Source organism: Nonomuraea monospora (genome assembly GCF_039531895.1).
Taxonomy (GTDB): domain Bacteria; phylum Actinomycetota; class Actinomycetes; order Streptosporangiales; family Streptosporangiaceae; genus Nonomuraea; species Nonomuraea monospora.
This window is the reverse complement of sequence record NZ_BAAAQX010000063.1, coordinates 1-43,709: the sequence shown is the minus strand read 5'-3', so window position 1 is coordinate 43,709 and position 43,709 is coordinate 1. Positions and strand designations below refer to the sequence as shown.

Annotated in this window: 46 protein-coding genes and 3 pseudogenes; 32 read left to right on the top strand and 17 right to left on the bottom strand. The window is 71.0% G+C overall.

What is annotated here, in order from left to right:
• Positions 1 to 185: 185 nt before the first annotated feature.
• Positions 186 to 1,139 (bottom strand): Acg family FMN-binding oxidoreductase, encoded by a 954-nt coding sequence (locus ABD331_RS57815; protein WP_344495638.1) that lies wholly within the window; start codon positions 1,137 to 1,139, stop codon positions 186 to 188.
• A gap of 208 nt (positions 1,140 to 1,347) precedes the next feature.
• Between ABD331_RS57815 and ABD331_RS57810 the strand changes: the two genes are divergently transcribed.
• The 3 genes from ABD331_RS57810 (at position 1,348) to ABD331_RS57800 (ending at position 2,925) form a co-directional block, all read left to right on the top strand.
• The gene (locus ABD331_RS57810) at positions 1,348 to 1,878 is read left to right on the top strand and encodes a hypothetical protein (RefSeq protein ID WP_344495636.1); all 531 of its coding nucleotides are present in this window, start codon (positions 1,348 to 1,350) and stop codon (positions 1,876 to 1,878) included.
• Between the two features lie 67 nt (positions 1,879 to 1,945).
• The gene (locus ABD331_RS57805; RefSeq protein ID WP_344495634.1) at positions 1,946 to 2,758 is read left to right on the top strand and encodes a universal stress protein; all 813 of its coding nucleotides are present in this window, start codon (positions 1,946 to 1,948) and stop codon (positions 2,756 to 2,758) included.
• Entirely contained in the window at positions 2,755 to 2,925 is a 171-nt protein-coding gene (locus tag ABD331_RS57800) for a sigma-70 factor domain-containing protein (protein ID WP_344495632.1), read from the top strand. Before ABD331_RS57805 ends, ABD331_RS57800 begins: the two co-directional genes overlap by 4 nt.
• Before the next feature lie 104 nt (positions 2,926 to 3,029).
• On the opposite strand, the pseudogene ABD331_RS61245 reads toward ABD331_RS57800, so the two are convergent.
• The 3 genes and pseudogenes from ABD331_RS61245 to pflB form a co-directional block, all read right to left on the bottom strand.
• Positions 3,030 to 3,146, bottom strand: a pseudogene (locus tag ABD331_RS61245) (alcohol dehydrogenase catalytic domain-containing protein); the annotation flags it as partial.
• Between the two features lie 353 nt (positions 3,147 to 3,499).
• Complete coding sequence (pflA, locus tag ABD331_RS57795; RefSeq protein WP_344495630.1) at positions 3,500 to 4,225, bottom strand: pyruvate formate-lyase-activating protein; 726 nt, start codon at positions 4,223 to 4,225, stop codon at positions 3,500 to 3,502.
• 10 nt (positions 4,226 to 4,235) lie between these two features.
• Positions 4,236 to 6,476 carry a formate C-acetyltransferase gene (pflB, locus tag ABD331_RS57790; protein ID WP_344495628.1) on the bottom strand — a complete coding sequence of 747 codons (2,241 nt, stop codon included), beginning with the start codon at positions 6,474 to 6,476 and terminating at the stop codon, positions 4,236 to 4,238.
• A gap of 46 nt (positions 6,477 to 6,522) precedes the next feature.
• On the opposite strand from pflB, the pseudogene ABD331_RS61240 reads away from it, so the two are divergent.
• The 5 genes and pseudogenes from ABD331_RS61240 to ABD331_RS57770 form a co-directional block, all read left to right on the top strand.
• Positions 6,523 to 6,795, top strand: a pseudogene (locus ABD331_RS61240) (hypothetical protein); the annotation flags it as partial.
• A 219-nt stretch (positions 6,796 to 7,014) separates the two neighbouring features.
• Positions 7,015 to 7,854: a universal stress protein gene (locus ABD331_RS57785; RefSeq protein ID WP_344495626.1), complete on the top strand. Its 840-nt coding sequence runs from the start codon at positions 7,015 to 7,017 to the stop codon at positions 7,852 to 7,854.
• Entirely contained in the window at positions 7,851 to 8,354 is a 504-nt protein-coding gene (locus ABD331_RS57780; RefSeq protein WP_344495624.1) for a CBS domain-containing protein, read from the top strand. The genes ABD331_RS57785 and ABD331_RS57780 overlap by 4 nt, the downstream gene beginning before the upstream one ends.
• Positions 8,355 to 8,536: 182 nt before the next feature.
• Positions 8,537 to 9,385, top strand: coding sequence for a universal stress protein (locus ABD331_RS57775; protein ID WP_344495622.1), 849 nt, complete (start codon positions 8,537 to 8,539; stop codon positions 9,383 to 9,385).
• Positions 9,382 to 9,549, top strand: coding sequence for a hypothetical protein (locus ABD331_RS57770; RefSeq protein WP_344495620.1), 168 nt, complete (start codon positions 9,382 to 9,384; stop codon positions 9,547 to 9,549). The genes ABD331_RS57775 and ABD331_RS57770 overlap by 4 nt, the downstream gene beginning before the upstream one ends.
• A gap of 144 nt (positions 9,550 to 9,693) precedes the next feature.
• Here ABD331_RS57770 and ABD331_RS57765 read toward each other — a convergent pair whose 3' ends face one another.
• Together ABD331_RS57765 and ABD331_RS57760 are read right to left on the bottom strand one after the other, a co-directional pair.
• A complete protein-coding gene (locus ABD331_RS57765; RefSeq protein WP_344495618.1) occupies positions 9,694 to 10,335 on the bottom strand; it encodes a response regulator in 642 nt (213 codons plus the stop codon).
• Positions 10,336 to 10,419: 84 nt separating this feature from the next.
• The gene (locus tag ABD331_RS57760) at positions 10,420 to 11,136 is read right to left on the bottom strand and encodes a CBS domain-containing protein (protein WP_344495616.1); all 717 of its coding nucleotides are present in this window, start codon (positions 11,134 to 11,136) and stop codon (positions 10,420 to 10,422) included.
• Positions 11,137 to 11,361: 225 nt separating this feature from the next.
• Here ABD331_RS57760 and ABD331_RS57755 point away from each other — a divergent pair, with 225 nt between their 5' ends.
• Complete coding sequence (locus tag ABD331_RS57755; protein ID WP_344495614.1) at positions 11,362 to 12,876, top strand: sensor histidine kinase; 1,515 nt, start codon at positions 11,362 to 11,364, stop codon at positions 12,874 to 12,876.
• 111 nt (positions 12,877 to 12,987) lie between these two features.
• On the opposite strand, the gene ABD331_RS57750 is transcribed toward ABD331_RS57755, so the two are convergent.
• Positions 12,988 to 13,458 (bottom strand): hypothetical protein, encoded by a 471-nt coding sequence (locus ABD331_RS57750; RefSeq protein ID WP_344495612.1) that lies wholly within the window; start codon positions 13,456 to 13,458, stop codon positions 12,988 to 12,990.
• 103 nt (positions 13,459 to 13,561) lie between these two features.
• Between ABD331_RS57750 and ABD331_RS57745 the strand changes: the two genes are divergently transcribed.
• Positions 13,562 to 14,140 (top strand): TetR/AcrR family transcriptional regulator, encoded by a 579-nt coding sequence (locus ABD331_RS57745; RefSeq protein ID WP_344495610.1) that lies wholly within the window; start codon positions 13,562 to 13,564, stop codon positions 14,138 to 14,140.
• 94 nt (positions 14,141 to 14,234) lie between these two features.
• On the opposite strand, the gene ABD331_RS57740 is transcribed toward ABD331_RS57745, so the two are convergent.
• Positions 14,235 to 14,471, bottom strand: a complete 237-nt coding sequence (locus ABD331_RS57740) for a hypothetical protein (protein ID WP_344495608.1) — start codon at positions 14,469 to 14,471, stop codon at positions 14,235 to 14,237.
• A 353-nt stretch (positions 14,472 to 14,824) separates the two neighbouring features.
• On the opposite strand from ABD331_RS57740, the gene ABD331_RS57735 reads away from it, so the two are divergent.
• Both ABD331_RS57735 and ABD331_RS57730 read left to right on the top strand, forming a co-directional pair.
• Positions 14,825 to 16,063, top strand: coding sequence for a cation:proton antiporter (locus ABD331_RS57735; protein ID WP_344495606.1), 1,239 nt, complete (start codon positions 14,825 to 14,827; stop codon positions 16,061 to 16,063).
• 87 nt (positions 16,064 to 16,150) lie between these two features.
• Positions 16,151 to 16,555, top strand: coding sequence for a potassium transporter TrkG (locus tag ABD331_RS57730; RefSeq protein WP_344495642.1), 405 nt, complete (start codon positions 16,151 to 16,153; stop codon positions 16,553 to 16,555).
• An 82-nt stretch (positions 16,556 to 16,637) separates the two neighbouring features.
• Here the strand turns inward: ABD331_RS57730 and ABD331_RS57725 are convergent, their stop codons facing one another.
• From ABD331_RS57725 to ABD331_RS57700, 6 genes and pseudogenes are all read right to left on the bottom strand, one after another.
• Positions 16,638 to 17,081 (bottom strand): STAS domain-containing protein, encoded by a 444-nt coding sequence (locus ABD331_RS57725; protein WP_344495604.1) that lies wholly within the window; start codon positions 17,079 to 17,081, stop codon positions 16,638 to 16,640.
• Between the two features lie 50 nt (positions 17,082 to 17,131).
• Positions 17,132 to 18,421 carry an ArsB/NhaD family transporter gene (locus ABD331_RS57720; RefSeq protein WP_344495602.1) on the bottom strand — a complete coding sequence of 430 codons (1,290 nt, stop codon included), beginning with the start codon at positions 18,419 to 18,421 and terminating at the stop codon, positions 17,132 to 17,134.
• Positions 18,418 to 18,531 (bottom strand): CBS domain-containing protein, encoded by a 114-nt coding sequence (locus ABD331_RS57715; protein WP_344495600.1) that lies wholly within the window; start codon positions 18,529 to 18,531, stop codon positions 18,418 to 18,420. The genes ABD331_RS57720 and ABD331_RS57715 overlap by 4 nt, the downstream gene beginning before the upstream one ends.
• Complete coding sequence (locus ABD331_RS57710) at positions 18,519 to 18,773, bottom strand: hypothetical protein (RefSeq protein ID WP_344495598.1); 255 nt, start codon at positions 18,771 to 18,773, stop codon at positions 18,519 to 18,521. Before ABD331_RS57710 ends, ABD331_RS57715 begins: the two co-directional genes overlap by 13 nt.
• A gap of 332 nt (positions 18,774 to 19,105) precedes the next feature.
• Positions 19,106 to 20,695, bottom strand: a complete 1,590-nt coding sequence (locus ABD331_RS57705; protein ID WP_344495596.1) for an ABC transporter permease — start codon at positions 20,693 to 20,695, stop codon at positions 19,106 to 19,108.
• A pseudogene (locus ABD331_RS57700) lies at positions 20,692 to 21,336 on the bottom strand (AAA family ATPase); the annotation flags it as partial. The pseudogene ABD331_RS57700 and the gene ABD331_RS57705, both read right to left, overlap by 4 nt.
• A 181-nt stretch (positions 21,337 to 21,517) precedes the next feature.
• On the opposite strand from ABD331_RS57700, the gene ABD331_RS57695 reads away from it, so the two are divergent.
• The 7 genes from ABD331_RS57695 (at position 21,518) to ABD331_RS57665 (ending at position 28,513) form a co-directional block, all read left to right on the top strand.
• A complete protein-coding gene (locus tag ABD331_RS57695) occupies positions 21,518 to 21,931 on the top strand; it encodes an Hsp20/alpha crystallin family protein (protein WP_344495594.1) in 414 nt (137 codons plus the stop codon).
• Between the two features lie 68 nt (positions 21,932 to 21,999).
• On the top strand, positions 22,000 to 22,839 hold the full coding sequence (locus tag ABD331_RS57690; protein ID WP_344495592.1) for a universal stress protein: 840 nt from the start codon (positions 22,000 to 22,002) through the stop codon (positions 22,837 to 22,839).
• 22 nt (positions 22,840 to 22,861) lie between these two features.
• Positions 22,862 to 23,791: an alpha/beta fold hydrolase gene (locus ABD331_RS57685; RefSeq protein ID WP_344495590.1), complete on the top strand. Its 930-nt coding sequence runs from the start codon at positions 22,862 to 22,864 to the stop codon at positions 23,789 to 23,791.
• 91 nt (positions 23,792 to 23,882) lie between these two features.
• A complete protein-coding gene (locus tag ABD331_RS57680; protein WP_344495588.1) occupies positions 23,883 to 25,358 on the top strand; it encodes a WS/DGAT/MGAT family O-acyltransferase in 1,476 nt (491 codons plus the stop codon).
• A gap of 31 nt (positions 25,359 to 25,389) precedes the next feature.
• Positions 25,390 to 26,895 (top strand): long-chain-fatty-acid--CoA ligase, encoded by a 1,506-nt coding sequence (locus ABD331_RS57675; RefSeq protein WP_344495586.1) that lies wholly within the window; start codon positions 25,390 to 25,392, stop codon positions 26,893 to 26,895.
• 110 nt (positions 26,896 to 27,005) lie between these two features.
• Entirely contained in the window at positions 27,006 to 27,197 is a 192-nt protein-coding gene (locus ABD331_RS57670; RefSeq protein ID WP_344495584.1) for a DUF1918 domain-containing protein, read from the top strand.
• Complete coding sequence (locus ABD331_RS57665; RefSeq protein WP_344495582.1) at positions 27,194 to 28,513, top strand: wax ester/triacylglycerol synthase domain-containing protein; 1,320 nt, start codon at positions 27,194 to 27,196, stop codon at positions 28,511 to 28,513. Before ABD331_RS57670 ends, ABD331_RS57665 begins: the two co-directional genes overlap by 4 nt.
• Here ABD331_RS57665 and ABD331_RS57660 read toward each other — a convergent pair.
• The gene (locus ABD331_RS57660; RefSeq protein ID WP_344495580.1) at positions 28,506 to 28,685 is read right to left on the bottom strand and encodes a hypothetical protein; all 180 of its coding nucleotides are present in this window, start codon (positions 28,683 to 28,685) and stop codon (positions 28,506 to 28,508) included. The genes ABD331_RS57665 and ABD331_RS57660 overlap by 8 nt on opposite strands.
• Before the next feature lie 141 nt (positions 28,686 to 28,826).
• On the opposite strand from ABD331_RS57660, the gene ABD331_RS57655 reads away from it, so the two are divergent.
• The 5 genes from ABD331_RS57655 (at position 28,827) to hypF (ending at position 34,627) form a co-directional block, all read left to right on the top strand.
• Complete coding sequence (locus ABD331_RS57655) at positions 28,827 to 29,198, top strand: hypothetical protein (RefSeq protein WP_344495578.1); 372 nt, start codon at positions 28,827 to 28,829, stop codon at positions 29,196 to 29,198.
• Positions 29,199 to 29,319: 121 nt separating this feature from the next.
• Positions 29,320 to 30,828, top strand: a complete 1,509-nt coding sequence (locus tag ABD331_RS57650) for a serine hydrolase domain-containing protein (RefSeq protein ID WP_344495576.1) — start codon at positions 29,320 to 29,322, stop codon at positions 30,826 to 30,828.
• Between the two features lie 315 nt (positions 30,829 to 31,143).
• Positions 31,144 to 31,626: a CBS domain-containing protein gene (locus ABD331_RS57645; RefSeq protein WP_344495574.1), complete on the top strand. Its 483-nt coding sequence runs from the start codon at positions 31,144 to 31,146 to the stop codon at positions 31,624 to 31,626.
• Between the two features lie 111 nt (positions 31,627 to 31,737).
• The gene (locus tag ABD331_RS57640; RefSeq protein WP_344495572.1) at positions 31,738 to 32,394 is read left to right on the top strand and encodes a CBS domain-containing protein; all 657 of its coding nucleotides are present in this window, start codon (positions 31,738 to 31,740) and stop codon (positions 32,392 to 32,394) included.
• 10 nt (positions 32,395 to 32,404) lie between these two features.
• Positions 32,405 to 34,627 (top strand): carbamoyltransferase HypF, encoded by a 2,223-nt coding sequence (gene hypF / locus ABD331_RS57635; protein ID WP_344495570.1) that lies wholly within the window; start codon positions 32,405 to 32,407, stop codon positions 34,625 to 34,627.
• Between the two features lie 2 nt (positions 34,628 to 34,629).
• Here the strand turns inward: hypF and ABD331_RS57630 are convergent, their stop codons facing one another.
• Positions 34,630 to 35,172 (bottom strand): response regulator transcription factor, encoded by a 543-nt coding sequence (locus ABD331_RS57630; RefSeq protein ID WP_344495568.1) that lies wholly within the window; start codon positions 35,170 to 35,172, stop codon positions 34,630 to 34,632.
• A 123-nt stretch (positions 35,173 to 35,295) separates the two neighbouring features.
• Here ABD331_RS57630 and ABD331_RS57625 point away from each other — a divergent pair, with 123 nt between their 5' ends.
• Both ABD331_RS57625 and ABD331_RS57620 read left to right on the top strand, forming a co-directional pair.
• Positions 35,296 to 36,195 (top strand): sigma-70 family RNA polymerase sigma factor, encoded by a 900-nt coding sequence (locus ABD331_RS57625; RefSeq protein WP_344495566.1) that lies wholly within the window; start codon positions 35,296 to 35,298, stop codon positions 36,193 to 36,195.
• 14 nt (positions 36,196 to 36,209) lie between these two features.
• A complete protein-coding gene (locus ABD331_RS57620) occupies positions 36,210 to 36,686 on the top strand; it encodes a nitroreductase family deazaflavin-dependent oxidoreductase (RefSeq protein WP_344495564.1) in 477 nt (158 codons plus the stop codon).
• Here the strand turns inward: ABD331_RS57620 and ABD331_RS57615 are convergent.
• Entirely contained in the window at positions 36,569 to 37,405 is an 837-nt protein-coding gene (locus tag ABD331_RS57615) for a hypothetical protein (RefSeq protein WP_344495562.1), read from the bottom strand. The genes ABD331_RS57620 and ABD331_RS57615 overlap by 118 nt on opposite strands.
• Here ABD331_RS57615 and ABD331_RS57610 point away from each other — a divergent pair.
• The 6 genes from ABD331_RS57610 to ABD331_RS57585 all read left to right on the top strand — a co-directional run bounded on the left by ABD331_RS57610 (position 37,338) and on the right by ABD331_RS57585 (position 43,623).
• A complete protein-coding gene (locus ABD331_RS57610) occupies positions 37,338 to 37,586 on the top strand; it encodes an ATP-binding protein (protein ID WP_344495640.1) in 249 nt (82 codons plus the stop codon). The genes ABD331_RS57615 and ABD331_RS57610 overlap by 68 nt on opposite strands.
• A 69-nt stretch (positions 37,587 to 37,655) precedes the next feature.
• The gene (locus tag ABD331_RS57605) at positions 37,656 to 39,953 is read left to right on the top strand and encodes a phosphoketolase family protein (RefSeq protein ID WP_344495560.1); all 2,298 of its coding nucleotides are present in this window, start codon (positions 37,656 to 37,658) and stop codon (positions 39,951 to 39,953) included.
• 16 nt (positions 39,954 to 39,969) lie between these two features.
• The gene (locus ABD331_RS57600) at positions 39,970 to 40,806 is read left to right on the top strand and encodes a universal stress protein (protein WP_344495558.1); all 837 of its coding nucleotides are present in this window, start codon (positions 39,970 to 39,972) and stop codon (positions 40,804 to 40,806) included.
• A 123-nt stretch (positions 40,807 to 40,929) separates the two neighbouring features.
• Positions 40,930 to 41,841 carry a hypothetical protein gene (locus tag ABD331_RS57595; protein WP_344495556.1) on the top strand — a complete coding sequence of 304 codons (912 nt, stop codon included), beginning with the start codon at positions 40,930 to 40,932 and terminating at the stop codon, positions 41,839 to 41,841.
• A gap of 24 nt (positions 41,842 to 41,865) precedes the next feature.
• Positions 41,866 to 42,321 carry a universal stress protein gene (locus tag ABD331_RS57590; RefSeq protein WP_344495554.1) on the top strand — a complete coding sequence of 152 codons (456 nt, stop codon included), beginning with the start codon at positions 41,866 to 41,868 and terminating at the stop codon, positions 42,319 to 42,321.
• Positions 42,322 to 42,519: 198 nt separating this feature from the next.
• Positions 42,520 to 43,623 carry a tyrosine-type recombinase/integrase gene (locus ABD331_RS57585; RefSeq protein WP_344495552.1) on the top strand — a complete coding sequence of 368 codons (1,104 nt, stop codon included), beginning with the start codon at positions 42,520 to 42,522 and terminating at the stop codon, positions 43,621 to 43,623.
• Positions 43,624 to 43,709: the final 86 nt, after the last annotated feature.

The window sequence follows — 43,709 nt, the reverse complement described above, 5'->3', positions numbered from 1 at the left end:
CAGGATCCGGGCCTTGTAGGCGGCGGAGTAGGAACGCGGACGTCCCCGTTCCCGCACCTGAGGATCAGGGACCTCCGGATCCGGCTTGCTTGCTCCCACGAAGGGATGTCTCCTTCCCCACCCTCAGGACAGAGTTTTATGCCTGTTTGCTACCTCTGTTCATTTTGACAGGGAGGGTCCCGGTCTCAAACAGCTTCCAGCTCGGCCGCCGGGCGGCGCGGGCTGCGCGCCACAGGGAGTCCGTAACCGAGCCTGATGATCATCTGAGGGTGACCTCGGCGGTGATGGGGGTCGCGGCGCTTGCGCATGTCGCGCAGATCGAGCGACTGGTTCAGGAAGGACGCCGACACGCCGTGCCGGGCGGCCACCAGCAGCACCCGCTGCAGCGCCTGACCGGCCCGCAGCCAGTCCGCAGGGCGATCACCCATCGTAGTCAGCACCGCGAGCTGCGGTCGTTCCTCGAATTCCGCCTTGCCCGCCTGCAGCCCGAAGTCCCGGACCGGTGCCGGATCCCTCAGCGGACGCGGCCCGTGGACATAGCCGGGAAGGCCGTCGTAGTGCGTGCCCGGCATCGTCCAAGCGGCCAGCTCGGCGCGGTAGTCGTGGTCGTGGCCCAGCTCCTCCTCGGCGATGGCGGCATAGTCCAGCATGTCGTCCGTGGCGTGCCGGTCGAGGAACACCAGCCCCGCCCCCTCCCGTCCGGCGGCCTGCCGGAGCTCGGCCCGCACCGCGCGCGGCAGAACACGGTCGGCGAAAGGGTGGCGGCTGGTGCGGCGCACGGGGATGAGGTCGTACAGCTCGCGATACTCCTCAGGGACAGGCAATGGCCCGCCCATGCGCACAGCCGCCAGCAACTCCGGCTCCTCCTCGGGGATGGGCAGCAGCCACACCAACGGCCGCTGCCCGGCCGTGCGCACCGCCAGGCGCAGGTTGAACAGCGCCGCGCCGCAGCTGACGTACTGGTTGCGGCCGCGCGGATCGCTGATCCGCAGCCGCCGGTCGGGATCGGCGAACACCTCGACGAACTCCCGATCCACCACGCGGAAGCGCCACGGCTGGGTGTTGAGCACCGACGGTGCCTGACCGGCCACCACCAGCAGCCGCCGGACACCGAGCTCGGTAGCGAGTGAAACGGACATCACGCACCTCCTGCCGCCAACGGTGCCGCACCTCCTCCGGCTGCGGTGAGTGCCTGACGGCCCTGCCCGGGTGCCGAAGGTCCCTGTCCAGTGACAGGACCAAGGTCCTTCCGGTGCGGGTCGTACGGCACTGAGCGCCGGCCGTCGTCACCGGTGTGATGGAGGCGAGACAAGAACGCACGACAGGACCGAGAAAGGGAGGCCCGCCATGGCCACCACCATCAACAAGCCTGTGACGCACACCAGTGTGGGCAAGGCGGAGCGCAAGGCCCCGGTCGACTACGTCTGGGCCGCCGCCCGGATCTCGATCGGCTGGGTCTTCCTCTGGGCCTTCCTGGACAAGACCTTCGGCTTCGGCTTCGCCACCCCCGCCGCCAAGGCCTGGATCAACGGCGGCAGCCCGACCACCGGGTTCCTCAAGGGCACCGGAGAGAACGCCCTGGGCGGCTTCTTCTCGGCCCTGGCCGGACAGGCGTGGGTGGACTGGTTGTTCATGGCCGGCCTGGCCGGTGTCGGCCTGGCCCTCGTCCTCGGTATCGGCACCCGGATCGCGGCCGGCGCGGGCACCGCGATGCTGCTGCTCATGTGGGCGGCCGAGCTGCCCCTGACCACCAACCCGTTCATGGACGACCACATCATCTACTCGATCGTCCTCATCGGCCTGGCCCTCGCCGGCGCCGGCCGCACCCTCGGACTCGGCAACCTGCCCATCGTCCGCCGTACCCCGTGGCTCCAGTAGCCACCCCGGTCACCCGCCCGCCCTGCCCCCAGGGCGGGCGGGTTTTCCTTGAGCTGAAGGAGAAGCAATGATCGTCGTGGGAGTGGACGGCTCGCGAGCCGGGCTCGAGGCCGCCGGCTGGGCAGCGCGGGAGGCGGCCCTGCGGGACGTGCCGCTGCTGGTGGCGCACGCGATGCCGCGCTGGGCGCAGGAGACGGAGACCGGCCGGCTGGCCGAGGTGGCCGCGTGGATGCGCGAGGGCGGCAGGAGCGTGCTGGCGGCGGCGGAGGAACGCGCCCGCGGCGACAAGCCGAAGATCAGCCTGCGGACCACGTTCCTGCCCGGCGACCCGCGCGCCGCGCTGATCGAGGCCGCGCGGGAGGCCGAGCTGCTGGTGGTGGGCAGCCATGGGCTCGGCGGGGTGCGCGGGATGCTGGTCGGCTCGGTCGCCTACGGGGTGGCCGGGCATGCGCCGTGTGACGTCGTGGTGGTGCGTCAGGCCGCCTCGGTGGGGAACATCGTGGCCGGGGCCGATGGATCGGCGGCGTCGCCACGCGTACTGGAGTTCGCCTTCGCCGAGGCGGAGTTGCGCGGCGCGCGGCTGCGAGTTGTGCGGGCCAGGGCCCAGCAGGGGTTCGACCCCGTGGTGGACGAGGGACCGGACGTGCTGAAGGAGGCGTTGAGCGGGCTGCGTGCGAGGCATCCGGGCGTGCCGGTCGTGGAGGAGCTGGTGCACGGCCATCCGGTCGAGGTGTTGCGGCAAGCCGCGGCCGGAGCGGAGCTGCTGGTAGTGGGATCGCATGGGCACGGCACGTTCGCGGGGATGGTGCTGGGCTCGGTCAGCCACGCCCTGCTGCACCATGCGCCGTGCCCGCTCGCTGTGGTCAGGACAGCACGATGATCTGCCCGGACGACTACCTGACCCGGATCGGCGCCACCCCGCTGCTGACCGCTGAGGAGGAGATCGCGCTCGCCAAGCGGACGGAGGCAGGTGCCCGCGCCGCCCGCCTCATCCAGCACGGGGCCACGGAGCCTGGGTTGCAGGCCGCGGTCGCCGACGGCCGGTGAGGTCCACCGCGATGGTCTCGCCGCCGCCGAAGATCTGCGCGTACTGCTGGGCCAGGTGGCCGAGCCCGCCGACGCCGAAGATCGCGCCCGCTCCCCGGCCACCGGCCGGTCACCGCGGAGCCCATCGCCTCGATCACGCCGACCCCCTCATGGCCGGGGATGAACGGCAGCGCTGGTTTGACCGGCCAGTCGCCGTAGCGGCGTGGATGTCGGTGTGACACAGTCCGCTCGCCTCGATCCGGACGAGCACCTCGGTCGGAGCCGGGTGCGGGACGGGCACCGCCTGCAGTTCGACGAGTCCCGTCCGAGAGGGTCCCGCGTTACCTCCGGCAGGGCCTGGCGTCACCCCTCAGGTGCGATCGACGTGGTGAACGCGAGAGATCGGAGCGCGGCGCAGATCACGACCTGTCGCGGTCACCGCCGCGCGAGTGCACGACAACGGACCAGTCGCCGTGGGCAATGCTGAGCAGGCCGTAGTCGCGTTCAGGCCCACCAGCTCGGCCTTGATGGAGGCGGAGCCCGTGTTCAGGACGAGGACGGGGTCGGCCATGACGGTGAGCATGTTCGATCCAGGTCAGACACTGGTGATGCCGTGGGCGCGGAACTGGGCGTGCACCCGGTCCAGCAGCTCCTGGCCGGGTGGTTCGACGTCGGCGAGGGGGAAGCGCAGGCCGAGGCGTTTGTACTTGCCGGTGGCCATGCGGTGGAAGGGCAGGACGTCCACCCGTTCGACGTTGCCGAGCCCGGCGACGAAGCGGGCCAGGGCGTCCACGTTGCCGGGCGCGTCCGTCAGGCCGGGGACCAGCACGAACCGCACCCAGGTGGGGCGGCACAGGTCGGCGAGCCGGCGGGCGAAGCGCAGCGTCGGCTCTACCGGCCCGCCGGTGACGCGCCGGTAGGTGGCCGGGTCGTAGGACTTGATGTCGAGCAGGACCAGGTCGGTGTCGGCGAGCATCGCGTCGGTGGCGCGGACGCCGAGCAGGCCGGAGGTGTCGAGGGCGGTGTGCAGGCCGTCCTCGTGGCAGCGGCGTAGCAGCTCGCCGGTGAAGCGCGGCTGCAGCAGCGGCTCGCCGCCACTGATCGTCACGCCGCCGCCCGCGACGGAGATGAAACGGCGGTACTTGCGGATCTCGGTCATGATGTCGCCGGCGCTGACCTGACGGCCGTCGCGCATCCGCCAGGTCTCCGGGTTCTGGCAGTACCGGCAGCGCAGCGGGCAGCCGGCGGTGAAGACGACGAAGCGGGTGCCGGGGCCGTCCACGCCGACCGACAGGTCCCAGGAGCTGACGGAACCGTTCATCTCGGGCCGTTCACAGCGAACCGTGGAAGGTGCGGTTGACGACGTCGCGCTGCTGGTCGGGGGTGAGGCGGACGAAGTTGACGGCGTAGCCGGAGACGCGGACGGTGAGTTGCGGGTAGCGGTCCGGGTGCTCCATGGCGTCCAGCAGGACGGCGCGGGTGAGCACGTTGACGTTCATGTGGAAGCCACCAGCGTCGAAGTAGCCGTCCAGCACCCCGGCCAGGTTCGCGACGCGCTCGTCAGGGACGCGGCCAAGCCCGTCCGGGGTGGCCGTGCTGGTCAGGCTGATGCCGTCGAGGGCCTGGTCGTAGGGGAGCTTGGCGACCGACAGGGCGGAGGCGATCATGCCGTGACGGTCGCGGCCGTTCATCGGGTTGGCACCCGGGGCGAACGGCTCGCCGGCGCGGCGGCCGTCGGGGGTGTTGCCGGTGTGCCTGCCGTAAACCACGTTCGAGGTGATCGTCAGGACGGACTGGGTGTGCTCGGCGTCCCGGTACGTACGATGCTCGCGGATCTTGCCCATGAACGTGCGGACCAGCTCGATGGCGATGGCGTCGGCGCGGTCGTCGTTGTTGCCGTAGGCCGGATAGCCGCCCTCGACCTGGTAGTCCACCGCCAGCCCTGTCTCGTCGCGGATGACCCTGACGCGGGCGTGCCTGATCGCCGACAGGCTGTCGGCGGCGACCGACAGGCCGGCGATGCCGCAGGCCAAGGTGCGTTTGACCGGGTAGTCGTGCAGGGCCATCTCGATGCGCTCGTAGGCGTACTTGTCGTGCATGTAGTGGATGATGTTGAGCGCGTTGACGTAGGTGCGGGCCAGCCAGTCCAGCATCCGGTCGAAGGCGGCGGCGACCTGCTCGTAGTCGAGGTACTCGCCGGTGAGCGGCGGATGGGCGGGGCCGACCTGGACGCCGGTGACCTCGTCGCGGCCGCCGTTGATCGCGTACAGGAGGGTCTTGGCCAGGTTGACGCGCGCGCCGAAGAACTGCATCTGCCGGCCGACCGGGGCGGCCGACACGCAGCACGCGATCGCGGTGTCGTCGCCGGTGCGCGGGCGCATCAGCTCGTCGCTCTCGTACTGGATCGCGCTGGTCTCGATCGACAGCGCGGCGCAGAAGCGCTTGAACGCCTCGGGCAGGCGCGGCGACCAGAACACGGTCAGGTTCGGCTCCGGGGCGGGGCCGAGGTTGCGCAGCGTCTGCAGGTAGCGGAAGCTCGTCCGGGTGACCAGGGGACGGCCGTCGGAGCCGAGGCCGCCGATCGACTCGGTCACCCAGGTGGGGTCGCCGGAGAAGAGCTGGTCGTATTCGGGGGTGCGCAGGAAGCGCACGATGCGCAGTTTGATGACGAAGTCGTCGATCAGCTCCTGCGCCCGCTCCTCGGTGACGCGGCCCTCGGCGAGGTCGCGCTCCAGGTAGACGTCGAGGAACGTGGAGGTGCGGCCCAGCGACATCGCGGCGCCGTTCTGCTCTTTGACCGCGGCCAGGTAGGCGAAGTACAGCCACTGCACCGCCTCATGCGCGGTCGCGGCCGGCCCGGAGATGTCGTGGCCGTAGGAGGCGGCCATCTCCTTCAGCTCGCCCAGCGCGCGGATCTGCTCCGACAGCTCCTCGCGGTCGCGGATGACCGCCTCGGTGGCGTCGGCGCCGTCGAGGGAGCGCAGCTCGGCTCGCTTGGCTTCGACGAGCCGGTCCACGCCGTAGAGCGCGACCCGGCGGTAGTCGCCGATGATGCGGCCGCGGCCGTAGGCGTCCGGCAGGCCGGTGATCACGCCGGCCTTACGGGCCCGCAGGATTTCCGGGGTGTAGGCGTCGAACACGCCGTCGTTGTGGGTCTTGCGGTACTTGGTGAAGATCTCCTTCACGGCGGGGTCGAGCTTGTGGTCGTAGGCGGCCAGGCCGTTCTCCACCATGCGCAGCCCGCCCGCCGGCATGATCGCGCGCTTGAGCGGCGCGTCGGTCTGCAGGCCGACGATCAGCTCCAGGCCGGCGTCGATGTACCCGGGGGCGTGCGCGGTGATGGACGACGGTGTGGCCGCGTCCACCTCGTAGATTCCGCGTCGCCGCTCCTCGGGGAAGAGCGCGCTCACCTTCGCCCATACGGCCCGGGTCCGCTCGGTCGGGCCGGACAAGAAGCCCGCACCGCCGGTGTAGGGCGTGTAGTTGGCCTGGATGAACGTCCGGACATCCACCTTGTCCCGCCAGGCAGTGCCCTGAAAGCCACGCCACGCCTCGAACGCGATCGCCGTCATGGTTCCCCTTCGTATCGGATGTCCGCTTCCACCCTCCTTGATTTGAGTGGCGATCACGGCGGTCGAAGGGCACCTCCCAAGAGGACCAAGGTCATCAGGATGGAGGACGTCAGCCTCCGTACCTGCGGCGACGGCGCTGGCCGGGATCTGCCCGGCCGTGGTCACCCCGGACGCCTACCGGCCGGACCCGGAGGCCGAGGCGACGGCCCGCGAGATCTCCACCGGCGATGAGCTCGTCTTCACCTACGACCCCCACGTAGCGGTCCGGGACGCGGACGCCGCCTACACCGACGTGTGGCTGTCCATGGGCGATCCCGCCGAGGAGAAGGAGGCGGTCGTGGGCAAGGACGCGTCGCCGCGCTGCTCGCCACGCGCGACTCGACGCCGACCTGCCGGCCATCCTCACCGACGTGCCCTGCGCGTTCACCCCTGCGAAAAGGACGAAAGGCCCGACTTCCCGGGACCTCCTCCCGCGGTGCCGCTGCGCCGCCTTGATCGAGACTGGGGCCGAGGGATCCGAACGGCTGAGGAGATGGCGATGACCAGGCGAATCGTGGTCGGTGTGGACGGCTCAGCCGCGGCTGCGGCGGCGGTGGAATGGGCGGCGGCCGATGCCGAGCGGCGCGGGCTGGACCTGCGGCTCGTGCATGTGTGCGAGCAGTGGTCGCACAAGGAGAGCACGAAGTGCTGCGCGGGCGCGCTGGAAGCCGCGGCCGACCTGGCGCGCGGTCTGACCGGGGGCGTCAAGGTGACGACGGACCTGCGGGCCGGGAACGTCGTCGACGAACTGATCGGCGAGTCCGTGACGGCCGACAGCCTGGTGCTGGGCAGCCGTGGCCTCGGCGGGTTCACCGGCATGGTGCTGGGCTCGGTGAGCACCGCGGTGGCCGGGCACGCCGCGGGACCTGTCGTCGTCGTCCGCGCAGCTCGCACGGTCGAGCACGGCCGCGTCGTGGTCGGCTACGACGGCTCGGAGCACGCGCGGGCGGCCATGGAGTACGCCGTCGAGCAGGCCAGGAGCCGCCGGGCGGAGCTGCACGTGGTGACGGCCTGGCAGGTGCCGTCCTTCTCCCCGTACGCCGTCGGCTACGGCGAGCTGATCGAGCAGATCATGCGGGAGGAACCGCGCGCGGCACGTGCCCTGGCCGAGCCCTGGCGTGAGGCCAACCCCGACCTGGTCGTCACCGGCGAACAGCCTTGCGAGCATCCCGTCGCCGCCCTGACCAGGGCGGCCAAGACCGCCGACCTCGTCGTGGTCGGCTCGCGCGGGCTCGGCGGCTTCGCCTCGGCCCTGCTCGGGTCGGTCAGCCACGCCGTGCTGCACCACGCGACCTGCCCAGTCGCCGTGGTCCGCCCTGTCGGTAAGGAGGAGTCATGACCGTCGAAGTGCTGACTGCCGGACAGGTGATGAGCCGCGTCCTGGTCGCCGTCAAGGCGGCGGAGTCGCCGCTGATGGCCTGGGAGCTGATGCGCCGTGCGGGCGTGCACCATCTGCCGGTCGTTGACGGCCGGCGCGTGCTGGGTGTCCTGACCCGTGAGGAGCTGGCGGCCTCGTGGTCCGGCGGACCTCAGGAACAGTCCACCCGCCACGTCCGCGACCTGCTGGGCCGCGACCGGAGACCGCTGGTACGTCCGGAGACGCCGCTGACCGAGGCGGCGGGCGTCATGCTCGACGCCGGCCTCGACGCCGTGCCGGTCGTGTCCGATGCCGGCCTGGTCGGCCTGATCACTGTCCGGGACGTGCTGGCCGCGGTCTCCGGCCGCCTCAGCCCTGCGCAGGAGGCCAGCGAGGTGCTGACCGGCATGTTCCACCTGGAACCCGTCCTGCCGGAGCGCACGAAACCGGTCCAGCCGGCACAGAGCCGGCGGCAGGCGTGACGGGGTGCCACCCCCGACGGGTTCAATGGCCAGTCGGCCCTGCTGAACAGGCACTTTGTCCGCTGGAGACGGGCCAGGGGCGGGCGTGTACTGAAGACGTGAGATCGAGATGAAGGAGCGGATCGGTCGCAGACGTACCGTCCACGGCTTGTCGTGCGCATCCGAGGGAGGCCAGGAAGACGATGAGAACAATGGTGGTGGGCATCGACGGCTCGCCGGCATCGTACGCCGCTCTGGAGTGGGCGGCAGATGACGCCGCGCGACGCGGACTGGTCGTGCGCATCGTGCACGTACGCGGCCCATGGACGACCGAGCACCCGCTCACGGCGGCCAGCGATCACCAGACGTTGACCGAGCGGTGCGAAGCGATGCTCCAGCAGGCGGCCACCCGGGCACAGCAGCAGCGGCCCGGCCTGGAAGTGACGACCGCGGTGGTCGTCGGCGCGGTGGCCGAACGGCTCAAGCACGAAGGACACAGCGCCGACACGGTGGTGCTGGGCGGCCTCGGCCGGGTGTCGGGACGGGTGCTGGGCTCCGTCGGACGGGCACTGACCGGCCGCCTCTCCTGCCCTCTGGTCATCGTGCACGAGCCGGCCCGGCAGCTGTACGGCGAGGTCGTCGCCGGGTTCGACGGTTCGGCCGATGCCGAAGCCGCCCTGGAGTACGCACTGGAGCAGGCACAAGCCCGTGGCGCGCGGCTGCGCGTGCTGTACGGCTTGCAGCCGCCGGTACAGGCCCCTCATCCCGTGGGTTACGGGCCCATCCCGGACGGCATCCACGGTGAGGAGATCGAGCAGCGACTGACGCCGTGGCGGCAGAAGTGCCCGGAGGTCGAGGTCACCGTGTCGGTCGTGGCCGGCAATCCGGTCACGGTGCTGGCCCGGGCGTCCCGGCAGGCCGATCTGGTGGTGGTCGGATCGCGCGGACTCGGCGGGTTCGCCTCCGCCGTGCTCGGCTCGGTGAGCCGCGGCATCCTGCGCCGCGCCCATTGCCCGGTGGCCGTGATCCGCCGGCCGGGCAGGACATCATGATGGTCATCCTCGCCCCGCCGCACCTGACCGGGCGGGCCCGCCGCGACTGGGACGCGCTGCAGGCCGAGACGGCCGGCGCGCCACGGTTCGACCCTGGGCAGGCGGACCTGCTGCCGGTGCCGGCGTGCACAGGCGGCAAGGCAGCACGGCGACATGTCACCTGAGCGTGACCGGAAGAATCTCCGCGCGGCGCTCGGTCTCCGGCGCGAACGGACGCGCAAGGACCATCAGGAGGACCTCGGTTCCTGGCCGGCCACGTCGCCGTCATGTCGAGAACCTGACCTCCCCGCCGTCCCGCGACCGTCTCGTCAGTCCCGGCGATCAACGCGCAAGCGCGCGGCCAGCGCGGCAGCCTGGGTACGGCGCTGCATGTCCAGCTTGGACAGCAGGTTGGAGACGTAGTTCTTGACGGTCTTCTCGGCCAGGAACATGCGCTCGCCGATCTGCCGGTTGGTCAGCCCTTCGCCGATGAGGTCGAGGATCTGCCGCTCCTGGTCGGTGAGTGCGGCGAGGGGGTCCTTCCTGGCGGCCTGGTCGCGCAGCCGCTGCAGCATGGCGGCGGTGGTCTGCGGGTCGAGCAGCGACTGGCCGGAGGCGACCGTGCGCACCGCGCCGACCAGGTCGGAGCCGTGGATCTGCTTGAGCACGTAACCGGCGGCGCCGGCCATCACCGCGTCGAACAAGGCGTCGTCGTCGGCGAACGAGGTCAGCATCAGGCACGCCAGCCCCGGCACGCGCGAGCGCACCTCCCGGCAGACGTCCACGCCGTTGCCGTCGGGCAGCCGCACGTCCAGCACCGCCACGTCGGGCATCAGCGCCGGGATGCGCGCGATCGCGGACTCCGCCGTGCCCGCCTCGCCGATCACCTCGAGGTCGTCCTCGGAGTCCAGCAGGGCGGCCACACCGCGCCGCACCACTTCATGGTCATCGAGGAGGAACACACGAATCATGCTTCGACGCTATCCGACGCGCAGAGAAACGATCAACATCACCCCTCACAGGGAATATTGCCAGGCTGACTCCGGTCGCTCACGTCAAGGACGATCCCAGGAGTAAGGCAACTCCAGGACGTCGTCGCGCCGCCAGACGAGGTCCTCGCGGACGTCCACGACCCCGCCGAGGTTCTCGGCGGCGTGCACGGCGGCCTGGGCCTGGCTGCGCCGGTCGGTGTAGCCCGACAGGGTGACGATGCCGTCGTGCACCTCCACGAGGATGCCGTCGCGGTCGTTCCACCGGTCCTGCGCGGGGATGCCCGCGACCACGAGCCGCCGGGTGTCCTCATCGTCGCGCAGGTACGCCCGGAGCAGGTCCCGCCTGCTCACGACGCCCTCCAGCCGGCCTTCCTCGTCGACGACGATCAGCCGCTTGACGCCGTACTCGTCCATCAGGCGCGCCGCCCTGACCGTCGAGGCGTGCGGGGCGACCGTTACCGCGGGCGCCGTCATCAGGCCCGCGGCGGTGTCCGCCGCCGCCTTCGCGCCGGTGTCCTCGCCTCGCATCGTCACCTTCCGCCGCAGCCTCGCCCGCAGCGAGGGCCGGTAGCTCTCGCCGTGGTACTGCTCGCGGAACTCCTCCTTGCGCATCAGGTCTCCCTCGGAGACCACGCCGACGACGCGGTTGTCGGCGTCCAGCACCGGCACGGCGCTGATCCCGTTGCTCACCAGCACCCGGGCGACCTGCTTGAACGGCATGTCCTGCCCGACCGTGATCGCCTGCTTGGTCATGACATCATGCACCGTGGTCCGCATCATGATTCTCCTTGCTCTCTACTGCCATGACACCGCTTCCCGTGGTACCTCGCGTAGGGACCGAAGCCCCTCAAGGCAAGGCCGTTGGTCGCGGCCACCCGTCATACCCGTGATGACGGTCGCCGTAGGCCTGCCGGGCGCTGCGGGCCCCGGACGCGGGGGCGCAGGTTCGATGGGATGCGAACTGATCACATGTCGGAGAGCGAGGTCCGTCCGTTGATGCCCCAGATGCGACTCGATGAGCTTCTCGCAGAGCTGCAGACCAGGCTCACCGCCGTGCTGGCCACCCGTGACCGGGTGCACGCGCTGCTGGAGGCCGTCGTGTCCGTGGGCAGCGACCTGGACCTGGAGACCGTGCTGCGGCGCATCGTGAAGACCGCGACCACGCTGGTCGACGCCAGCTACGGCGCGCTCGGCGTGGTCGGCGAGGAGGACACGCTGCTGCAGTTCATCCCGGTCGGCCTGACCGAGGAGGAGATCGCTCGCATCGAGCACTGGCCGCACGGGCTGGGCCTGCTCGGCCTGCTGATCAAGGATGCCCGGCCGCTGCGGCTGGGCCGCATCTCCGACCACCCCGAGTCCTACGGCTTCCCGCCCGGCCACCCGCCGATGGGCACCTTCCTCGGCCGTTCCCGTACGCGTGCGCGACGAGGTGTGCAGGCCTCTTCCGATCTCACCACCAGCCTGCTGTCCGGCGCCGATCCGCACGAGGTGCTCGCCACGATGGCGGCCCGCGCCCGCCAGATGTGCGACGCCGACCTGGTCCAGGTGCTGCTGCCTGAGATGTCCGGCGGCTCGCTGCGAGTCGAGGTCGCCGACGGCGAAGGAGCGGATGAGCTGCTGGGGACCACGTTCGACATCGCCTGCACCTTGGCGGGAGACGCGTTCACCCAGGGCGAGCCGCTGTCGGAGACGGACCTGCAGAGCGTCGCCGATCTCGATTCGCCACTGCGGCGGCTGGGCTACGGCCCCGCGCTCCTGGTGCCGGTGGGCGCGGTGCCCAGGGTGCGCGGGGTGCTCACGCTCACCAAGCGCAGCGGCCGATTGACCTTCAGCCGTGAAGAGCAGCAGATGTTCAAGGCGTTCGCCGGCCAGGCCGCGATCGCGCTGGAGCTGGCCGAGGCCCGCCGCGACGCCGAACGGCTCGGCCTGCTGGAAGATCGCGACCGCATCGCCAAGGACCTGCACGACGTCGTCATCCAGCGCCTGTTCGCCACCGCCATGACCTTGATGAGCACGGTCCGCCTGGTGGAACGGCCGGAAGCGTCCAAGCGGCTGCAGCACGCGATCGACGAGCTGGACGAGACGATCCGGCAGATCCGCTCGTCCATCTTCGCCCTGCAGGGCGCCCGCGAGGAAAGCGCTCCGGGCCTGCGCGCGCGGATCGTCGGCCTGGTGGAGGGTGCGGGCGGTCAGCTGGGCTTCATGCCCGGCCTGCGCATGGAGGGCCAGATCGACACCCTGGTGGGGGAGCAGGTCGCCGAGCACCTGCTGGCCGTCCTGCGCGAAGCGCTGTCGAACGTGGTGCGCCACTCCCGCGCCACCCGGGCCGAGGTCTCGATCGAGGTCGCGGACCGGCGGCTCATTCTCATGATCGCCGACAACGGAGTCGGGGTGGGGCAGGGCGGGCGCCGCAGCGGGCTGCGCAATATCGAGGAACGCGCCGCCCGCCTGGGCGGCACCGCCGAGCTGGAGAGTTCGGAGTCGGGCGGCACCCGGCTGAGCTGGCGCGTGCCCCTGTGAGAGTGGCCGCCGTAACCAGCCTCTTACGTGTGCGGGCAGTGTCCCGGAGACGGCGGTCGTGCGGGGTGACGCACGGTTTGATCTTCGTGCAGGTTTTGGAATGAGCCGGAGTCACGGAAGCCAGCCAGGGTGCTGCGCCCATACCGCGTTCAGCCCTTCGATCAGGGCGGCTCCGGCGTACCAGCACACGGCGGCCGCGGCAACCGCCAGCACACAGGAGGCGATGACGCCGCTCGCCTTGCGCTCCCGTCCTGGCGCGAGCGTCCGCCACACGACGGTGAGCACGGTGACCAGCAGGACGAACGAGGCCACTGTCAGCGCGTCGCCTTGATGGGCGTGATCGAGAGCCGCCGCAGGCAGTTCGCCTCCGGCGTTGCGCGCGGATGTCTGCAGAGTGTCGTACAGGGCGGAGCCGGCCCCTTCCGCCCAGGTCGCCAGTGCCAGGTTCAGTACGGCGGCCATGGCCAGAGGCGTCCGCATGCCGCGCCGCGCGGCCGGACGCCAGGCGTAGACGACGGCGAGCAGCGCGGTGAGAGGGGCGGTGATCAGTACGAGATGGCCGACGAGCGCGTGGACGGGCATGTCCGTCTCCAACCTCTGGGGAGTAGCGCCATCGTCATGCTGCTGGCATAACCTGTCAATAAGGCAGGCTCTGCCAATATGGCAGGGGGTGTATGTTGGGGAGATGGTGTTGACTCTCCGGCAGCGCACCCGGCTGGCCGCCGTCCATCAGATTCTCGACACCGCCATGGATCTTTTCGACGAGCGCGGCTACACCGACGTCACGGTGGAGCAGATCGCCACCGCCGCCGGGGTGTCGCCGCGCACCTTCTATCGCTACTTCGGCTCCAAGGAGGGACTGTTCACCACCGATCCGTACGCGGTGATCGGGGCCGAGCCGCCGGAGTACCACATCGACCCCGCGGACCTGCCCGGCAGCCTGCTGCGGATGGTCGCCGCCATCGCCGACCCGGCACAGCGCGACGCGGCCCAGTCGGGGGAGCCCTGGCGCGGGATGCGCTACGTCCTGGAGGAGCCCGCGGTGCGCGCGGCCGTCTACGCCGCCCTGGACGAGCATAGTCGGCGCCTGACCGACCTGCTACGAGCCGGCGAGATGCCCGCTGCCAGAGCCCGTGTCACTGCCCGCACATACTGGTTCGGAGTTTATTTCGGAGCGTTGGAGCAATGGCATCTCGACGGGCGGAAACGCCCGCTGACGGAGTACCTCGAGGAATCCCTGGCCGCCCTGCACCACCTGCCATAGATCGGACACTGCCGGATCGGCCGGTGCCCGGCAGCCATCAGCCCACCCGTGAGGGCGAGGTAGGGCTGGACGCGGCCACGGCTGCCCACGGTGATCAATAACGGTCACATCGCCGGTCCTTGAGCTCGTCCCAGTCGTCCAGCAGATGGGGGAGACGGTCCATCATGAACGCGTACATGTCGCGCAGGAGCTCCAGGCGCCGCCGGCGCTCCGGGTCGTCGCCCACCGCGCGCAGCCCCTGCTCGGCCAGGGTGCGGAAGCTCTCGAAACCGGCCATCTTCGCGCGGAAGGCACGGGCGGACACGTCCTCCACACACTCTTCAACACTCACGTACCCACTTCTCTTGGTTGGTTCGGATGGATCCGAACAAACCGTCCAACAGGCCGCGGGATGCCGCCACCGCCCGCGCCGGCCGGACGGCCGCGCCGGGCCAGCGGGCACCTGCTGATCTCCTTCGCCGCACCCGCTGCCCCGCTGACGGCCTTCGGTCGCCACGGCATCGGGTGGGCAGGATCACCGCCTTCCCGAAGGTGCCGTCGTGGTTCGGCGGCGGGCGCCGTCAAGAACGCGTCTGTCGTCGTAACAGCGCTCCTGTTAGGGTGGGGCGCGGTGCGCAGGGAAGTCTGGTCGGCAAGATCGTGCAAGTAGATCCGACCGGAAGGCCGTTCCATGACGACCCCCACGTGGCGCCCCTGATGGGTGTGCTGCTGACCGCGTTCGCGTGCGTGCTCCTGCTGGCCGTCCTGCTGTCCGGCCTGGCACATTGCACCATCCTGTCCACTGCCGCGTTGTTCCTCGTGGCTGGGTTCGTCCTCGGCGACGGTGTGCTCGGCGTCGTCTCGCTGCGGCCCGGCGACGACGTGGTGGCCACGCTGGCCGAGCTGGCCCTGTTCACCGTGCTGTTCACCGACGGCATGCGGGTCGGCTGGGCCGAGCTGCGCAGCGCCTGGCGGCTGCCCGGCCGGGCGCTCGGCTGGGGCCTGCCGCTGACCCTGGTCATCACCGCCGCCGGGGCGCACTACCTGCTCGGGCTGGGCTGGATCGAGGCGCTGCTGATCGGCGCCGTCCTCGCGCCCACCGATCCCGTGTTCGCCGCCGCGCTGGTCGGCAACGAGAAGGTGCCGCCCCGGCTGCGGCAGTTGCTCAACGTCGAGTCCGGCGTCAACGACGGCCTGGCGCTGCCGTTCGTCATCCTCTTCCTCGCGGTCGCGGCCGGGTCCGACGACCTGCATCTGGGTGAGCTGGGCCTGGAGCTGGCCCTCGGCATCGTCATCGGGGTCGCCGTCCCCTGGGCGGCGATCAAGCTGGAGCAACTGCGCTGGTTCGCCGCCTCCACCCCGTACGAGCCGCTCAACGCGCTGGCGATCGGCCTGCTGGTGCTCGCGCTAGGCGAGGCCACGCACGGCAACCTGTTCCTGGCCGCGTTCTCGGCCGGTATCACGGTGGCCACGTTCGGGCCTCGGCAGCGAGAGTCGTTCGAGCACTTCGGTGAGCTGATCGCCGAGGTGTTCAAGCTGGCGGCGCTGCTGGTGTTCGGCGCGCTGATCACTCCGGCGCTGCTCGGCTCGGTCGGCTGGCAGGGGTGGCTGTTCGCGGTGCTGGCGCTGATCGTGGCCCGGCCGGTGGCGATCTGGCTGTCCTTCCTGCGCTCGGGCCTGGGCGTGCGCGAGCAGGCGGCGGTGGCCTGGTTCGGGCCCAAGGGCTTTGCCTCCGTCGTCTACGGGCTGCTCGTGCTGGGCTCCGGGATCGCGGCCGCCGTGCCGGTTTTCCAGTTCGTCGCCGTGACCATCGTGCTGTCGATCCTGCTGCACTCCTCCACCGACATCGTGGTGGCCCGCTGGTTCGACGACGAGCGGGAGGTCCCGGCCTGGTACGGCAACGTCACCCGCAGGATCCGACGGCCAGAACGGCCGTCCCCGTGACGCGAGGAGGCGCCATGGCGTCCACTTCCCGCGTTCGTCCCGAACGCGCTGCCGTCGTCGCCGGCCTGACGGCGCGGCCGGTGGAGTATCGCCTGGAAGGAGACGGCCTCAGGACGGTCATGGTGTTCCACGGCGGTCACATGCGGGCAGGGCGAGGTCAACATCGGCCATCGCCGCCTGCCGGAGACGGCACAGCGCCAGGCCGTCTCGATCACCCTGATCAGCGTGACCCTGGTCGCACTGTCCACCTACCTCCTGATGGCCCTGACTCCGCACAGCCTGGACCAGGCGCTGTTCGAGGTCGTCTCGGCATTCGGCACGGTCGACCTGTCCACCGGCATCACCGCCGACGCCACGCCGGCCGGTCAGCTCCTGCTGGTGCTGCTCATGTTCATCGGCAGGATCGGACCGCTCACCCTGGGCTCGGCCCTGGCGCTGAAGGACCGCACTCGCCGCTACCAGCTGCCTGAGGAACGGGTCATCGTCGGCTGATACGAGCACGGCCCTACTTCGGAGAGACGCGCTGAGCTGCCGCGCTCGCGCCTCCAGTGTGTCAGGGGCTTGCAGCTCCGGCTCAGGCGTCCAGACGGGAGATGGCGTCACTGATCGTTGGTGCGTGGTCGAATCCATCGGCTGCCATGCCGAGCATGCGGCGGCCGTTCGCGATGACCATCCGCCCGCCCGCTTCGCGCGCCTGGCAGGCGGCGGCCCGCAGAACGCCGAGCCCGGCCTCGTCCACCTGGGTCACCCCACCGATGTCCATGATCGCCTTGGGCGGGACGTGCGTGGCCAGCGTACTGATGACGTACAGCTGGAGCATGTCGACGGATGGGCCGGTGACGCATGCTGGCCTGGATGGCGCCGCCGAGATCTGCCCGGTCAAGCTCTTTACCAGCTTGGGCCGGTGGTCGATGGCGCGCACCTCGGTGCCGTGCCAGGTGAGTTGCAGGGCCAGAGCGCCGCCAAGGCGGCCCAGTCCGATGATCACGACCGCGTCGTGCTGCTCGATGCCGGTCAACGATCTCACGCTCCTTCAGCGGCGAGCCGGACTGCGGTACCGCGCCGGAGTCACACGTAGCGCAGCCACAGGTACGGCACGCACAACGCGATCGTCACCACGGTCACCACCAGGCCGTACCGGGTGAACTGCCAGAAGCTGATCGGGGTGCCGTTGCGGGCGGCGATGCCCAGCACGACCACGTTGGCCGCCGCGCCGACGGCGGTGGCGTTGCCGCCGAGGTCGGCGCCGAAGGCCAGGGCCCACCAGAGCACCTGGGCGTGCTCGTTGCCGCCGTTGGCTTGGACGAGCTCGGCGACGATGGGGCTCATGGTGGCCACGTACGGGATGTTGTCCACGATCGCCGACAGCCCGCCCGACACCCACAGCAGCAGCATCGTGGCGAAGCCCAGCTGCCCCTGGGTGGCCTCGGCCGCCGCCTTGGAGATCTGCGGGATCACCCCCGTCTCCACCAGCGACCCGACCATGACGAAAAGTCCGGCGAAGAACACCAGCGTCGGCCACTCGACCTCGCGGATGGCCTCCTCGGCGGTGACCCGGGTCGCGGCCACCAGCACGCCGGCGCCCAGCACCGCCACCACCGACGGCTCGTAGTGCAGCACCGGGTGCAGCACGAACGCCGCCATGACCAGCGTCAGCACGGCCAGCGACTGCCACAGCAGCCGCCGGTCGGCGATCGCCTCCCGCTCGTTCAGCGCCATGACCTCCGCCGCCCGCTCCGGGTCGTAGACGAAGAACCTGCGGAACAGCAGACGGCACATGCCGATGAACACGATCATGAGCACGAGCACCATCGGCGCCATGTGCACGAGGAAGTCGTTGAAGCTCAGCCCGCCCCGGCTGGCGATGATGATGTTCGGCGGGTCGCCGACCAGGGTGGAGGCACCCCCGATGTTGGAGGCCATCGCCTCGGCGATCAGGTACGGCGCCGCCGGCAGCGCCAGCCGCTCGCACACCAGGAACGTCACCGGCGCGATCAGCAGCACCGTGGTCACGTTGTCCAGCAGCGCCGACGCCGACGCGGTGATCACGACCAGCAGCACCATCAGCCGGTACGGCCGCCCGCGCGCCCGCTTGGCCGCCCAAATCGCCAGGTACTCGAACACGCCGGTCTGCTTCAGCACGCCGACGATGACCATCATGCCGAGCAGCAGGAAAATGACGTTCCAGTCGATACCGGTCTCTTCGGAGAAGAACGCGGCCCCGGCGTCGGTGGCGTGGATCAGCAGCATGATCCCGGCCCCGCCCAGCGCCGCCGCCACCCGGTGCACCTTCTCGCTGGCGATCAGCGCGTAGGCGCCGATAAAGACCGCCACCGCCAACCAGGCGGTGACCGTCACGCGGACACCGCCCGCTCCAGCAGCGCCTGCAGCGTCACGGCACCGATGAGCACTCCGTTATCCACCACCGCCACCAGCGGGCTGCGCGTGCGGGCCATCAACGCCGCCACCTCGAGCAGCGTGGCCTCGGGATCGGTGAGGGGAAGCTCGCGAGGCCGTGGCGATAGCGCGTCGCGGACCGCGCGATCGGAAGGCGACCGCAGGAACCGGTCGGCGTGCTCACGGGTTCTCCGCGCTCGTCGACCACGATCAGGCCGGGCATCCGCTGCTGGGCCAGCAGACGTGCCGCCGCCGCGATGGACGTGGCCGGGGTGACGGCCGGCAGGTCGGTGATCAGGTCGCGCGCACGCATCAGGAAGCCTCGCTCGGGAACGACGACAGCAGCTCGCCGACCAGACTTCCCGGCACACCTCTGACAACCTATCAAGAACATGTGGCTCGCCCTCACCCCCGGGCATCCGCGACGGCGCTCACACGTACAGCAGCAGGAGGCCGTAGGCCGCCACCAGCAGGCGGACTGACCGCGACGGAGGCGGTCGTCGACGGCACCGGCGGCCAGATACAGCATCAGGATCCTTCTGGCGGATCGCGCTCACCGAAGGCGGACCTCCTGACGCGGGCGGACGTTGCTGCGTTGGCCCCCGCTGTAGGTCCGCCTCGCCCGTCAACGACAGCGTCAGGATTTCAGCCGCCCTGCACGTCGCGTCGCTGAAAGGCCGTCATCCCCACGAGGAGAAGCGCGGTCGTGACGGCCCCGAGCCAGAGCAGCGGCCCGAGGTCCAGCGGCTGGCCCAGGGCTCGCGGCACATGCGCGAAGGGAGACAGGTCACGCACCCAGCCGGCTAGTTGGAGCAGCTCGCCCAGCTGGCCGAGCAGGGCGGAAGCCACCAACGCCGCCCATGCCAGCGCGGTCAGCCGGGGCAACAGTCCGAACAGCAGCATCGCGATCCCCGCCAGCGTCCACGTGGCGGGCACCTGGACCAGGGCCGCGCCGAGCATGCGGCCCCCCTGCCCGAACGGGTCGCCGATTCGCAGGCCGTGCGCGATCCCGGCGGCCAGCCCGCCCGAAGCGAGGACCACCGCGCTGCCGCCGAGTGCCATGGCCAGATGACTCAGGATCCAGCGTCGGCGAGCCACGGCCGTGGCCAGGACGGGCTCGGCTCTGAGGGCCGCTTCCTCGCCCTGCAAGCACAGCGTGGCCTGAACGGCACAAGCTCCCGCGACCAATCCGAGCAGGCCCAGCTCCGCGGCCAGAAACGTGTCGGTCAGCGCCCCCGCGCCGCCCACCGCCGCCAAGATCGCGGCCAGCTGCGGGTTGTCACCGACGATGTCGCCCACGCTGTGGGCCAGCGCGCCGAATAACAGACCTACGATGGCGAAGCCGACGCTCCAGCCGAGCAGGACACCGCGCTGCAACCGCCACGCCAGAGCCATCGGGCTCCTCAGAGACGGTGCGGCCTCCGTCACGCCCGGCTGCGCGGGCACGAGCCTCGAGCCGAGGTCACGCCGCCTGGCCACCAGAGCCGCCGCGGCCACCAGCACCGCGCCGGCGACGGAGAACAGCGCCACCACCCACCAGCGCTCGCCGGCGAACGCCCGCATCCGCTGCGCCCAGCCCAGCGGAGACAGCCACACGAGCGTTTCCACCTTCGCGGCGTCGCCGAGCGCGCGCAGCAGGAAGGCCAGGCCGAGGACCGCGGCGGCGATGGCGCTGGCGGTCCTGGCATGCGCGGTGAGCTGGGCGGCGAGGAGCGCGACCGCGGTGAACACCCATCCCGTGCCGCCCACCGCCAGGCCGAACGCGAGCGCACCCGCCAGGGGGAGCCCCTGACCGGCCAGGCCCACGGTGATCAGTAAGGCGATGAGCAGGTTCGAGGCCGCGGCCAGCAGCACCGCCGAGGCCGCGAGCGCGTGGCGGCCGACCGCGCACGCGCCGACCAGCTCGGCCCGTCCGGTCTCCTCCTCGGCCCGCGTGTGCCGGATCACCGTCATCAAGCTCATCAGGGCGGCCAGCACCGCCGTCATGGTGGTGCCCCGCCACGCTGTCAGCCCGCCCACCGAGGCCGCGTCGAAGACCGGCCCGGTGAGCGCCTGCAGCGCGGGCGCCGCGCCGATCGTGACCCCCAGAGCGATGCGCTGACCGGCCTGTGGGTACAACGCGGCGATGGCCGAGGCGCTGGCGACGACGACGCCCACGATCACGACGATCCAGGCGGGCAGCGGCACCCGGTCGCGGCGGAGCGCCAAGCGCAGCAGCGTCAGCGTGCCGGTCATGCCGCCACCTGGTAGTGCCGCAGGAACAGCTCCTCCAGGGTGGCCGGCTGGCAGGTCAGCGTGCGCACGCCCGAGTCGATGAGCACGCGCAGCACCGCCTGCAGGTGCTCGCCATCGACCTGGCAACGTACGCGCGAGCCGTCGGCGATCAGGTCGTGCACGAACGCCAAGCCGGCCAGGCCGTCAGGGGTGCGCTCCAGCTCGGCGCTGATCGCGATCCGGGTCAGGTGGCGCAGCTCGGCCAGGGTGCCGGACTGCACCGTCCGCCCGTCGCGGATGATCGTGACCTGATCGCAGAGCGCCTCGACCTCGGACAGGACATGGCTGGACAGCAGCACAGTGCGGCCACGGGCACGTTGTTCGCCGATGACCTCGCGGAACGCGGCCTCCATCAGCGGGTCCAGGCCCGAGGTGGGCTCGTCGAGCAGCAGCAGCTCGACGTCCGAGGCGAGCGCGGCGATCAGGGCCACCTTCTGGCGGTTGCCCTTGGAGTAGGCGCGGCCCTTCCTGCTGGGGTCGAGATCGAAGCGCTCCAGCAGCGCCGCCTTGCGCCGCGGGTCGAGCCCGCCGCGCAGCCGGCCCAGCAGGTCGATGGCCTCCCCGCCGGACAGGTTCGGCCACAGGACGACGTCGCCCGGCACGAGGTTCGACACCTTCAGCCCAGGTCATCGGCAGCTCCGGCACCAGGGACGAAGGTCCCGCGCTTGGCCCTGGCGAAGGAGGCGATGGTCCCGCCGGCGCGGGTCCTTCTCCTCTGGAGACACGGCTGCCCCGGGTGTGGTCTGAGGATGTGGGATCGAAATCCCACGGAAGGAGGCTGCGATGAACCTGCCTGAGCGGAGGGACATCAGGTTCCCGTTCCCGGAGTTGCTGGAGTGGATGGAGAGCCCGATGTTCGGGTTCCGCCCGTTCGGACAGATCGTCCGGGTCGAGGACTACATCGCCGACGGCCGGTACGTGCTGCGTGCCGAGCTGCCCGGAATCGACCCCGACAAGGACGTCGAGGTCACGGTGGACGGCGGCATGCTGCACATCCGGGCGGAGAAGACCCGCAGGTCCGCCGAGCCGCACCGCTCCGAGTTCGCCTACGGGTCGCTCTCGCGGACGGTGGCGCTGCCCGCGACGGCCAGGACCGACGACGTCAAGGCCGTCTACAAGGGCGGCGTCCTGGAGGTCAGCGTGGGGCTGACCGAGGAGAAGAAGGCCGGGGGCCGGCGGATCACCGTCGAGCACTGACGCCTGGCGGGCGCGGGCGGCGGCGCCCCGCCCGCGCCCGCCGCCTCACCTCAGGGAGGAGGACGGTGATGAACAGAGCTGTCGTGGTGGGATTCGATGGATCGCCGGCGGCGACGGCGGCCCTGCTGTGGGCGGCCGAGGACGCCGGACGCCGGCAGCGGCCGCTGCGGATCGTCCACGTGCGTGAGCCGTGGGCCGGCGAGCACCCGCTGAACGGTGTGGGCACGTTGACGGAGCGGTGCGACGCGCTGCTGGAGAACGCCGCCGCGCGGGCGCGAGCGGCCGTACCCGAGGTGACGGTCTCGACCGCCCTGGTGACGGGCGCCGTGCTGCCGCGTCTGCTCAGTGAGGCGGAAACGGCCGACACCCTGCTGGTGGGCAGCAGAGGCCTGGGCGGGGTAACCAGCATGGTGCTGGGCTCGGTCGGGCTCGGCCTCGCGGGGCGCACCGGCTGCCCTCTGGTGGTGGTCAGGGCCTTCCGCGCCGCTACCGGCGGTGACGTCGTGGTCGGCGACGACGGCTCTTCACATGCGCAGGCGGCGCTGGAGTACGCGCTGGAGCAGGCGTCGTCCCGAAAGACGAGAGTCCGCGTGATCTACGCCGTGCCGTTCCCCGCCCTCGCCCCACACCCGGCGGGATACGGCCCGCTGCCGGTCCAGGACGCCGATGGCGCTCGCAACAGCCTGGCACCCTGGAAAGAGAGGTATCCACAGGTCGAGATCGTCGAGTCGGAGATCCACCGGCACCCGGTGCCCGCCCTGGCCGAGGCCTCGCGGACGGCGGGCCTGGTGGTCGTGGGCTCGCGTGGCCTGACCGGGCTCACCTCCGCGGTGCTCGGCTCGGTCAGCCACGCGGTCCTGCACCGGTCCCGCTGCCCGGTCGCCGTGCTCGCCGGTCCCCGGTCCTGACCCCGGTCCGGTGAGGTTCTCCATGGACACAAGGCCGTCCCCAGGCGGCTCCCGCTGGGCCGATCTCGGAGATCACGTCCACTACCTGGACTTCGGCGGCCCGCAGGGCGGACCCGTCGTGGTCGCGGTGCACGGCCTCGGCGGCTCGGCGCTGAACTGGCTCGCCGTCGCGCCGCTGCTCACCGGCCGGTGCCGCGTGCTGGCGCCCGATCTGGGCGGGCACGGGCTGACCCGCACGCGTGAGCGGCGGGCCGGGGTCGCGGCCAACCGGCTGCTGCTGCACCGCTTCGTCGAGCAGGTCGCGGGCGCGCCGGTGATCCTCATGGGCAACTCGATGGGCGGCATGATCTCGCTGCTCGAAGCGGCCGCGCACCCCGAGGCGGTGGCGGGCCTGGTGCTGCTGGACGCGGCGGGCCCGTTCGGCCGCGCACTGCCGGACCCGGTGGTGGCCGCCGTCTTCGCACTGTACGGCATGCCCTGGGTGGGGACGGCCGTCATGGCCCGCCGCCGGGCGATCCCCGCCGAGACCGCGGTCGGCCTGATGCTCAGGCTGTGCTGCGTGGACCCGGCACGCGTGCCGCCCGGCGTCGTCGCCGAGCACGTGCGCCTGGCCCGCCACCGCGCCGAGCTGGAGCACTCCGGCCAGGACTTCCTGCAAGCGGCCCGATCGGTCGTGCGGACGGCCGCCGGGCTGTCGTACCGGGCGGCGGCCCGCTCGGTGCGCGCCCCCGCGCTGCTCGTGCACGGCGAACGCGACCGGCTGGTGCCGGTCTCCGCCTCCCGCGCGCTGGCCAGGGCACATCCGTCCTGGCAGCTCGTCGTCCTGGACGCAGTGGGCCACACCCCCCAACTGGAGGCGCCGGGGGAGACGGCGGACGCCGTGCTGAGCTGGCTCGACGGCCAGGAGCCGGCGGTCCGGGCCGCCCGCCATCCGCTCGCACGTCAGGAATAACAGCGTCCGATCCGGGACCTTGTGCCCTGCCGGTCCTCCTGACCCCGGACGACGCTGAGGCCAACCGGCATACGCGAAGGTGGCGACGGACATGGCCGATCACATGAGCCCGCTCGACGCGGCGTTCCTGACCCTGGAGGACGAGCAGCCCGAGGTGTCGATGGCGATCTCATCGGTCGCCGTCCTGGAGGGCCCGCCGCCCGGCCAGGAAGAGTTCCTCGACGCCATCCGCGCCCGGCTGCCGCTGGTGCCGCGCTACCGGCAGAAGGCACGGCAAATACCGCTCGACCTGGGGCCGCCCATCTGGGTCGACGACCCCGCCTTCGACCTCGCCTACCACGTGCGGCGCGTCGCCCTGGCCCCGCCGGGCGGCGACGCGCGGCTGAGCGAGCTGATCGGCGACATCATGTCCCAGCGGCTCGACCGCGCTCACCCGCTGTGGGAGTACTGGGTGATCGAAGGGCTGGCGGGAGACCGCTGGGCGCTGGTGTCCAAGGTGCATCACTGCATGGTGGACGGGGTGTCCGGCACCCACCTCTACTACGTGATCTTCGACGAGTCGCCGGAGGGCACCGCGGGCCTGCCTGCGGACGAGTGGAACCCGGACGCCGAGCCGTCCGCCCTGCGGCTCACCACCGACGCGCTGCGCGACCTCCTGCGCAACCCGGTCGAGCAGGCGCGCGTGATCGGCCGGGCCCTGGCCTCGCCGCGCGACCTCGCCCAGAGCGTCGCGCAGACCGCACGCGGGCTCGTCCCGCTGATGGGCGCGTTGTGGCCGGCGGCGGCGAGCACCCTGACCGGCCCGATCGGCGAGCACCGCCGCTACGCCGTGGCCCGCGCGCCGCTGAGCGACGTCAAAGAAGTCGCGCACCGGGCCGGTGTGACCTTCAACGACGTCGTCCTTTCGGCGATCAGCGGCGCGTACCGGAACCTGCTGAGCGAACGCGGCGAGGACGCGCACCCGCACGCGGTACGCTCGCTCGTCCCCGTCTCGGTCCGCGCGCCAGGCGAGGAGGGCGTGTACGAGAACCGGATCTCGCTCCTGCTGCCCTACCTGCCCGTCCATCTGGCCGACCCGGCGTCACGGCTGCGCGCCGTCCACGAACACCTCGCCGAGCTGAAGGCGAGCGGCGAAGCACAGACCGGGGAGGCCATCACCCGGCTGGCGGGGTACGAGCCGTTCCCGCCCGTCGCCGGCGTCATGCGCCTGGCGGCGCACCTGCCGCAGCGCCAGATCGTCACCGTCACCACGAACGTCCCCGGGCCGCGCCGGCCCCTCTACCTGCTCGGCCGGCGAACCCTGGAGATCCTCCCGTACGTCCCCATCGCCACCCGGCTGCGCACCGGGGTGTCCATCTTCACCTGCTGCGACCAGGTCACCTTCGGCGTCACCGGCGACTACGACAGCGCGCCCGAGGTCGAGCGGCTGGCCCGGAGCATCGAGCGGGAGACCGAGCGGCTCTGCCTCGCCTTCCGTCCCTCGCCGGTGCTCTCCCGGCCGCGTGGCGCGAAGCGGCGCTCCCCGAAGACCGCGCGGACCAGGATCGCGGAGCCGCAGCCGGCCTGATCGCACGTCGGCCTGATCGAAGGAGAGAGCCATGTTCAACCTCGCCGTCATCCTGCGCGAATCGGCGAAGGCCGCGCCCGGCAAGGCGGCCATCCGCCACGACGGCGGCGCCATGACCTACGCCGAGCTGGACGCGCTGTCCGACTCGGTCGCCGAGGGCCTGACGGCCCTGGGCATCCGCCCAGGCGACGCCGTCGGGCTGCAACTGCCCAACATTCCCGAGTTCGTGGTGTCCTACTTCGGCATCCTCAAGGCCGGGGCGGTCGTCGTGCCGCTGAACCCGCTCCTCAAGGCCAGGGAGGTCGCCTACTGCCTGGGCAACTCGCGGGCCCGCGCCCTCATCACCTGGGCGCCGGTCGCCGCGGAGGCCGTCAAGGGCGCCACGGAGGAGGGCATCACCGACGTGTTCGCCGTCGGCTCCGCCGGCCCGGCCGCCCCGTTCATCGACCTGTTCAGGCCGGCCACGGATCGCCGGCCGATCGCTCCCAGAGACGGCTCCGACACGGCCGCCATCGTGTTCACCTCGGGCACCACCGGCGTGCCGAAAGGCGCGGAGCTGACGCACGTCCAGCTCTACATGAACGCCGACATCCCGGGCCGGCTGTTCGACGTGCGAGCCGACGACGTCGTGCTGACGATCCTGCCGATGTTCCACGTGTTCGGCCTGTCGAGCATCCTGAACGTGAGCGTCCGCTTCGGCTGCACGCTCTCCCTCGTCCCGCGCTTCGACGCCGGGGCCGCGCTGGAGGCCGTCGAACGTGACCGCGTGAGCATCTTCGAGGGCGTGCCCACCATGTTCGTGGCCGTGCTGGAGCATCCCGGCCTCGACCGGTACGACACCTCCTCGCTGCGCGTGGCCATCTCCGGCGGCGCCGCCATCCCGGCCCACGTCCTGGACGCCTTCGAGCACCGCTTCGGCGTGGTCATCCTGGAGGGCTACGGCCTCACCGAGACGGCCTCGACGACCACGTTCAACATCAGCGCCGGCGAGCGGCGCGCCTACAGCGTCGGCAAGCCCATCTGGGGCACCGAGACGCAGATCTGGGACGACCGGGGCAACCGGCTGCCGCCCGGCCGCGAGCACGTCGGCGAGCTCGTCACCCGCGGCTTCCACGTCATGAAGGGCTACCACGGCCAGCCGCAGGCGACCGCCGAGGCCATGGCGGGCGGCTGGCTGCACACCGGCGACCTCGGCTACGTCGACGAGGACGGCTTCTTCTTCATCATCGACCGCAAGAAGGAGCTGATCATCCGCGGCGGCTACAACGTCTACCCGCGCGAGGTGGAGGAGATCCTCTACAACCACCCGGCCGTCGCCGAGGCCGCCGTCGTGGGCGTCCCCGATGCCCGGCTGGGGGAAGAGGTCGCCGCGTACGTGTCGCTCAAGCCCGGCGAGCCCGCCACGACGGCGGAGCTGATCGCCTACTGCAAAGATCGCCTGGCCGCCTACAAGTACCCCCGCTACGTCGAGATCCGCGACGCGCTGCCCAAGACGGCCAACGGCAAGATCGCCAAACTGGAGCTCGCCCGGAGGTGAGAGGGGACGAACGTCCTGCCCGTTCCGCGACCTCCGGCCCTGCCCCGCGCGAGCCGCCGGCCGGAGGCTGGAGCCGGATGACAGCTCACACCGGAGTTGAGGAGTTCACCATGAACGCGACCGTGGGAGACCGGCTGATCGTCGAGGGTACATACGGCGCCAACGCCCGCCGGGAGGGCTTCGTCGTGGGCGTGGAGCACGCCGACGGCTCGCCGCCCTACCTGGTGCGCTGGCTGGACAACGGACGCGAGTCCCTGGTCTACCCTGGGCCGGACGCGCGCATCGTCCCGGGCCGCCGATGAACATCGACCGTGTCAACATCGACCGTGTCAGCCCCTCGGACGCCGCCATGCTCGCCATGGGATCGGGTGGCGCGCTGCCGCAGCGGGCCGGCGCCGTCCTGGTGCTGGAGCCCGGACCGGACTTCGAGGTGACGCGGGCGTCGGCGCTGCTGGGCGAGTGGATCCGCTCCGTTCCGAGGCTCAGGCGGCGGCTGGTGCGCGTCCCGTTCGGCTGTGGCCGCCCGGTGTGGGTGGACGATCCGCACTTCGACCTCCGGCTGCACGTACGCGAGCGCGCCTGCCCCGCACCCGGGAACGAGCGGGCGTTGCTCGACCTGGCGGCCGCCGTGCTGACCGGCCCGCTGCCGCCATCACGCTGGACGGCCGTCTTCGTGACGGGGCTGACCGGCGGCGCGGTCGCCCTGATCGTCGTTTTCGATCACGTGCTGGCCGACGGGATCGGCGGGCTCGCGCTCCTCGCCGCGCTCGCCGATCCCGCACAGCGGCAGGCGCCCGCCGACTTCCCGCTGCCTGGACCGTCCCGGCGGCGGCTGGCGGCCGACGCCTTCACCGAACGGCTGCGAGCGCTCGGCCGGGCACGAACGTTCCGGCAGGACGCCAGAACCGCCTTAGCCGCCACGGGCGGGCTGCGTCCGGAGCCCATCGCGCGATGCTCGCTGCTGCGTCCGACCGGCCCGCGCCGGACGTTCACCGTCGTGCGGGCAGACCTGGCGGCCCTGCGATCCGCGGCCCACAGCCACGGCTGCACCGTCAACGACGCCCTCCTGACCGCCATCACGGGATCGCTGAGCGGGCTCCTGGGACGGCGGGGCGAGCACGTCGAGGCCCTGTCGGTGTCGATGCCGGTAGCAGCACGGCGCACCACCACCTCCAGCGAGCTCGGCAACCGCTTCGGCGTGCTGATCGCCGCCCTTCCCGCCATCGGCCCCGCCCGTCAGCGCATGCCACGGATCGCCGCCCTGCTCGCCGAGCGCAAGAAACAGGCCGCGACCGCGTCCGCGGCCGATCTGTTCGGCCCGCTGTTCCGGCTGCTGGCCGCGCTCCGGCTCTACCGCCCCTACCTGCGCCGCCAGCGCCGCATCCACACCCTCGTCAGCAACGTACGCGGCCCCGGCGATCCCCTGACCCTCGCCGGCGCCGCCATCCGCGAGATCATCCCGGTGGCGGTCGCCGAGAACGGCAACGTGACGGTGAGTTTTGAGATCCTGTCCTACGCCGGCACGCTCGCCATCACCCTCATCGCCGACCCCGACAGCGTCCCCGACCTGGACGAGCTCGTCGCGTGCCTGCGTGACGAGCTCGCCGCCATCACGTAGATGGCTGATCGCCCGCGGACGTCCGCTGAAGGTTCTCGATGCTGCGCACGAGGGCCAGGTTCGCCGCTGTCAGCGTGCGTACCTGCTCCTCAAGACTGTCGACCGGCTTTCTCAACGTCAGCAGCTCCGCGTCGACGAGCGGCGCTTCCATGATCACGCGTCCACCGATCATGATCGGTTCACCTCCTGATGAGGCCATGGTGACTGCCCGGCCGGCCCTGCGGTACCGGCGAACGCCCTCACCCCGCGGGACCTATGGCACTGGCCGCACCCGCCGCCCGGACGGACGCTCGTGCTGAAAGGAGGTGGCACGATGAGGCTGACCTGGAAGGACGCCCTGGCCACAGTGGCCGCGGGCGTCAACGTGGCCGTCTACGTCGCCTTCACTCAAGGCGCGGACGTGCCGATCGTCGACAGCGTGCGCGGCGCCACCGGGACGATCCTGCTGCTGGGCCTGGTGGGCGGCTGCATGCTGAGCGCGGCGCCCGAGGAGTACGAGCGCAAGGGCTCCTACATGGCCGTCGCCAGCGCGCTGGGCGGCATCGCGCTCCTGGCGGGTGTGGTCGGGCTGATCGCGGCCAGCGAGCTCGCCCTGGCGGTGCTGTTCTACGCCACCATCGCGCTGTGGCTGATGGCCACCGTGCGGCACGCGCTCGCCCCGGCGAAGACGGAGGTGCTCCGGTGAGAAACGGGCCGAGACCTCCCCTTGGTCCGAGGTCTCGGCCGTTCTCGTCCCGTCCGGCGGCGAGAAGCGCTGCATCGCAGGGCCTGGACCGTCACCACCGGCCAGGCGGAAGGGAGCGAACGTGCATGATCAGCTCGACATGAGGGACGCCATCGACCGGATGCTGAACCGCAGGCCCGCCGTCGGCCTGGCGGTGGGTGTGGTCCGCGACGGCGCCCTGGAGTTCTTCCACGGGCACGGAGTCGCCGACATCGCCTCGAAGACGCCCATCACCGAGGACACCGTCTTCAGGATCGCCTCCATCACCAAGACCTTCACCGCCATCGCGGTGATGCAGTTGTGGGAGCAGGGGCAGGTCGACCTCGACGCCCCGGCAGGCCAGTACCTGCGTGCCTACCGGCTCATCCCCGCCAAGCCTGGCCACCGGCCCGCCACGGTCCGGCAGCTGCTGACGCACACCGCCGGGATACCCCAGATGGTCCACCCCGCACAGGCGCTCAGAAGCGGCTGGTTCGGGGAGAGCGTCGAGCTCGGCAGACCACTGCCGACGCTCGCCGAGCACTACCGGGGCCGCCTGCGCCTGGCCGCCGAACCGGGCACCGTCTTCACCTACACCGATCACGGCTTCGCCACCCTGGGCCAGATCGTCGAGGACGTGAGCGGGCAACCCCTGCACCGCTACCTGCGCGAGCACGTCTTCACCCCGCTCGGCATGGACGACACCGACCTCGTGCGATCTGCGCGCATCGCCTCGCGCCTGGCCACGGGGTACCGCCTGCGGGCCGGCGGGCCCGAGCCGATCACCGACCGCCAGTGGATCACCACCGCGGCCTCATCCGCCTACTCGACCTCGCGGGACATGGCACGCTACCTCGCCGCGCTCGCGGGAGGCGGTGCCAACCGGCACGGCTCGGTGCTGAAACCGGCGACGACCGCGTACATGTACGAGCCCCACTACCGAACCGACCCCCGCCTGCCCGGCATCGGGCTGGCCTTCTTCCGCACCGGTGGAGGAGGGCGGCTGGCTGTCGAGCATCAGGGCATCCTGCCCGGCTTCAACTCCCAGATCTTCGTGGCCCCCGACCACGGTGTCGCCGTCATGGCCTTCACCAACGGCTCCCCGCAAGCCCTGACGTGGCTGCCGGCCGAGACCGGACGGCTCCTCAACCGCCTGACCGGCGTCCCGGACGACACCGTCCGCAACGGCATCCCGCACCACCCGGAGCTGTGGGGCGAACTGTGCGGCCGGTACCGGCCGCGCGCCCAGCGGACCGACATGCAGGTGTGGTCCATGTTCGGCGCGGGTGCGGAGGTCGTCGTCAGGAAGGGGCGGCTCTGGCTACGGGTGCTGAGCCCGCTCCCGTCCCTGTACAAAGGGTTCCCCCTCCACCCCGACGATGCCCGCGACCCGTACGCCTTCACAATCGACCTGTCCGAGTTCGGGATCGGCACCGCACGGCTGGTCTTCCAGCACGGTTCGCCGGACACGTCCCTGCATCTGGACCTGCTGCCCCTGTCGCTGGACCGGCGTCCCGCGGCGGCGAACCCACGGATCTGGGCCGCGGCCGCGCTCACCGCCGCCACGGCCGCGGTCGCCGTGCGGGCCAGGCACCGCCGTCATGTGGCCTAAGCCACACATGTCCCGGGCCCAACGCCTCCGGACGGGCGGCGCCGGCAGGTCCACCGGACCGAGGGCGAGCACGCCTGCGTCACCTGTGCCGGCACCTGGCCCTGCGCCCCCGCCTTCATGCTCGACCTGCACACCTCCTGATGAAGGAGAACCTGCCTCAGGACCAACGGCGCCGCCATCGGGACTTCGTCCCCGGGCGTCGTGAGCCGCTTGCCGGGATGGTGGAGGTGAGAGACCCGAGGTGTGCAGGAGCGGCGTGATGGCCGCTCACCTCGCGGTCGGCGCGGACGGGTCCGCATCGGCGAAGGAGGCGTGATGAACATCGAGTCGCTGACCGCCGGGCAGGTGATGAGCCGCGTCCTGGTGGCGATCAAGCCCGACGAGTCGCCGCTGATGGCCTGGGAACTGATGCGCAGGGCCGAGGTGCACCACCTGCCGGTCGTAGAGGGGCGGCACGTGCTCGGCATCCTGACCCGCGAGCGGCTCGCCGCGTCCTGGTCCGGCGGGCCGCAGGAACAGTCCAGCCGCCCCGTCCGGGCGTTGCTCGGCCGCGAACCGGTGCCCCGGGTGCGCCAGGACACCCCGCTCGCCAGGGTCGCAACGCTCATGCTCGACGCCGGGTGCGACGCCGTGCCGGTGGTGTCCGGTGACAGGCTGGTCGGACTGGTCACGGCCCGGGACGTGCTGTCGGCCGTCGCCGGGCGCGCCAAGCCGGCCGCGGAGCCCGGGGAAGTGGTCACCGGGATGTTCCACCTCGAACCCGTCCTGCCGGAGGCCGACCCGACGGGAGGCGCATGAGGAACGTCCACGAGGCACGGGACCTTCGTCCCGATCACCGGGGACGTTCGCCGCTGCCCACGCGGGCCGCCGTACGCGAGCCTGGGACGTAGGAGAAAGAGGTGGAACATCATGTCGATCGAAGTCAAGGACGTCATGGGACACGTGGTGATCGCGGTGCTGGCGGACGCGTCGTTCGCCGACATCGTGGCCGCGATGAAGCGGTTCGCGGTGGGCGCGGTCACCGTCATCGACGCCGACCGCCGCCCGATGGGCGTGGTCTCCGAGGACGATCTGCTGCTCAAGGAGATCGACACGGTACGCCACAGCGTGTCGCTGTTCGAGTCCCGCAAGCAGCGGCGCGAGCACGAGAAGGCCGCCGCGGTCACGGCGTCCCAGCTCATGACGTCCCCGGCGATCACCGTCACCCCGGGCACCAGCGTGCGCGACGCGGCCCGGCTGATGCACACCGAGCGCATCAAGCAGCTGCCCGTGATCGACGTGGTCACCGGCAGGGTCATCGGCACCCTGCACCAGCGGGACGTGCTGCGCGTCTTCACTCGTCCCGCCGGCGAGCTGGAGGCCGACATCCGCGCCCTGCTGCCGGAGCCCGGCCCGTTCACGGTCGAGATCAACGCCGGCATGGTGAAGATCGGCGGGCGGGTGCAATGGAGATCGCAGGCCATCGCCCTCGTCGAAGCCGTGCGCAACGTCGAAGGCGTGGTGGACGTCGTGGGCGAGCTGGCCGCCGAGGACGACGACCTCATCGTCGTCCCGCCGCTGATGTAGGAGCGCCGTCGTGGACGCGGCATGGCACATCGAGGTGCACGGCATCGTGCAGGGCGTAGGCTTCCGGCCGTTCGTGCACCGGCTGGCGACGGCCATCGGGATCCGGGGACAGGTCAGGAACGCCGGCGGGCACGTGGTCATCTCCGCCACCGGCCCGCCGGCCTCGCTGGAGGCGTTCGTCTCCGGCCTGCGCACTCAGCCGCCCAGCGCCGCCCGCGTCCGGGACGTGCTCGTCACATCGGGGCCGCCGGAGCAGCAGGGGCCCGGCTTCGAGATCGTGGAGAGCGAGGTCGCACCCGGGACCCGCAGCGAGATCCCACCCGACCTCGCCACCTGCGCCGACTGCCTGCGCGAGCTGTTCGACCCGGCGAACCGGCGCCACCGCTACCCCTTCATCAACTGCACGGCGTGCGGCCCCCGGGCGACCATCATCGAGAGCCTGCCCTACGACCGGGCACGCACGTCGATGCGCGGCTTCGCGATGTGCCCGGCCTGCGCGGCCGAGTACCACGACCCGGCGAACCGGCGTTTCCACGCCGAGCCGATCGCCTGCGCGTCCTGCGGACCCCGGCTGCGCTGGCAGAACCTGACGGGTGACGTCGCGCTGCGAGCCGCCTCGGACGTCATCGCGGCCGGCGGTGTCGTCGCCGTCAAGGGACTGGGCGGCTTCCACCTGATCTGTGACGCCATCAACGACGAAGCCGTGTCCCGGGTGCGCGAGATCAAGGCCCGTGACGGCAAACCGCTGGCCGTCATGGTGCGCGACACGATCACGGCCGGAGCGCTGGCCGACCTCACCGACGATGACCGCGCCCTGCTCGGTGCGCCCTCCGCGCCGATCGTGCTGTCTCCACGCCGGCACGGCGTCCTGTCGCCCGGCGTCTGCCACGGCATGCCGGACATCGGGCTGTTCCTGCCGTACACACCCCTGCACCACCTGCTCCTGGACGCCCTGCGCCGCCCCCTCGTGGTCACCAGCGCCAACCACGCCGACAGCCCCATGCCGACCACTGAGATCTCCGGCCTGGCCGTGGACGGCGTCCTCACCCACGACCGGCCCATCGTGGCCCGCTACGACGACTCGGTGATCCGCTCGTTCGGACGAACCTCGATCACGATCAGACGCGGCCGCGGGCTCGCCCCCGCACTGCTGCGCCTGCCCGCCGCGGCGCCGCCGCTGGTGGCCGTGGGCGCCCAGCTGAAAAGCACCTTCACCCTCGCCGACGGCGAACGGGCGGTGCTCGGGCCGCACATCGGCGACCTGTCCGACGCCGAGACCCTCGAAGCCTACGACGAGGCGCTCGCCCACCTCGGCCGCCTGCACGGCATCGAGCCGCTGCACGCCGCGCACGACCTGCACCCCGGCTACCTGTCCACCCGCCTGGCGCGGCGCTGGCCCAACCGCGTCCCCGTCCAGCACCACCACGCCCACGTCGCCGCCGTCGCCGCTGAGCACCAGTTGCGGCCGCCGTTCCTCGGCGTGGCCTACGACGGGCTCGGCCTGGGCGACGACGGCACGTTCTGGGGCGGCGAGCTGCTGCTGGCCTCCTACACCGGCTATCGGCGGGTGGGCCGCTTCTCCCGCGCCCCCATGCCCGGCGGCGAGTCGGCCGTACGCATGCCCGCCCGCATGGCCCTCGGCTACCTGCTCGGCGGCGAGCTCAGCACCGGGACTGTCCCCGGTCACCTGCTCGGGCAGGAAGTCATCGCCCGCATGATCGCCCAAGGCGTCAACAGCCCGGCCGCCTCCAGCGCCGGCCGCCTGTTCGACGCCGCCGCCGCGCTGCTGGGCCTGTGCGAGGTGAACGGCTTCGAAGGCGAGGCCGCCACCCGGCTGGAACAGGCGGCAAGCGCCTTCCCCGGAACGGAGCCACTGGCCTGGCGACTGGAGCGGCGCGACGGGCTGTGGCTGTACGACGGCGTGGCGACCCTGCGCCACCTGCTGGAGGCCAAGGCCGACCGTGAACCGGCCGGCCGGATCGCCGCCGCCTTCCACGCCACCATCGCGGCCGTCACCGTGCTGCTGTGCGAACGGGCCGCCGCCGAGCACGACGTCACCCAGGTGTGCCTGTCCGGCGGCGTCTTCCAGAACCGGCTGCTGGCCACCGACGTGCTGACCAGGCTGTCGGCGGCGGGCTTCGAGCCGTACATCGGCGAACAGGTCCCGGTCAACGACGCGGGCATCAGCTACGGGCAGGCGGCCGTGGCGGCGGCGCGCCTGTCACGCGCATGACGTCACTGCTTGCGGTCGGCGCGCAACCGGGCCGCCAGGGCCGCCGCCTGCGTACGGCGCTGCATGTCCAGCTTGGACAGCAGGTTCGAGACGTAGTTCTTGACCGTCTTCTCGGCCAGGAACATGCGCTCGCCGATCTGCCGGTTCGTCAGCCCCTCGCCGACGAGGTCGAGAATCTGCCGCTCCTGGTCGGTGAGCGCGGCGAGGGGGTCCTTCCTGGCGGTCTGGTCGCGCAGCCGCTGCAGCATGGCGGCGCCGGCCATCACCGCGTCGAACAGGGCGTCGTCGTCGGCGAACGAGGTCAGCATCAGGCACGCCAGCCCCGGCACGCGCGAGCGCACCTCGCGGCAGACGTCCACGCCGTTGCCGTCGGGCAGCCGCACGTCCAGCACCGCCACGTCGGGCATCAGCGCCGGGATGCGCGCGATCGCGGACTCCGCCGTGCCCGCCTCGCCGATCACCTCGAGGTCGTCCTCGGAGTCCAGCAGGGCGGCCACACCGCGCCGCACCACTTCATGGTCATCGAGGAGGAACACCCGAATCATGCCTGTGACGCTACCGAAGCGGTAGCAGCGCCGAAAGGACGAAAGTCCCGCGAGCTGGAGTCGTACGGCGCTGGGCGGGCGGCGATCTCCAGCGTGTCCTGGAAGGGATACGGAGGAGGAAGCATGAACCCCGGAGCTGACCCGGTCGGCGACTACCTGACACGCATCGGCCGCACGCCGCTGCTGACCGCGGCCGAGGAGATCGAACTGGCCCAGCGGATGGCGTCGGCCGCCCACGCCGCCCAGCGCATCCGGCAGGGCGGCGCGGAGCCGGAACTGCGAGACCTCGTCGCCGACGGCCTGGCGGCCAGGCGGCACCTCATCGAGGCGAACCTGCGGCTGGTCGTGTCCATCGCCAAGCGCTACGCCCACCGCGGCATGTCGCTGGCCGACGTGATCCAGGACGGCAACCTCGGGCTGATCGAGGCCGTCGAGCGCTTCGACCACACCCGGGGCAACCGGTTCTCCACGATCGCCACCTGGTGGATCCGCAAAGCCATCCAGCGGGGGCTGGAACACGCGCCCACGGTGCGGCTGCCCATCGCCGTACAGGACGAGCTCGCCAAGCTGTCCCAAGCCGAGACCCGGGCACTGCACCGGCTGGCACGCGTCCCGACCGAGCGGGAACTGGCCGAGGAGGCGGCACAGAAACCCGCCAGGCTCGCCTTCCTGCGGCGGCTGCCCGCCACCTGCGCCAGCCTCGACGTCGAGGCAGGAGAAGAACGGCACCACTACACCCTCGGCGATCTGATCGAGGACGATCGAACGCCGGCCGTCGAGCACCTGGTCGAGCAGCGGGCGCTGAAGAAGGTGCTCGACCGCCTCGTGGACGGGCTCGCGCCACGCCAGGCGTTGATCGTGCGGCTGAGGTTCGGGCTGGACGGGCACGCCCCGCACACGGCCCGGCAGATCGCCGAGAAATGCGGGCTGACCCCGCAGTGGGTCCGCCAGATCGAGAAGGAGTCGCTCAGCACGCTGCGCGGCCGTGGCAGATCGTACGGCCTGCGCGCGTGGGCGAGCTGAGAAGGGGGAGCACCATGAGAAGCGACACGCGCCGCTCCGGGCGCTGGCTCCGGTGGATGTACCGCGGCGGCCGGCCCCATCGCCTGGCACGCGCCATGAACCGGTCCTGGACGGTGGTGCACTCCAGCGGCCTGATACCCCACCTGGTGACCTTGGAGGTGCCCGGACGCCGAACGGGACGGATCCACTCCTTCCCCATGGTGATGGCCGACCACCAAGGAGAGCGGTACCTGGTGGCGATGCTGGGGCAGCACACCAACTGGGTGCTCAACCTGCGTGCGAACGGCGGACGGGCGGTGCTGCGGCACGGCCGGCGCAGGAGCGTCCTGCTCACCGAGGTCGACCCCGCCGAGCGTGCCCCGATCCTGCGCCGCTACTTGGCCCTCGCCCCGGGCGCGCGCCCGCACATCCCGGTGGAGCGGCATGCGCCGCTGGAGGACTTCCAGCAGATCGCTGCCCAGATCCCCGTGTTTCGCATCACGGCCCCGTAAACGGGCTCCTTCGGCCATGACTGGTCCGGCAGAGGCGCACGACCCGGGGAAACTCCTGAGGAAGGAGGCGGCACGTCAGGGGTGATCGTCGAGGAACCGTGTATATACGTCCCAGGTTCTCCAGGAGGGTGCCGGCTGAGGCGTTCGACGTTGCACTTGGCTCGGACCGGGCAGGGTTGGCACTGGCTCTTGGTGAAGCGGGCCACGATCAACGGGGCGACGGTCAGCGAGGATGTCGAATGAGGGCCGTGCCAGCCCTTGCTGACCTGGCCCTGCGGGCAGGTGACTTCCTGCCGGTCGAAGTCGATGCGAAAGTCGTCGCGGGCGAAACCCTCACCCTGGCGGTTTTGGTGGGTGGGGTTGCCTGAAAGCGGTCCGACCACGGTGATCTGGTGTTCACGTTCGGCCTGTTCGAGGTGGACCAGGGAGGTGTAGCCACCGTTGAGCAGGTGCTGCTCGGGCCGGCGGCCCCGGCGTCCCAGCCGGGTGTGGATGCCGGGCAGGACCTCAGTGTCAGCGCTGGTCGCGGGCATGGTGACCACGTCCGTGATCACATCGGGGCCGTTGGCCGAGGGCGGCAGACCGCTGTCGTCGTCATCGTCACGCCAGCGCAGCCGCCCGGTGGAGTCGCAGTAGTAGTTCTGCACCAGGATCTGTCGCAGGGCCTGCACCTGGGGGCCGCCCAGCAGGCCGGGATGGTTTCGGCTCAGGTGTTCCAACGACCAAGCCGTTCAGCGCCTCATCCTGGTGGTCACGGACGACGGCATCGGCATGAGCGAGCCAGGACGCCGCAGCGGCCTGCGCAACATCAAGGAAAGAGCCGTCCGGCTGGGCGGCACCACGGAACTGGAGTCCCCGGACGCGGGCGGGACGCGGCTGCGCTGGCAGATCCCTCTGTGAGGTTCGGCCCGGGAGCCTGAGGACCAAGGTCCCTAGGCCGGGCCCGCGCCGGTGGGCACCATCGTGACCATGACGACGACGCAGACGATCGACGCGTACTGGCGTGCCGCCAACTACCTGTCGGTGGGACAGATCTACCTGCTGGACAACCCGCTGCTCACCGAGCCGCTTCGGCCGGAGCACGTCAAACCCCGCCTGCTCGGCCACTGGGGCACCACACCCGGGCTGAACTTCTGCTTCGCCCACCTCAACCGCGTCATCGGCGAACGCGCCCAGGACATGATCTACATCGCCGGCCCCGGCCACGGCGGCCCCGCCGCGGTGGCGCACGCCTGGCTGGAGGGCTCCTACTCGGAGAAGTACCCCGAGGTCTCGCGGGACGCCGACGGCATGCGCAGGCTGTTCCGCCAGTTCTCCTTCCCCGGCGGCATCCCCAGCCACGTGGCGCCCGAGACGCCCGGCTCGATCCACGAGGGCGGCGAGCTCGGCTACGCGCTCGCCCACGCCTACGGCGCCGCGTTCGACAACCCGCGCCTGGTCGTGGCCTGCGTGATCGGCGACGGCGAGGCCGAGACCGGCCCGCTGGCCACGAGCTGGCACTCCAACAAGCTGCTCGACCCGCAACGCGACGGCGTGGTGCTGCCCATCCTGCACCTGAACGGCTACAAGATCGCCAACCCCGCGCTGCTGTCGAGGATCCCCGAGACGGAGCTGCTCAGGCTCATGGAGGGGTACGGGTACCGCCCGCACGTCGTCGGCCCCTCGCACGAGGAGATGGCCGCGACGCTGGACGAGGTGTTCGACCAGATCGCCGCCTACAAGGACGGCCTCGCCGGCCGCCTGCCCATGATCATCCTGCGGACGCCGAAAGGCTGGACCGGGCCGCGCGAGGTCGACGGCCTGCCCGTCGAGGGAACCTGGCGAGCCCACCAGGTACCCCTGTCAGGCGTCCGCGACAACCCCGAACACCTGGCGCTGCTGGAGGAGTGGATGCGCTCCTACCGCCCGCAGGAGCTGTTCGACGCCGACGGACGTCCGATGCCCGCCGTGCTGCGCGCCGTACCCGAAGGACCGCTGCGGATGAGCGACAGCCCGCACGCCAACGGCGGCGAGCTGCTGGCCCCGCTGGCCCTGCCGGACTTCCGCGAGTACGCCGTGCAGGTGAAGGCGCCCGCCGCCCAGTCGAGCGAGCCGACGCGTGTCCTGGGCACGTTCCTGCGCGACGTGATCGCCGCCAACCCGCACACCTTCCGGCTGATGGGCCCGGACGAGACCGCCTCCAACCGGCTGCAGGCCGTCTTCGAGACCACCACGCGCGCCTGGAACGCCGCCGTCGAGCAGACCGACGAGCACCTGGCACCCGGCGGCCGGGTGATGGAGGTGCTGAGCGAGCACCTGTGCCAGGGCTGGCTGGAGGGCTACCTCCTCACCGGCCGCCACGGGCTGTTCAACTGCTACGAGGCGTTCATCCACATCATCGACGCCATGTTCAACCAGCACGCCAAGTGGCTGCAGGCGGCCAAGCGCATCCCCTGGCGACGGCCCGTCGCCTCGCTCAACTACCTGCTGTCCTCCCACGTGTGGCGGCAGGACCACAACGGCTTCAGCCACCAGGACCCCGGCTTCCTCGACATCGTGGTCAACAAGAAGGCCGAGGTCGTGCGCGTCTACCTGCCGCCGGACGCCAACACGCTGCTGTCCGTCGGCGACCACTGCCTGCGCTCGCGCGACTACGTCAACGTCGTCGTCGCGGGCAAGCAGCCCGTGCTCGACCTGTTCACCATGGACGAGGCGATCGCCCACTGCACCCGCGGCCTCGGCATCCTGCCCTGGGCCTCCACCGACGCCGGCGAGGAGCCCGACGTGGTGCTGGCCTGCGCCGGCGACGTGCCCACCCTGGAGACCCTGGCCGCCGCCGCCATCCTGCGCGAACACCTGCCGCAGCTCAAGGTCAGAGTGATCAACGTGGTGGACCTCATGCGGCTCCAGCCGCCGTCCGAGCACCCGCACGGCATGCCGGACGCCGAGTTCGACACGCTGTTCACCACCGGCAAGCCGATCATCTTCAACTTCCACGGCTACCCGTGGCTGATCCACCGCCTCACCTACCGCCGCCACGGCCACGCCAACCTGCACGTGCGCGGCTACAAGGAGGAAGGCACCACCACCACGCCGTTCGACATGGCGATGCTCAACGACATCGACCGCTACCACCTCGTCATGGACGTCATCGACCGGGTCCCCGGCCTGGGCGCGACCCAGGCACACCTGCGCCAGCGCATGAGCGACGAACGTCTGCGCGCCCGCGCCCACACCCGCGAGCACGGCGAGGACGTCCCCGCGATCAGCGAGTGGACCTGGGCCTGAACAGGAGGAGGCAGCCATGAACGAGGACGAGCTGGGAGTCGTGGTCGGCTACGACGGCTCCCCACCGGCAGGGGCGGCCCTGCGATGGGCCGCCGCCGAGGCCGCCGGCAGAGCACTGCCGCTGACCGTCTGCCACGCCTGGGACTGGAACCACCACGAGTGGCCCGGCGAGCCGGTGCCGCTCGAACTCGTCCGCCGCCCCGCCCAGCGCCTGGTCAAGGCCGCGGCGGCCTGGGCCGCCCGGCACCATCCCGGCGTGCCGGTCAACACGCTGACCGACCGCGGCTCACCGTCCGCACTGCTGACCGACCTGTCCGCGGACGCGGCGCTGATCGTGGTCGGCAGCCGCGGGTACGGCGAGGTCAGAGGCCTGGCAGCGGGCTCGGTGAGCGGCCACGTCGCCACCCGCGCCCGCTGCCCGGTGATCGTCATGCGCGGCGACCCGCAGGAGCGCGACGCCCATGAGGTCCTGGCGGGCTTCGACGGCTCCCCGGAGGCCACCACCGCGCTCGGCTTCGCCGCCGCTGAGGCGCACCGGCTGGGAACTCGCCTCCAGGTCCTGATCGCCCAGTGCGAGCGGGGCAGCCGCATGGACACGTTCGAGCTGCGCACCCAGGCACGCAGCTCGTCCTGGAGCGAACTGATCAGCCGGCAGCGAGCCCTGCCGGGGCTGGAGGCCGGGGTCGAGGTCGTGGACGAGCCCGCGCGTCCGGCGCTGCTCGAAGCGGCGCGCAAGGCCTGCCTGCTGGTGGTCGGCGCACGTGGCCTGGGCGAGGTCCGCGGACTGCTGCTCGGCTCCGTCAGCCAGGCCATGGTGCACCACGCGCCCTGCCCCGTCGCCGTGGTGCACTGACCGGACGAGCGCCCCGGGACAGGATTTCGGCCGCTCCAACCGGGGCTTACGCCTCTGGGCAGGCTCCGCGGCGAGCGAAAGGGTTGCGGTGAAGCCCCGAGCCTCCCCTAAGGGGGTATCCCGATGGACGACGAACCGCGCCTGTCCTCCTCCTCCCCGCCGCTGCACGCCATGCCCGGCCCGCGCTTGCGGGCAGCCTGGTGGCTGAGCGGCCTCGTCGTGGTCCTCACCACCGTGGCCGCCGCGGCCGGGCTGCTCACCGACGGGCTGTATTCCGGTCCCGTGGTGCTCACCGCCAAGTTCCGCGGCAACGACCTGGCGACCCTGGTCGCGGGTGTGCCCCTCCTGACAGTGGCGCTCGCCGCATCGGTACGGGGCTCCACCCGCGGCGGCCTCATCTGGGCGGGCATGCTCGCGTACTCGATCTACAACTACGCCTACTACGTCTATGACCCCGCCTTCAACGACCTGTTCCTGCTGCATGTCGCCATCGTCGTCCTGTCGGCGGCGTCGCTCGGGCTGGCGCTCACGGACCTGGACGTCGCCGTCCGTGCCCGGACGGCGATGCGCTGGGCCGGCGGCCTGCTGCTCCTGCTGGCCACCGCACTCGCCGGCATGTACGGCGTCTGGCTCGTCCGCCAGGCCGTCACCGGCGAGCCGCCGGCGGACGTGCTGCCGCTGCCCCAGGCGCAGGTCCACCTGGGCATGGCCCTCGACCTGACCATGGTCGTGCCCACCCTGGTCCTGGCAGGCGTGCTGCTGTGGCTGCGCTCCGCCTGGGGGTACACGCTGGGCGTAGCGACGTGCGTCTACGTCGGGGCATACCAGCTCAACTACCTGACGGCGCGGTATTTCGTCGCCCAGGCGGGTGTTCCAGGAGTGGCGTACGCCGAGCCGCTCGACCTGCTGATCCCGATCCTGCTGCTGACCGCGGTGCTCGCCCTCGTCATTCACCCAGGTGAAGGACCAACGGCGGGCTCGATCGGGACTTCGTCCCCGGGTGCCCATGTCCCTCCAGGGCGACGCTGGACGTGACAGATCAAAGCGAAGGGGTGCGAAATGGCTGGACACATCGTCGTGGCCGTGGACAGATCCGCAGCGGCAATGGCCGCCGTGGCATGGGCGGCGGACGACGCCCGGCGCAGGAATCTGGGCCTGCGCATCGTGCACGTGCACGAGCAACGGCCGGGCGAACACCCGAGGGGATGCTGCGCGAGCACGCTGACCTCCGCCGCCGACCTGGCCCGCGGAACGGCGGACGGCATCCAGGTGAGCACAGAGCTGCTGGCAGGCACCGTCGTCGACCGGCTGCTCGAGGAGTCCGGAACCGCCGACACCATGGTCCTGGGCAGCCGTGGCCTGGGCGGGCTCGCCGGAATGCTGGCCGGCTCCGTGAGCCTGGCCATGGCCGGACACGCCAGGGGACCGGTCGTGGTCGTGCGAGGCCCTGAGAGCACCCGGCACGGCTGCGTCGTGGTCGGCTACGACAACTCCTCGGGGAATTACGTTTCTTGAAAGATCTGTGAACTCCCTGACCACGCTTGCCCGGTCCAGCATCGACTTCGATGGAGGCGCCTGTCTAGCGAATTGAGCTGTACGGCTACCAGTGATCTTCCGTTTGATGAAAGATAGTTGCAGCTAACGGAAGGCGGTTCGGTGAGCGCGCGAGGGAGTGAACCGCCAGGCTCAGCTCGTCTGGAACTGTGCCACGGAGTGGTGCTGCTGCATCCAGAAGATGCAGTACTCGAGGCGATGCTGTCCGGGTGGGAAAAACAGCAGCGGGGAGGGCGACGCCTGCAGCCGGACACGGTGGAGTCGCGCAAGAGCATCGTTCGCCGTTTCGTGTCCTACACCAACGAGTACCCCTGGCGCTGGTCGGCCGGCGACATGGACGAGTGGAGTGCTCAGTTGGTGATGATCGACCGATTAGCGGAATCCACGATCCGCTCCTATCAGGGGGCGATCAGGATGTTCTGCGACTACATCACCTCGCCGCACTATCGGTGGGCCGACGAATGCCAGGCACGGTTCGGCACGCATCCCGTGCAGATCTGCCAGGAGTGGAACACCACGGCGCACCTGGTCGAGTACGAGGGCGGGCCAGGGCGTCGGCCGTTGTCCCGTCAGGAGTGTCAGGCGCTCTTTGACTACGCCGATGAGCAGGTCGAACGGGCGATCCGGCTGGGGCGCAAGGGAGCGTTGACCGCTTACCGGGACGCCACCGTGCTGAAGGTCATCTATGCCTGGGGATTGCGGTGTACCGAGGCCAGCAAGCTGGATCGACACGACTGGTACCGCAATCCTCAGGCCCCGGAGCTGGGCAGGTTCGGACTGCTGAACGTCCGGTGGGGCAAGCGTTCACGCGGGTCGGCACCCAAACGACGGATGGTGGCTTCAGTCATGCCATGGGCCGTCGTCGCGGTCGATGACTATCTGACCAACATCCGACCTCGCTTCGGACTGGAGGATCATCCGGCGATGTGGATCACCGAGCGCGGCGGGCGGCTTCGTCCGCGGGAGATCGAGAAACGCTTCGCGACCTACCGCGACGCGCTGGGAATGGACGAAGATCTCACACCGCACTGCCTGCGCCACAGCCACGTCACCCACCAGATCGAGGACGGCGTCGACCCCAAGTTCGTCCAGGTACTCTTGAGCTGTTCGGAGAGTGTCTATGACGTCCAGAACGAAGACGTGAACGCCGGAGATCCCTGTGGTGGACGTGGTTATCTACCGCCGTCCACCACGCGGATTTTTCGGAGGTTCAATGCTTGTTTGTCAATGGCCTTTGAGCTCTCCCCGCTGGCGGCCAGATAGTTCACACGCTGGTGGCCATGAGGGTGTCCCCAACGGCGGCCAGTTATCTCCCCGCCGTTGATGGATGTGTGGGTCAGGTGAAGGGC

Bases quoted from the DNA above. Each gene is read 5' to 3' on its own strand.
- ABD331_RS57625 (WP_344495566.1), top strand. From the start codon at position 35,296: ATGAACCCCGGAGCTGACCCGGTCGGCGACTACCTGACACGCATCGGC.
- ABD331_RS57680 (WP_344495588.1), top strand. From the start codon at position 23,883: ATGGCCGATCACATGAGCCCGCTCGACGCGGCGTTCCTGACCCTGGAG.
- pflB (WP_344495628.1), bottom strand. From the start codon at position 6,476: ATGACGGCGATCGCGTTCGAGGCGTGGCGTGGCTTTCAGGGCACTGCC.
- ABD331_RS57810 (WP_344495636.1), top strand. From the start codon at position 1,348: ATGGCCACCACCATCAACAAGCCTGTGACGCACACCAGTGTGGGCAAG.
- ABD331_RS57815 (WP_344495638.1), bottom strand. From the start codon at position 1,139: ATGTCCGTTTCACTCGCTACCGAGCTCGGTGTCCGGCGGCTGCTGGTG.
- ABD331_RS57800 (WP_344495632.1), top strand. From the start codon at position 2,755: ATGATCTGCCCGGACGACTACCTGACCCGGATCGGCGCCACCCCGCTG.
- ABD331_RS57660 (WP_344495580.1), bottom strand. From the start codon at position 28,685: ATGATCGGTGGACGCGTGATCATGGAAGCGCCGCTCGTCGACGCGGAG.
- ABD331_RS57590 (WP_344495554.1), top strand. From the start codon at position 41,866: ATGGCTGGACACATCGTCGTGGCCGTGGACAGATCCGCAGCGGCAATG.
- pflA (WP_344495630.1), bottom strand. From the start codon at position 4,225: ATGAACGGTTCCGTCAGCTCCTGGGACCTGTCGGTCGGCGTGGACGGC.
- ABD331_RS57710 (WP_344495598.1), bottom strand. From the start codon at position 18,773: ATGCGTGCGCGCGACCTGATCACCGACCTGCCGGCCGTCACCCCGGCC.
- ABD331_RS57640 (WP_344495572.1), top strand. From the start codon at position 31,738: ATGTCGATCGAAGTCAAGGACGTCATGGGACACGTGGTGATCGCGGTG.
- ABD331_RS57755 (WP_344495614.1), top strand. From the start codon at position 11,362: ATGCGACTCGATGAGCTTCTCGCAGAGCTGCAGACCAGGCTCACCGCC.
- ABD331_RS57645 (WP_344495574.1), top strand. From the start codon at position 31,144: ATGAACATCGAGTCGCTGACCGCCGGGCAGGTGATGAGCCGCGTCCTG.
- ABD331_RS57655 (WP_344495578.1), top strand. From the start codon at position 28,827: ATGAGGCTGACCTGGAAGGACGCCCTGGCCACAGTGGCCGCGGGCGTC.
- ABD331_RS57685 (WP_344495590.1), top strand. From the start codon at position 22,862: ATGGACACAAGGCCGTCCCCAGGCGGCTCCCGCTGGGCCGATCTCGGA.
- ABD331_RS57775 (WP_344495622.1), top strand. From the start codon at position 8,537: ATGAGAACAATGGTGGTGGGCATCGACGGCTCGCCGGCATCGTACGCC.
- ABD331_RS57695 (WP_344495594.1), top strand. From the start codon at position 21,518: ATGAACCTGCCTGAGCGGAGGGACATCAGGTTCCCGTTCCCGGAGTTG.
- ABD331_RS57690 (WP_344495592.1), top strand. From the start codon at position 22,000: ATGAACAGAGCTGTCGTGGTGGGATTCGATGGATCGCCGGCGGCGACG.
- ABD331_RS57630 (WP_344495568.1), bottom strand. From the start codon at position 35,172: ATGATTCGGGTGTTCCTCCTCGATGACCATGAAGTGGTGCGGCGCGGT.
- ABD331_RS57600 (WP_344495558.1), top strand. From the start codon at position 39,970: ATGAACGAGGACGAGCTGGGAGTCGTGGTCGGCTACGACGGCTCCCCA.
- ABD331_RS57785 (WP_344495626.1), top strand. From the start codon at position 7,015: ATGACCAGGCGAATCGTGGTCGGTGTGGACGGCTCAGCCGCGGCTGCG.
- ABD331_RS57760 (WP_344495616.1), bottom strand. From the start codon at position 11,136: ATGATGCGGACCACGGTGCATGATGTCATGACCAAGCAGGCGATCACG.
- ABD331_RS57765 (WP_344495618.1), bottom strand. From the start codon at position 10,335: ATGATTCGTGTGTTCCTCCTCGATGACCATGAAGTGGTGCGGCGCGGT.
- ABD331_RS57595 (WP_344495556.1), top strand. From the start codon at position 40,930: ATGGACGACGAACCGCGCCTGTCCTCCTCCTCCCCGCCGCTGCACGCC.
- ABD331_RS57745 (WP_344495610.1), top strand. From the start codon at position 13,562: ATGGTGTTGACTCTCCGGCAGCGCACCCGGCTGGCCGCCGTCCATCAG.
- ABD331_RS57780 (WP_344495624.1), top strand. From the start codon at position 7,851: ATGACCGTCGAAGTGCTGACTGCCGGACAGGTGATGAGCCGCGTCCTG.
- ABD331_RS57705 (WP_344495596.1), bottom strand. From the start codon at position 20,695: ATGACCGGCACGCTGACGCTGCTGCGCTTGGCGCTCCGCCGCGACCGG.
- ABD331_RS57805 (WP_344495634.1), top strand. From the start codon at position 1,946: ATGATCGTCGTGGGAGTGGACGGCTCGCGAGCCGGGCTCGAGGCCGCC.
- ABD331_RS57620 (WP_344495564.1), top strand. From the start codon at position 36,210: ATGAGAAGCGACACGCGCCGCTCCGGGCGCTGGCTCCGGTGGATGTAC.
- ABD331_RS57675 (WP_344495586.1), top strand. From the start codon at position 25,390: ATGTTCAACCTCGCCGTCATCCTGCGCGAATCGGCGAAGGCCGCGCCC.
- ABD331_RS57605 (WP_344495560.1), top strand. From the start codon at position 37,656: ATGACGACGACGCAGACGATCGACGCGTACTGGCGTGCCGCCAACTAC.
- ABD331_RS57670 (WP_344495584.1), top strand. From the start codon at position 27,006: ATGAACGCGACCGTGGGAGACCGGCTGATCGTCGAGGGTACATACGGC.
- ABD331_RS57770 (WP_344495620.1), top strand. From the start codon at position 9,382: ATGATGGTCATCCTCGCCCCGCCGCACCTGACCGGGCGGGCCCGCCGC.
- ABD331_RS57750 (WP_344495612.1), bottom strand. From the start codon at position 13,458: ATGCCCGTCCACGCGCTCGTCGGCCATCTCGTACTGATCACCGCCCCT.
- ABD331_RS57665 (WP_344495582.1), top strand. From the start codon at position 27,194: ATGAACATCGACCGTGTCAACATCGACCGTGTCAGCCCCTCGGACGCC.